Origin of the sequence: Nocardioides sp. SR21 (assembly GCF_022761125.1) — a bacterium.
Taxonomy (GTDB): Bacteria; Actinomycetota; Actinomycetes; order Propionibacteriales; family Nocardioidaceae; genus Nocardioides.
Genome location: NZ_JAKWJR010000013.1, coordinates 1 through 54,413, shown reverse-complemented (window position 1 = coordinate 54,413; position 54,413 = coordinate 1). Strand labels below are relative to the sequence as shown.

At 71.6% G+C, this 54,413-nt stretch carries 55 protein-coding genes and 1 pseudogene (1 of these 56 running past the window's edge); 35 read left to right on the top strand and 21 right to left on the bottom strand.

The features are described 5' to 3' along the window. The 3 genes from MJ604_RS21090 to MJ604_RS21080 form a co-directional block, all read left to right on the top strand. Positions 1-1,304, top strand: partial view of an NAD(P)/FAD-dependent oxidoreductase gene (locus MJ604_RS21090; RefSeq protein ID WP_243060682.1) — the 3' portion only. It extends 268 nt beyond the left edge of the window; only the last 1,304 of its 1,572 coding nucleotides appear in the window; its start codon lies beyond the left edge, outside the window; it ends in the stop codon at positions 1,302-1,304. Between the two features lie 183 nt (positions 1,305-1,487). Continuing rightward, entirely contained in the window at positions 1,488-1,847 is a 360-nt protein-coding gene (locus MJ604_RS21085) for a YciI family protein (RefSeq protein WP_243060681.1), read from the top strand. Then, complete coding sequence (locus MJ604_RS21080) at positions 1,844-3,100, top strand: RNA polymerase sigma factor (protein WP_243060680.1); 1,257 nt, start codon at positions 1,844-1,846, stop codon at positions 3,098-3,100. The genes MJ604_RS21085 and MJ604_RS21080 overlap by 4 nt, the downstream gene beginning before the upstream one ends. Here MJ604_RS21080 and MJ604_RS21075 read toward each other — a convergent pair. From MJ604_RS21075 to MJ604_RS21050, 7 genes and pseudogenes are all read right to left on the bottom strand, one after another. Further along, positions 3,036-3,632: a histidine phosphatase family protein gene (locus tag MJ604_RS21075; RefSeq protein ID WP_243060679.1), complete on the bottom strand. Its 597-nt coding sequence runs from the start codon at positions 3,630-3,632 to the stop codon at positions 3,036-3,038. The genes MJ604_RS21080 and MJ604_RS21075 overlap by 65 nt on opposite strands. A gap of 64 nt (positions 3,633-3,696) precedes the next feature. After that, positions 3,697-4,191: an HNH endonuclease signature motif containing protein gene (locus MJ604_RS24055; RefSeq protein ID WP_279236436.1), complete on the bottom strand. Its 495-nt coding sequence runs from the start codon at positions 4,189-4,191 to the stop codon at positions 3,697-3,699. Between the two features lie 79 nt (positions 4,192-4,270). Beyond that, positions 4,271-4,846, bottom strand: a pseudogene (locus tag MJ604_RS24050) (DUF222 domain-containing protein); the annotation flags it as partial. 421 nt (positions 4,847-5,267) lie between these two features. Next, a complete protein-coding gene (locus tag MJ604_RS21065) occupies positions 5,268-5,717 on the bottom strand; it encodes an ANTAR domain-containing protein (RefSeq protein ID WP_243060678.1) in 450 nt (149 codons plus the stop codon). A 72-nt stretch (positions 5,718-5,789) separates the two neighbouring features. Further along, positions 5,790-8,051 (bottom strand): catalase, encoded by a 2,262-nt coding sequence (locus MJ604_RS21060; protein ID WP_279236435.1) that lies wholly within the window; start codon positions 8,049-8,051, stop codon positions 5,790-5,792. Positions 8,052-8,173: 122 nt separating this feature from the next. Beyond that, on the bottom strand, positions 8,174-9,160 hold the full coding sequence (locus MJ604_RS21055; protein ID WP_243060677.1) for an LLM class F420-dependent oxidoreductase: 987 nt from the start codon (positions 9,158-9,160) through the stop codon (positions 8,174-8,176). Positions 9,161-9,212: 52 nt separating this feature from the next. After that, the gene (locus MJ604_RS21050) at positions 9,213-10,046 is read right to left on the bottom strand and encodes a sigma-70 family RNA polymerase sigma factor (RefSeq protein ID WP_243060676.1); all 834 of its coding nucleotides are present in this window, start codon (positions 10,044-10,046) and stop codon (positions 9,213-9,215) included. 245 nt (positions 10,047-10,291) lie between these two features. Here MJ604_RS21050 and MJ604_RS21045 point away from each other — a divergent pair, with 245 nt between their 5' ends. The 3 genes from MJ604_RS21045 to MJ604_RS21035 all read left to right on the top strand — a co-directional run bounded on the left by MJ604_RS21045 (position 10,292) and on the right by MJ604_RS21035 (position 13,348). Continuing rightward, on the top strand, positions 10,292-11,473 hold the full coding sequence (locus MJ604_RS21045; protein ID WP_243060675.1) for a zinc-dependent alcohol dehydrogenase: 1,182 nt from the start codon (positions 10,292-10,294) through the stop codon (positions 11,471-11,473). Between the two features lie 10 nt (positions 11,474-11,483). Next, positions 11,484-12,911, top strand: a complete 1,428-nt coding sequence (locus MJ604_RS21040) for a SpoIIE family protein phosphatase (RefSeq protein WP_243060674.1) — start codon at positions 11,484-11,486, stop codon at positions 12,909-12,911. A 92-nt stretch (positions 12,912-13,003) separates the two neighbouring features. Then, positions 13,004-13,348, top strand: coding sequence for an STAS domain-containing protein (locus MJ604_RS21035; protein ID WP_243060673.1), 345 nt, complete (start codon positions 13,004-13,006; stop codon positions 13,346-13,348). A gap of 3 nt (positions 13,349-13,351) precedes the next feature. On the opposite strand, the gene MJ604_RS21030 is transcribed toward MJ604_RS21035, so the two are convergent. Then, positions 13,352-14,422 (bottom strand): YihY/virulence factor BrkB family protein, encoded by a 1,071-nt coding sequence (locus MJ604_RS21030; protein ID WP_243060672.1) that lies wholly within the window; start codon positions 14,420-14,422, stop codon positions 13,352-13,354. Positions 14,423-14,711: 289 nt separating this feature from the next. On the opposite strand from MJ604_RS21030, the gene MJ604_RS21025 reads away from it, so the two are divergent. From MJ604_RS21025 to MJ604_RS21015, 3 genes are all read left to right on the top strand, one after another. Then, positions 14,712-15,332, top strand: a complete 621-nt coding sequence (locus MJ604_RS21025) for a TasA family protein (protein WP_243060671.1) — start codon at positions 14,712-14,714, stop codon at positions 15,330-15,332. 102 nt (positions 15,333-15,434) lie between these two features. Continuing rightward, complete coding sequence (locus MJ604_RS21020; RefSeq protein WP_243060670.1) at positions 15,435-16,049, top strand: signal peptidase I; 615 nt, start codon at positions 15,435-15,437, stop codon at positions 16,047-16,049. Next, positions 16,049-16,417: an Hpt domain-containing protein gene (locus MJ604_RS21015; RefSeq protein WP_243060669.1), complete on the top strand. Its 369-nt coding sequence runs from the start codon at positions 16,049-16,051 to the stop codon at positions 16,415-16,417. The genes MJ604_RS21020 and MJ604_RS21015 overlap by 1 nt, the downstream gene beginning before the upstream one ends. 21 nt (positions 16,418-16,438) lie before the next feature. Here the strand turns inward: MJ604_RS21015 and MJ604_RS21010 are convergent, their stop codons facing one another. Further along, the gene (locus MJ604_RS21010; protein ID WP_243060668.1) at positions 16,439-17,191 is read right to left on the bottom strand and encodes a response regulator transcription factor; all 753 of its coding nucleotides are present in this window, start codon (positions 17,189-17,191) and stop codon (positions 16,439-16,441) included. 82 nt (positions 17,192-17,273) lie between these two features. Between MJ604_RS21010 and MJ604_RS21005 the strand changes: the two genes are divergently transcribed. The 4 genes from MJ604_RS21005 to MJ604_RS20990 all read left to right on the top strand — a co-directional run bounded on the left by MJ604_RS21005 (position 17,274) and on the right by MJ604_RS20990 (position 20,028). Further along, the gene (locus tag MJ604_RS21005) at positions 17,274-17,744 is read left to right on the top strand and encodes a hypothetical protein (RefSeq protein ID WP_243060667.1); all 471 of its coding nucleotides are present in this window, start codon (positions 17,274-17,276) and stop codon (positions 17,742-17,744) included. Positions 17,745-17,827: 83 nt separating this feature from the next. Then, a complete protein-coding gene (locus tag MJ604_RS21000; protein ID WP_243060666.1) occupies positions 17,828-18,289 on the top strand; it encodes a hypothetical protein in 462 nt (153 codons plus the stop codon). A gap of 20 nt (positions 18,290-18,309) precedes the next feature. Continuing rightward, the gene (locus MJ604_RS20995) at positions 18,310-19,014 is read left to right on the top strand and encodes a VOC family protein (RefSeq protein WP_243060665.1); all 705 of its coding nucleotides are present in this window, start codon (positions 18,310-18,312) and stop codon (positions 19,012-19,014) included. A gap of 12 nt (positions 19,015-19,026) precedes the next feature. Then, a complete protein-coding gene (locus MJ604_RS20990; protein WP_243060664.1) occupies positions 19,027-20,028 on the top strand; it encodes a beta-ketoacyl-ACP synthase III in 1,002 nt (333 codons plus the stop codon). 51 nt (positions 20,029-20,079) lie between these two features. Here MJ604_RS20990 and MJ604_RS20985 read toward each other — a convergent pair whose 3' ends face one another. Continuing rightward, positions 20,080-21,024 (bottom strand): GlxA family transcriptional regulator, encoded by a 945-nt coding sequence (locus MJ604_RS20985; RefSeq protein ID WP_243060663.1) that lies wholly within the window; start codon positions 21,022-21,024, stop codon positions 20,080-20,082. A gap of 71 nt (positions 21,025-21,095) precedes the next feature. Between MJ604_RS20985 and MJ604_RS20980 the strand changes: the two genes are divergently transcribed. The 3 genes from MJ604_RS20980 to MJ604_RS20970 all read left to right on the top strand — a co-directional run bounded on the left by MJ604_RS20980 (position 21,096) and on the right by MJ604_RS20970 (position 24,133). Further along, positions 21,096-22,082, top strand: coding sequence for a saccharopine dehydrogenase NADP-binding domain-containing protein (locus MJ604_RS20980; RefSeq protein ID WP_243060662.1), 987 nt, complete (start codon positions 21,096-21,098; stop codon positions 22,080-22,082). A 72-nt stretch (positions 22,083-22,154) separates the two neighbouring features. Beyond that, complete coding sequence (locus MJ604_RS20975; protein ID WP_243060661.1) at positions 22,155-22,337, top strand: hypothetical protein; 183 nt, start codon at positions 22,155-22,157, stop codon at positions 22,335-22,337. A 17-nt stretch (positions 22,338-22,354) separates the two neighbouring features. Beyond that, complete coding sequence (locus MJ604_RS20970; protein WP_243060660.1) at positions 22,355-24,133, top strand: thiamine pyrophosphate-requiring protein; 1,779 nt, start codon at positions 22,355-22,357, stop codon at positions 24,131-24,133. 17 nt (positions 24,134-24,150) lie between these two features. Here MJ604_RS20970 and MJ604_RS20965 read toward each other — a convergent pair whose 3' ends face one another. After that, positions 24,151-24,624, bottom strand: coding sequence for a DUF1360 domain-containing protein (locus MJ604_RS20965; protein WP_243060659.1), 474 nt, complete (start codon positions 24,622-24,624; stop codon positions 24,151-24,153). A gap of 107 nt (positions 24,625-24,731) precedes the next feature. Between MJ604_RS20965 and MJ604_RS20960 the strand changes: the two genes are divergently transcribed. From MJ604_RS20960 to MJ604_RS20945, 4 genes are read left to right on the top strand one after another with little or no spacing between them, the layout of a single operon-like run. Further along, positions 24,732-25,856 carry a glycosyltransferase gene (locus MJ604_RS20960; protein WP_243060658.1) on the top strand — a complete coding sequence of 375 codons (1,125 nt, stop codon included), beginning with the start codon at positions 24,732-24,734 and terminating at the stop codon, positions 25,854-25,856. Between the two features lie 2 nt (positions 25,857-25,858). After that, entirely contained in the window at positions 25,859-26,923 is a 1,065-nt protein-coding gene (locus tag MJ604_RS20955) for a glycosyltransferase (protein ID WP_243060657.1), read from the top strand. Then, the gene (locus tag MJ604_RS24360; RefSeq protein WP_243060656.1) at positions 26,920-27,900 is read left to right on the top strand and encodes a glycosyltransferase; all 981 of its coding nucleotides are present in this window, start codon (positions 26,920-26,922) and stop codon (positions 27,898-27,900) included. The genes MJ604_RS20955 and MJ604_RS24360 overlap by 4 nt, the downstream gene beginning before the upstream one ends. Continuing rightward, positions 27,897-28,742, top strand: a complete 846-nt coding sequence (locus tag MJ604_RS20945) for a glycosyltransferase family 2 protein (RefSeq protein WP_243060655.1) — start codon at positions 27,897-27,899, stop codon at positions 28,740-28,742. Before MJ604_RS24360 ends, MJ604_RS20945 begins: the two co-directional genes overlap by 4 nt. A 9-nt stretch (positions 28,743-28,751) precedes the next feature. Here MJ604_RS20945 and MJ604_RS20940 read toward each other — a convergent pair whose 3' ends face one another. From MJ604_RS20940 to MJ604_RS20930, 3 genes are read right to left on the bottom strand one after another with little or no spacing between them, the layout of a single operon-like run. After that, entirely contained in the window at positions 28,752-29,456 is a 705-nt protein-coding gene (locus MJ604_RS20940; protein ID WP_243060654.1) for a DUF3618 domain-containing protein, read from the bottom strand. Continuing rightward, a complete protein-coding gene (locus MJ604_RS20935) occupies positions 29,432-29,863 on the bottom strand; it encodes a phage holin family protein (RefSeq protein ID WP_243060653.1) in 432 nt (143 codons plus the stop codon). The genes MJ604_RS20940 and MJ604_RS20935 overlap by 25 nt, the downstream gene beginning before the upstream one ends. Further along, on the bottom strand, positions 29,860-30,516 hold the full coding sequence (locus MJ604_RS20930; protein ID WP_243060652.1) for a hypothetical protein: 657 nt from the start codon (positions 30,514-30,516) through the stop codon (positions 29,860-29,862). The genes MJ604_RS20935 and MJ604_RS20930 overlap by 4 nt, the downstream gene beginning before the upstream one ends. Before the next feature lie 220 nt (positions 30,517-30,736). Here MJ604_RS20930 and MJ604_RS20925 point away from each other — a divergent pair, with 220 nt between their 5' ends. Genes MJ604_RS20925 through MJ604_RS20915 form a run of 3 tightly spaced genes read left to right on the top strand, consistent with a single transcriptional unit; the run spans position 30,737 to position 32,730 of the window. Beyond that, complete coding sequence (locus tag MJ604_RS20925) at positions 30,737-31,027, top strand: STAS domain-containing protein (protein WP_243060651.1); 291 nt, start codon at positions 30,737-30,739, stop codon at positions 31,025-31,027. Positions 31,028-31,087: 60 nt separating this feature from the next. Continuing rightward, positions 31,088-31,861 (top strand): SDR family NAD(P)-dependent oxidoreductase, encoded by a 774-nt coding sequence (locus MJ604_RS20920; protein ID WP_243060650.1) that lies wholly within the window; start codon positions 31,088-31,090, stop codon positions 31,859-31,861. Next, positions 31,861-32,730 carry a fumarylacetoacetate hydrolase family protein gene (locus tag MJ604_RS20915; protein ID WP_243060649.1) on the top strand — a complete coding sequence of 290 codons (870 nt, stop codon included), beginning with the start codon at positions 31,861-31,863 and terminating at the stop codon, positions 32,728-32,730. Before MJ604_RS20920 ends, MJ604_RS20915 begins: the two co-directional genes overlap by 1 nt. Before the next feature lie 206 nt (positions 32,731-32,936). On the opposite strand, the gene MJ604_RS20910 is transcribed toward MJ604_RS20915, so the two are convergent. Then, complete coding sequence (locus MJ604_RS20910; RefSeq protein WP_243060648.1) at positions 32,937-34,241, bottom strand: oxygenase MpaB family protein; 1,305 nt, start codon at positions 34,239-34,241, stop codon at positions 32,937-32,939. Between the two features lie 34 nt (positions 34,242-34,275). Between MJ604_RS20910 and MJ604_RS20905 the strand changes: the two genes are divergently transcribed. Continuing rightward, complete coding sequence (locus tag MJ604_RS20905) at positions 34,276-35,406, top strand: TetR/AcrR family transcriptional regulator (protein WP_243060647.1); 1,131 nt, start codon at positions 34,276-34,278, stop codon at positions 35,404-35,406. Here the strand turns inward: MJ604_RS20905 and MJ604_RS20900 are convergent. Next, complete coding sequence (locus MJ604_RS20900) at positions 35,372-36,589, bottom strand: oxygenase MpaB family protein (RefSeq protein ID WP_243060646.1); 1,218 nt, start codon at positions 36,587-36,589, stop codon at positions 35,372-35,374. The genes MJ604_RS20905 and MJ604_RS20900 overlap by 35 nt on opposite strands. 321 nt (positions 36,590-36,910) lie before the next feature. Here MJ604_RS20900 and MJ604_RS20895 point away from each other — a divergent pair, with 321 nt between their 5' ends. From MJ604_RS20895 to MJ604_RS20885, 3 genes are read left to right on the top strand one after another with little or no spacing between them, the layout of a single operon-like run. Further along, complete coding sequence (locus tag MJ604_RS20895; RefSeq protein ID WP_243060645.1) at positions 36,911-38,389, top strand: DUF3375 domain-containing protein; 1,479 nt, start codon at positions 36,911-36,913, stop codon at positions 38,387-38,389. Further along, a complete protein-coding gene (locus tag MJ604_RS20890) occupies positions 38,386-39,072 on the top strand; it encodes a DUF4194 domain-containing protein (RefSeq protein ID WP_243060644.1) in 687 nt (228 codons plus the stop codon). Before MJ604_RS20895 ends, MJ604_RS20890 begins: the two co-directional genes overlap by 4 nt. Continuing rightward, positions 39,072-42,542 carry an ATP-binding protein gene (locus tag MJ604_RS20885; RefSeq protein WP_243060643.1) on the top strand — a complete coding sequence of 1,157 codons (3,471 nt, stop codon included), beginning with the start codon at positions 39,072-39,074 and terminating at the stop codon, positions 42,540-42,542. Before MJ604_RS20890 ends, MJ604_RS20885 begins: the two co-directional genes overlap by 1 nt. 117 nt (positions 42,543-42,659) lie before the next feature. Here the strand turns inward: MJ604_RS20885 and MJ604_RS20880 are convergent, their stop codons facing one another. Then, entirely contained in the window at positions 42,660-43,844 is a 1,185-nt protein-coding gene (locus MJ604_RS20880) for an ankyrin repeat domain-containing protein (RefSeq protein WP_243060642.1), read from the bottom strand. Then, positions 43,841-44,812 (bottom strand): SMP-30/gluconolactonase/LRE family protein, encoded by a 972-nt coding sequence (locus tag MJ604_RS20875; protein WP_243060641.1) that lies wholly within the window; start codon positions 44,810-44,812, stop codon positions 43,841-43,843. Before MJ604_RS20875 ends, MJ604_RS20880 begins: the two co-directional genes overlap by 4 nt. A gap of 109 nt (positions 44,813-44,921) precedes the next feature. Here MJ604_RS20875 and MJ604_RS20870 point away from each other — a divergent pair, with 109 nt between their 5' ends. The 3 genes from MJ604_RS20870 (at position 44,922) to MJ604_RS20860 (ending at position 47,520) form a co-directional block, all read left to right on the top strand. After that, positions 44,922-46,070, top strand: coding sequence for a sensor histidine kinase (locus tag MJ604_RS20870; protein WP_243060640.1), 1,149 nt, complete (start codon positions 44,922-44,924; stop codon positions 46,068-46,070). Next, the gene (locus MJ604_RS20865) at positions 46,067-46,693 is read left to right on the top strand and encodes a response regulator transcription factor (RefSeq protein ID WP_243060639.1); all 627 of its coding nucleotides are present in this window, start codon (positions 46,067-46,069) and stop codon (positions 46,691-46,693) included. The genes MJ604_RS20870 and MJ604_RS20865 overlap by 4 nt, the downstream gene beginning before the upstream one ends. An 89-nt stretch (positions 46,694-46,782) precedes the next feature. Continuing rightward, on the top strand, positions 46,783-47,520 hold the full coding sequence (locus tag MJ604_RS20860) for a hypothetical protein (RefSeq protein WP_243060638.1): 738 nt from the start codon (positions 46,783-46,785) through the stop codon (positions 47,518-47,520). 44 nt (positions 47,521-47,564) lie between these two features. On the opposite strand, the gene MJ604_RS20855 is transcribed toward MJ604_RS20860, so the two are convergent. Beyond that, positions 47,565-47,804: a hypothetical protein gene (locus tag MJ604_RS20855; protein WP_243060637.1), complete on the bottom strand. Its 240-nt coding sequence runs from the start codon at positions 47,802-47,804 to the stop codon at positions 47,565-47,567. A 428-nt stretch (positions 47,805-48,232) separates the two neighbouring features. On the opposite strand from MJ604_RS20855, the gene MJ604_RS20850 reads away from it, so the two are divergent. Continuing rightward, positions 48,233-49,327, top strand: coding sequence for a hypothetical protein (locus MJ604_RS20850; RefSeq protein ID WP_243060636.1), 1,095 nt, complete (start codon positions 48,233-48,235; stop codon positions 49,325-49,327). A 96-nt stretch (positions 49,328-49,423) separates the two neighbouring features. Further along, entirely contained in the window at positions 49,424-49,750 is a 327-nt protein-coding gene (locus MJ604_RS20845; protein ID WP_243060635.1) for a hypothetical protein, read from the top strand. On the opposite strand, the gene MJ604_RS20840 is transcribed toward MJ604_RS20845, so the two are convergent. Beyond that, the gene (locus MJ604_RS20840) at positions 49,743-50,129 is read right to left on the bottom strand and encodes a universal stress protein (protein WP_243060634.1); all 387 of its coding nucleotides are present in this window, start codon (positions 50,127-50,129) and stop codon (positions 49,743-49,745) included. The two genes, MJ604_RS20845 and MJ604_RS20840, sit on opposite strands and share 8 nt — an antisense overlap. Positions 50,130-50,306: 177 nt before the next feature. Here MJ604_RS20840 and MJ604_RS20835 point away from each other — a divergent pair, with 177 nt between their 5' ends. Beyond that, positions 50,307-51,269 (top strand): superoxide dismutase, encoded by a 963-nt coding sequence (locus MJ604_RS20835; protein ID WP_243060633.1) that lies wholly within the window; start codon positions 50,307-50,309, stop codon positions 51,267-51,269. Between the two features lie 206 nt (positions 51,270-51,475). Here MJ604_RS20835 and glnA read toward each other — a convergent pair whose 3' ends face one another. Next, a complete protein-coding gene (gene glnA, locus MJ604_RS20830) occupies positions 51,476-52,894 on the bottom strand; it encodes a type I glutamate--ammonia ligase (protein ID WP_243060632.1) in 1,419 nt (472 codons plus the stop codon). Between the two features lie 191 nt (positions 52,895-53,085). Here glnA and MJ604_RS20825 point away from each other — a divergent pair, with 191 nt between their 5' ends. Together MJ604_RS20825 and MJ604_RS20820 are read left to right on the top strand one after the other, a co-directional pair. Continuing rightward, positions 53,086-53,496, top strand: a complete 411-nt coding sequence (locus MJ604_RS20825) for an RDD family protein (protein WP_243060631.1) — start codon at positions 53,086-53,088, stop codon at positions 53,494-53,496. Positions 53,497-53,518: 22 nt separating this feature from the next. Then, the gene (locus tag MJ604_RS20820) at positions 53,519-54,349 is read left to right on the top strand and encodes an LppX_LprAFG lipoprotein (protein WP_243060630.1); all 831 of its coding nucleotides are present in this window, start codon (positions 53,519-53,521) and stop codon (positions 54,347-54,349) included. The last annotated feature ends 64 nt before the right edge of the window (positions 54,350-54,413 follow it).

Below are 54,413 nucleotides of genomic sequence, written 5' to 3'. Positions count from 1 at the left end.
GGCACTTCGACCCCGCCGCGGGCCGGTGGGCGATCCTGCACCGTGACCGCGCGGTCACGGCCGGGCTGCTGGACGACCTGCATGCCGGCGACGGGGCGGCGTGGCTGGCGCTGTGCGAGTCGTGGGACGCGATCGGCGACGACATGGTCGGCGCGCTGCTGTCCCCGTTCCCGCCGGTGCGTCGCACGATGACCGGGCTGGCGCACCTGCGGAAGGCGGGCGGGCTCGACTTCGTGCGGATGCTGCTGACGCCGGTCGCGTCGCTCGCCCGCACCCGCTTCGGGGGTACGGCGCCCGGGCTGCTCCTCGCCGGCAACGGGGGCCACGCCGACATCCCGCTGGATGCGCCCGGGTCCGGGCTGATGGCGGTGCTCCTCGCGATGCTCGGGCAGACCGTCGGCTGGCCGGTGCCGGAGGGCGGAGCGGGTGAGCTCGCGGGCGCGCTGGTGCGGCGGTTCGAGTCACGTGGGGGAGAGGTGCGGTGCTCGGCCGAGGTGACCCGCATCGAGGTCTCGGGCCGGCGGGTGCGCGGCGTACGCCTCGCCGACGGGTCGCGGCTGGCCGCCTCGACCGTCGTCGCCGACGTCTCCGCGACCGCGCTGTACGGCGGCCTGGTGCCGGCCTCGGACCTGCCGGTGCGCACGATGCGCCGGATGCAGCGCTTCGAGCTCGACCCGGGCACGGTGAAGGTCGACTGGGCGCTGTCCGCCCCGGTGCCCTGGGGGGTCGCGCCGCCGTACGCCCCCGGGACGGTGCACGTCGCGGACTCGGTCGACGAGATCCAGCGGGCGCTGCAGCAGATCGGCGCGGGCGTCGTGCCGGACCGCCCCTTCCTGCTCGCCGGGCAGATGACGACCACCGACCCGACGCGCTCGCCGGCCGGCACGGAGTCGATGTGGGCGTACACGCACGTCCCGCAGGGCGTCGCTTGGGACCGCGACTCGCTGGAGCGGTTCGCCGACCTCATGCAGTCGCGGCTCGAGGAGCTGGCGCCGGGCTTCGGCTCGCGCGTGCTCGCCCGGCGGATCCTCGGCCCCGCCGACCTCGAGGCCCGCAACGCCAACCTCGTCGGTGGCGCCCTCAACGGGGGTACGGCGCAGCTGCACCAGCAGCTCGTGTTCCGGCCGGTGCCCGGCCTCGGCCGTGCCGAGACCCCGATCCGCGGTCTGTACCTCGGCTCCGCCTCCGCACACCCGGGTGGTGGCGTGCACGGCGCGGCGGGCAGCAACGCCGCCCGGGCGGCCATCGCGCACCGGCGGCTCACGCCGTCAGGAGCACGGTCCCGCCGCGTCGTACGGCCCTGATCGTGGTGCCGAGGTCCGGGTCGACCACGATCGTGATCGACCCGAGTGATGGCAGCGTTCGCGCACCTTCCGGGGCCGGAGAAGATTCTTTGAAAGAGTTTCGAGAAAGGTGTCGAATCCGGCCGAGCGCCGCGACGTCAGGATGACAGGCAACGTTCCACTCGAAGTTCTTGGAGGCTTCCCATGAAGTACATGCTGCTGCTCCGTCACGAGCCCGGTACCGGCCCCGAGGAGGGCACCCCCGAGTTCGACGCCGAGATGGCGAAGTGGGGTGAGGTGATGGGCGAGCTCGGCCAGACCGGCTCGATGGTGGCTGCGCACGGGCTCGACACGGAGGCGACCGCCACCACCCTGCGCATCCGCAACGACGAGGCGTTGGTGACCGACGGCCCGTTCGCGGAGACGAAGGAGTCCTTCTTCAGCTACATCATCATCGACGTCCCGGACCTGGACGCCGCCCTGGCCTGGGCCAAGCGGATGCCGAACGCGACGTACGGCTCCGTCGAGGTCCGGCCGCTGTCCAGCCACGAGCAGGACGCTTGACCGAATCGGATGCGGCCGAGGCCGTCGAGCGGGCGTACCGCGAGGAGTGGACCCCGCTCCTCGCGACGCTCGCCGGTCAGCTCGGTGGGGACGTCGGGCTGGCCGAGGAGGCGGTGGCCGACGCGTTCGCGGCCGCGGTGGCCGAGTGGCCGGGTCGGGGCGTGCCCACGCGTCCCGGAGCCTGGCTCACCACCGTCGCGCGCCGCCGCGCGGTCGACCGCCTCCGTCGCGAGGCGACGCGGTCGGCCGCACTCGAGCGGCTGGAGGTCCTGGTGCGGCACGACGACGAGGCCGAGCCCGAGCCGCTCGATCGCAGCGGCGTCGACGACGACCGGCTGCGGCTGCTGTTCACGTGCTGCCATCCCGCGCTCTCCCTGGAGGCTCGCGTCGCCCTGACCCTGCGGGTCGTCGGCGGCCTGGAGGTTTCCGAGGTCGCGCGGGCGTTCCTGACGACCGAGAGCACGATGTACCAGCGCCTGGTCCGCGCGAAGCGGAAGATCAAGGCGGCCGGGATCCCGTACCGCGTGCCGGCCGAGGACGAGCTCCCCGGGCGCGTGCACGGTGTCCTGCACGTGCTCCACCTCGTCTACACCGAGGGTCACGTGGCCAGCTCGGGTGACGACCTCGTGCGGGTCGACCTGTGCCAGGAGGCGATCCGGCTCAGCCGGCTGGTCGCCGGGCTGCTCCCCGCCGACTCCGAGGCGCTCGGCCTGCTCGCCTTCCTGCTGCTCACCGACGCCCGACGTCCGGCTCGCACCGACTCCCACCGCCGTCCCGTCGCCTTGGAGGACCAGGATCGCGGTCGCTGGGACCAGGGTGCGATCGCGGAGGGCGCGGCGACTCTGGACCGAGCGCTCGGCCTCGGATCACCGGGACAGTTCCAGGTGCAGGCGGCCATCGCGGCTCTGCATGCCGAGGCACCTCACTGGGAGGCCACCGACTGGCCCCAGATCGCCGCCCTGTACGGCGAGCTGTCCCGCATCGCCCCGTCACCGGTCGTCACGATCAACCGGGCCGCCGCCCTCGCCATGGCCGACGGCCCGCACGTCGGCCTCGCGCTGCTCGACGGCCTCGACGTCGACGACCGGCTCGAGCGCTACCAGCCGTTCCACGCCACCCGCGCCGAGCTGCTCGCCCGCGCCGGCGACGCCGCCGGTGCGGCGGTCGCCTACCGCCGGGCGATCGAGCTCACCCAGAACCCCGCCGAGCGCCAGGCGCTGGAGGAGCGGAGCCGGCAGGCCCGTCGTCCGTGACGAGGGTGTACTCCCAGCCGGGGCGCCACGTGAAGTCCGCCGACAGGGCCTCGGCCACCGGCGTCCCGCGCAGGTGGTGGTCGAGGCCGAGCTGAGTCGCCACGTGGCCCACGACCAGGACCCGGGCGCCGTCCCATCGGGTCGGAACGTCGCCGAGGAACCGGCCGACCCGATCGACCGCCTGCTGCCAGCTCTCGCCGCCCGGGTAGGGAGTGGCCAAGGAGGCCAGGCGATCAGCGTGGACCTGCTCGCGGGGCGCGCCGTTGAGCTCGCCGTAGTCGCACTCCCGCAACCGCCAGTCGAGCAGGACCGGCACGCCGCAGCCGGCGAACGCGATGTCGACGGTCTCGACCGCGCGGGCGAGATCCGAGCTGAACACAGCGGCCACCCCGTCGTCGCGGCGACGTCGGCCGAGCTCGACCGCTTGCCGACGCCCGAGTGCCGACAACCTGCCGGGGAGCCAGCCGGTGGCGATGCCGGCTTCGTTGTCCTCGGTCGTCTGGTGCGTCTCGAAGACGATCTGAACTGCCACAGGTGGTTCCGTCCTCGGGGTGGGTGGGGCGTGCTCGCAAGGCTGCCACGGGAGCACGTGACGCCTATTGGCGTCGGTGGAAGGTGACGTCGCCGTTGGGCAGGTAGGTGGTGTCGTAGGTCGTGTCGTGTGCGCGTTGGTGGTGCCAGTGGCAGAGCGTGACGGCGTTGTCGAGGTTGGTATGGCCGCCGTGGGCCCATGCGATCTGGTGGTGGGCCTGGAGCGTGTGGGTGCGGTCGCAGCCCTCGGCGCGACAGCCTCGGTCGCGCACGACCATCGCGTACCGCTGGGCCTTGGTGTGCAGCCGCCGCCCACGTCCGACGTCGAGAGGCTGGGAGTCCCCGCCGAGGACGACGGGGATGACCTCGGCCTCGCACAACAGCCGCCGGGTGGCGCCGGGGCTGATCCTCTCCCCGGTGTCGAGCACCCCGGCCTTCTCCACACGACCCATCAGCGAGTCTTCGTCGATGAGGACCAGGAGGGTGGCGGGCAGGCCGCCGCTCTTCGGGAGCTGGTTCGTGGGGTAGCGGGTGATGAGCTCGCACAGCGCCTTCCCCATGGCCTCGGGGGTGGGGAGGCGTTCGGCGCCCGCGCCGTGGGTGGCGTGCTTGGTGCTTGGGTGCGGTGATCGCGAGCAGGATCTTGCGCAGCAGGGCGCCCTCGGCTGTGGGGATGGTGAACCGGCCGTGGGTCTTGCCGTGTCCGTCGTCGTACATCGACAGGTGACAGGCCTTGGCGGCGGCCTTCTCCTCGGCCTCGAGGATCGCGGCTTCGCGGGCGTCGGCCTCGTCGGGGGCGATGACCTCGAACAGGTGCTTGCCCAGGGTGCGGAGGGCTTTCGCGTCGTGGTGGGCTGCTTCGGCGACCAGGTGGGCTTCGGCTTTGGCGACGAGGTCGCGGTCGATGTCGTCGGGGAGCTGGTCGACGGCCTGCACGATCACCCGTGCCTGCTCCAACAGCACCTCGCCGTGCGCCAGCGCGTCCCGCGTGAGGGGATGCTCCTCGAGCGCATGACCGAGCTTCACGGTGCCGGCCGCCGCAGGCCGGGTGGTCCTCGTGGTGTGCGCCAGCCAGCTCGCCGCGGAGGCGGCGCCGACCTCCTGCCCGACGTGCAGGTCATCGGCATGCGCGGCCACGCGGGCCTTCAGCTCTGCCACCTGGGCCGCGACGCGGGTCAGCGCGACCAGGGTGTCAGCGGTCTCCGCAGCGTCCATCGACCACACCGATGCGTCGGCAACGGTGTCGAGCTCAGCGTGGACATGGGCGGTCGCCACCGACACGCGGTGTCTCGGAGTGGCGATCGCTGTCATGGTTCAACCCAAGCACCGACCACCGACAGTGAAGCCTCGAAAAGCCCGTGGTTGACCGGGATATGGACACTATCGCGAAATGGTTCTGGGGATTCTTCCGTGGTGATTTCGAGGCCACCGCCGGAAACCCGGGAAGCAGCGCCAGCCCGAACCCCGCCGTACCCGCGTAGAAGCCCTGTCGGTCGCAACCACAAGCAACCCGCAGCCCAGCGTCGGCAGCAGGTGGCTTTCGAGGCTCGCTCCGCCCGCACCTCAACCACCGACGTCGCAGCCGGCGCTCGAACCCGCGTCATGGCCAGTGGGTGCCCAACCACGACGGTCGCCGTCAGGAAGCAGATCCCGCGACGATCGACGCGGCCAGCTCGCGCATCGGCCGGTTGGTCCGGGAGCTGGCGCCCTTGAGGAGCGCCAGGGCATCGTCCTGGTCGACGTTCCGGCTGGCCATCAGGATGCCGATCGCCATACCGATGACCCGAGACGAGAGCAGGGCGCGCTCGAGCTGGACCGCGTGCTCGCGGCTGACGACACCGTCCGCCTGGAGCTCCGCGATCAACTGTCGGTCGAGCTCCAGGCGGGCCTCCATCAGGTCCGCACGCGCGTGTGAGGCGTCCGCGCGGGCCTCGGCCACGTAGCCGCGTGACTCGGCGGCGTCGGCTCGTGCGTCTGCCGCGTCGGCTCGGTGCGTCAGGGTGTCGATCTCAGCGCTGTTCACCTCGATCTGCGCGACCAGCTCGTCGATCTGTCGCTGCAAGTCGGTCTCGTCCTGCTTCCCCATGCGGCCAGTATGCGCTGCTCACCTGGCGTGGAGCAGGTGGGTTCACGCCGCTCCTCGCCCGGATGACCAGCGTCAGGACTGGGCGAACCGCTCCCACACACGGTGGAACGCCATCTGCTCCTGGACGCGGGCCAGGACATCGGCTCCGGTGTCGCCGCGGACGATGCCCGGCGTACCGGTGATCCCGGCTGCCTCCAGCGCGGTCACGCCCTCGCCCCAGGCGCCGATCACCTTGCAGTGGCGGTACGCCTCCTCGAGCAGGAGCACGACGCGGGGGTCGACCGTCACCGTGTCGGCCGCGCCCACCTTGGCGTCCCGGGCCGGGATCGCGTCGGGCGCGGGCACCGGCGAGCCGGCGACCAGCACCACGTCGAACTCGACCGAGCGCGCGGTCGCGAACGTGCGCTGCACCGGGAAGCCGCCGACCTCGCCGCCGTGGGGTCCGATGAGCAGAGGCACCATCCCGGCGCCGAAGATCGCAGTGCGCACCGCCGCCAGGTCCGCCAGGTCGCCGTCCGGGTCGATGACGATGCCCACCATCCGACCGTCGGGCGGCCACGCCTCACCGACCTGGGAGAGCGCAGGGGAGGGCTCGAGGTCGACGAGCGGGACCGTCGGCGATGGCGCGGGCAGGCCGAGCGCGGTCGCCACCTCAGAGCACAAGCGGGGGTCGATGTTCGCCAGGCACTGGAGCTGGCGCTCCTTGATCGTCTGCTCGTAGCACTTCCCGAGCTCGAACGCGTACGCCCGGATGATGTGCTCCTGCTCGACGGGCGACATGCTCAGCCAGAACTGCCGCACCTGGCTGTAGTGGTCGTCGTACGACGCCGGTTGGGCGCGCACCTTCGTCGCCTCGGCGACCCGAGCCGGCAGGTGCTCGAACGAGCCCTCGAGGTCGGCGCCGGCGTGGAACGGGCAGCCGCCGTCCAGCGAGTTCGGCTTGTACGGCGCGACGCCCGCGTGCACCGCGTGCTGGTGGAAGCCGTCGCGGAACATGTCGTTGACCTCGGTGTGCGGCCGGTTGACGGGGATCTGGTTGTAGTTCGGCCCGCCGAGCCGCGACAGCTGGGTGTCGACGTACGAGAACAGCCTCGCCTGCAGCAACGGGTCGTCGGTGGCGTCGATGCCGGCGACCAGGTGGCCGACGTGGAACGCGACCTGCTCGGTCTCCGCGAAGAAGTTCGTGGGGTTCGCGGTCAGCACCATCAGCCCGACCGGCTGCACCGGAGCCAGCTCCTCGGGCACGATCTTCGTGGGGTCGAGCAGGTCGACGTCGCCGAACACCTGCTCCGGGTTGTCGGGGAACACCTGCAGCCCGAGCTCGTACGCCGGGTACGCGCCGGACTCGATCGCGTCGTACAGGTCGCGCCGGTGGAAGTCCGGGTCGACGCCGCCGAGGAGCTGCGCCTCCTCCCAGGTGAGGGAGTGCACGCCGAGCCGCGGCTTCCAGTGGAACTTCACCAGCGACGTCGCGCCCTCGTCGTTCTCGACCCGGAACGTGTGGACGCCGAATCCCTCCATGGTCCGGTAGGACCGCGGGATCCCCCGGTCGGACATGTTCCACATCGTGTGGTGCTGCGCCTCGGTGTGCAGGGAGACGAAGTCCCAGAACGTGTCGTGCGCGCTCTGCGCCTGGGGGATCTCCCGGTCCGGGTGCGGCTTGCCGGCGTGGATGACGTCGGGGAACTTGATGCCGTCCTGGATGAAGAACACCGGGATGTTGTTGCCGACCAGGTCGAAGTTGCCCTCGGCCGTGTAGAACTTCGTCGCGAACCCGCGGGTGTCCCGGACGGTGTCCGCCGACCCCCGTGAGCCCAGCACCGTCGAGAACCGCACGAACGTCGGCGTCTCGACACCCTCCCGCAGGAAGCCCGCCCGGCAGACCGAGTCCGCGGTGCCGTACCCGACGAACACGCCGTGCGCGCCGGCGCCGCGCGCGTGCACGACGCGCTCCGGGATCCGCTCGTGGTCGAAGTGCGTGATCTTCTCGCGCAGGTGGTGGTCCTGCAGCAGCGTCGGCCCGCGCTCACCGGCCTTGAGGGAGTGGTCGGTGTCGCGGATCCTCGCGCCGGTCGACGTCGTCAGGTAGGTCTCGTGCTGGGCACGGGCGTCCGGCTTCCCGTCCACCTCGGCGCCGGTCGCCGTCCGCAGCTCCGGGGCACCCTGGTCCGGCTTCGGGGGCAGCGGCTCGCGCGGCTCGGTCGGCTCCTCGAGCTGGGGCGGCTCGACACCCGGCGCTCCAGGGACCGGCGGCTCGGCCATTCCCGCAGCCTTCTCCGCGATCCTCCCGACAACCTTCTCGAACGTGTCCTTCGCGAGCTGCTTGGGGTCCATGAGTTCCTCCCGGAGTGGTGGACGATGCCGAGAGGTACCCGTACCTCCGGCACCTACGCGCCCCGTTCGGGTGAGTCGTCACGGAGCGGACGACGGTGCCCGACCACGTCACCGGCAAACGGTCAGGGAGCAGCAGAGCGCAGCTTCTCGAGCAGCGGCCCGGCGGCCTCGGCGAGGAACTCGTCCTGGCCCTGGTCGCCGACCTGCACGACCGCGATGTCGGTGAAGCCGGCCTTCCAGTACGCCGACACCGCGTCGACGACCCGGTCGAGGTCGGGGCCGCACGGGATCGCGTCGGCCACGTCCTCGGGCCGCACGAACTGCGTGGCCGCGGCGAATCCCGCCGGGGTCGGCAGGTCCGCGTTGACCGGCCACCCACCACCGAACCAGCGGAACTGCTCGTGCGCGCGCTTCACCGCGGTGTCCTCGTCGCGGTCCCAGCAGATCGGGATCTGCCCGATCGCCCTTGCCTGGCTGCCGATCTGGGCCGCGCCGTCGACCGCGTTCCAGTCGTCGATCAATGACACGTCCGGCTCGACGCCGATGAGGTGGTCGGCCAGCGGTGCGAGCTCCTCGATCGACCGGTCACCCGAGACCGCGACACCGATCTCGACGCCCTCGTCGGGCAGGTCCCAGATGCGGGCCGAGTCGACCTGGAAGTACTCGCCGCGATGGTCGACGAGGTCGCCGGTGTGCAGGAGGCGGATGATCTCCACCGCCTCGCGCAGCATGGCCTGCCGGTCCTGCACGGCGGGCCAGCCCTCACCGACGACGTGCTCGTTGAGGTTCTCGCCACTGCCGAGCCCGAGCGTGAAGCGCCCGTCCGCCAGGATCTGCGCGGTGGCGGCCTTCTGGGCGACGACGGCCGGGTGGTAGCGCAGCGCCGGGCAGGTCACGAACGTCATCAGCCCGACCCGCGAGGTGGCCTGCGCGACCGCGCCCAGCAGCGTCCAGGCGTACGGCGCGTGCCCCTGCTCGGTGACCCAGGGGGAGAAGTGGTCGCTCATCACCTCGAAGTCGAAGCCCACCGACTCGGCGGACTGGGCGTACCGGACCAGCTCCTTCGGCCCGCTCTGCTCGCTCATCAGGGTGTAGCCGAAACGCGTCATGGGCGGGGAGTACCCCGCCGGGACTCGCCCCATCCGTGCGGGCAGCCCGTGATCAGGCGGCCCCGAGCTCGTCGCGCAGGTCGCCCAGGATCCGGGTCAGCAACCGCGAGACCTGCATCTGGGTCACGCCGAGGTCCTTGCCGATCTCTGTCTGGGTGAGGTCGGCGAAGTAGCGCAGGTAGAGGATCCGGCGGTCTCGCTCGGAGAGCCGGCGCACGACGGGCGCCAGCACCAGGCGCGCCTCGCTGGCCGGGCCGTCCTCGTCGTCCCCGACCAGGATGTCGCCGAGGGTTGCGCGGTCCGACCCGACCAACAGGTCGAGCGACACGGGTTGGAAGCAGCCGTGGGCAGCGACGGCTCTCCGGTACTCGGCGATCGGCACACCGACCTGGTCGGCGACCTCCTGCTCGGTGGGCTCCTCGCCGAGGCTCTGCTCCAGCTCGCGGGTGGCCTCGCGCGCCTGACCCTGGATCTCCTGGACGCGCCGGGTGGGACGCACCATCCACCCCTGGTCGCGGAAGTAGCGCTGCACCTCGCCGCGGATGGTCGGCACGGCGAACGTGAGCAGGTCGTTGCGCAGGTCCGGGTCGAACCGGGACACCGCCTTGATGAGCCCCTCCTGCGCGACCTGCACGAGGTCGTCGACGGGCACGCCGCGGCCCTGGTAGCGCCGGGCGATCGCCTCGGCGACGCCGCGGTTGATCAGCACGACCCGCGACCTCAGCTCGGTGGCGTCGTCCGGGTCGTCCGTCTCGGCGGCGGCGCGCAGGAGCATCGCGGTCTGCTCGGACCGCTCGGTTCGCGTCAGCCCGCAGTTGGGGTCGCGCAGCTCGTGGTCGCTGAGCGGTTCGAGGAGAGTGGTGACGGGGCTTGCGAGATCGCTCATGTAGGCGCTCCATCCCGAGAGTGATGGTGTGCCTCGCCGGCTTCTTCAGCAAGGAGATGTGTTCGTCTCTGCCCTCGACGTTACCTCGATGAGCCTCTCAAGCAAGTCCAGGCGGGAGAAGGGGCTCCTCGTCTCGTACCCGGCCGGGGCGAGGTCGAAACCGGCGGTTCGGCCGACGGCCCCTGGGTACCGCGGCGGAGACCGACGATCGCATGAACACATCGCACGAACATCAGGAGGACGTTGTGAAGGCAGTGACGTGGCAGGGCCGGAAGGACATGCGGGTCGAGGACGTCCCGGACCCGACGATCCAGGAGCCGACCGACGCGATCGTGCGGATCACGACCACGGGACTCTGCGGCTCGGACCTGCACCTCTACGACCCGCTGACACCGTTCATGACGCCGGGCGACATCGTGGGCCACGAGCCGATGGGCATCGTCGAGGCGGTGGGCGCCGACGTCCGTGACCTCGCCGTGGGCGACCGGGTGGTGGTGCCCTTCAACGTGAGCTGCGGATCCTGCTGGATGTGTGAGCGGCACCTGTACAGCCAGTGCGAGACCACGCAGAACCGCGACCAGGGCACCGGGGCCAGCCTGTTCGGCTACAGCAAGCTCTACGGCCAGGTACCCGGTGGCCAGGCCGAGCTCCTCCGAGTGCCGTTCGCCGACTTCCTGCCCGTGAAGGTGCCGGACGGTCCGCCCGATGAGCGCTTCGTCTACCTGTCCGACGTGCTGCCGACGGCCTGGCAGGGCGTGGCGTACGCCGACCTGGACGACGGCGACACTCTGATGGTCCTGGGCGCGGGCCCGATCGGCGACATGGCCACCCGGATCGCGCTGGACCGGGGGCACCGGGTGATCGTGGTCGACCGGGTGCCCGAGCGCCTGGCGCGCGTCGCTGCTCGCGGCGCCCAGACCCTGAACCTCGACGAGGTCGACGACATCGGCGAGGCCGCGCGCGAGCTGACCGGAGGCCGCGGCCCGGACGCCGTGCTCGAGGCGGTCGGGATGGAGGCACACGGCTCGCCCGTCGCGGAGGGGATCCAGAAGTCCCTGCGGCTGCTGCCCAAGAAGGTGCAGGAGCTGATGATGAAGAACATGGGCATCGAGCGCCTCGACGCGCTCTACACCGCCTTCGACGCCGTCCGCCGCGGTGGCACCGTCTCGATCTCCGGTGTGTACGGGGGAGCGGTGGACCCGATGCCGATGTTCCAGCTCTTCGACAAGCAGCTGCAGCTGCGGATGGGACAGGCCAACGTGCGGGCCTGGACCGACGACATCCTCGAGGTGCTCGGCGAGGACGAGGACCGCCTCGGCGTCGAGACCTTCCACACCCACGCCCTGCCGCTCTCGGAGGCGCCGGCGGCGTACAAGACGTTCCAGGCCAAGGACGACGGCATGGTCAAGGTTCTCTTCAAGCCCTGAGAGGCACGGCATGGATCCAGCACTCGTCGCACTGCAGGACGCGATGCTCCCCCAGGGGCTTCCGGTGCTGCCGCGTGTCGAGCTGGCCGCCCGCTGCCTGCTCGCGGCGAGCGACGCGGGCTCGGGGGGCGACTGGTTCGACGCGATCCCGCTGCCCGACGGCCGGGTGGTCGTGGTGGTCGGGGACGTGGTCGGCCACGGCGTCGAGGCGTCGGTGGTGATGGCGGAGCTCAAGGCGGTCTTCGACGAGCGGGTCCGGGAGGACGGCGACATCGTCGCGGCCCTGGAGCTGATCGACCGTCGCGCGGGCCGGCTGGCCGACGCGCGGACCACGACGGTGTGCGCGTGCGTCCTCGACCCGCAGACCGGCGAGCTCGGCTACTGCACCGCGGGCCACCCGCCTCCGGTGGTCGTGACGCCCGACGGTCGAGCGAGCTACCTCCCGCTCTCCGGCGGGCGACCGCTCGGGGCGGAGCAGTCGTTCTCCCGCGGGCAGCACGTGCTCGGCGAGGGGGACGTGCTCCTGCTCTACAGCGACGGGCTGGTCGAGCGTCCCGGGTCGCCGGCCCAGAACACGGTGGACCTCCTGCGGGTGGCCGGTCAGGTACTGACCGGCCCCGCCACGGAGGAGACGACCGTCGACCGGATCTGCCGGGAGGTCCTCGACGTGCTGACCCGGGTGACCGGCTACTCCGACGACATCACCGTGCTCGCGGTGCAGCGGGCCGCCGCCGTCGTGCCCCTGCGGCTGGTGCTCCCCGCCGTCACGGGGTCCGTCCCCACAGTGCGCGCGGGACTCAGCGACTGGCTCGCCCACCTGCGGATCGGCCCGGTGGACGAGATGGCGCTCCTGCACGCGGTGAGCGAGCTCGTCGCCAACGCGGTCGAGCACGCCTACCCGGTGCCCCGGGCGACCGACCTGGTCCGGATCGCCGGCGACCTCGGCCCCACCGGCGAGGTGCGCCTGGAGGTCGCCGACGACGGCCGCTGGCGCGTGCCGGTGGAGGACGTGGACCGCGGACGGGGCCTGGCGATGGTGCGCGCCTACACCGACGACTTCCGGGTCGGGCAGAGCGCGAGCGGCACCCGCGCCGTCGTCCGCCATCAGGTGGCGCATCCCGTCGCGCTCCTGCGTGGGGTCTCGACCGGACCGGTCGTCGACGGCGAGCTCGGCCTGAGCGTCGACGGGCAGGACGTGCTCGTGACCGGCATCGTCGACCGAGCCGGTGCCGTGCTGCTGCGCCGTACCCTCGACCGCGCCAGCCGCGGCGGCACCCGCCTGGTGTCGGTCGACCTGTCCGAGGTGGACCTGCTGTCCAGCGCCGGGGTCCGGGTGCTGGTCGACGCGAGCGTCGACGGCGAGGTCCGGCTGGTGGCCGCGGCCGGCTCGGCGGCGCAACGGGCCCTCGACCTGGTGCATCTGCCGTACCGGTCCTGACCACCAGGTTTGAAGTCGGCGAAAAGTGCACATTCATGTCGGCAGGGAGGGCGCCGGAGGGAGGCGCCCCGAGAGCCTCACGGAGCAACGACATGGAAGCAGCGTTCCGATTCTCCTACCTGCCGCCGGTGGCGAAGCTGACGATCGAGGGTGAGCTCGACGTCCACGGCGAGGCTCAGCTGGCGTGGCGCCTGCGCGACATCGAGCAGCTCTCGTGCGAGGTCGTGCGGCTGGACGTCGGGCGGCTGAACTACATCGACGACGGCTGCATGCGCCTCATCGACGAGACCCGGGCCCGCCTCGCGCAGCGCGGGGTCGAGCTCGAGATCGTGGCGGCGTCCCTGCCGTTCACGCTGGTCAGCGGGCTCGGGGGCTACCCGGCGCTGGCCGCCGAGGCGCAGCGTGCTCGTGGCTGCGACGAGGCATTGGTCGCCTGACCGTCAGGACCGCTTGCCGCGGGTCCGGCGCAGCCGGCGGCCCCGCTCGATGTCCTTCTGCTCCTTGCGCTCGGCCTTCTCGATCTGCCGGGTGTTCCGGGGCGGGAGCTGCAGCACCTCCTCGGCCGGGAACCCGGCCTGGAGCTGGCGGCCGCGCTCGAGCTCGGCGTCCAGCTCGGCGCCGAACAGCAGCGCCAGGTTGGTGATCCAGAGCCAGAGCAGGAACACCACGATGCCGGCGAGGGAGCCGTAGGTGCGGTCGTAGCTGGCGAAGCCGGCCACGTAGAAGCCGAAGCCCACCGACGCCGCGACCCAGGTGACGATCGCGACCACGGCACCCACGCTGACCCAGCGGAACCGCGGCTGCCGCACGTTCGGCGTCGCGTAGTAGAGCAGCGCCACGATCAGGATCACCACCGCGAGCAGCACCGGCCACTTCGCGATGTTCCAGACGGTGACGGTGGTGTCGCCCAGGCCGATCGCGTCGCCGACCGCCTGGGCGGCCGGACCGGTCAACGCCAGGCCGAGCGCCACGATCGCCGTGAGCACGACGGTGACCACGGTGATCACCAGCATGACCGGTCGCAGCACCCAGAAGGGCCGGCCCTCCTCGACCTCGTAGATGCGGTTCATGCCGCGGCCGAACGCTCCGACGTACCCGGACGCCGACCACAGCGCCAGCGCGAGACCGATGACCAGGCCGATGCCCGCGCTCTGGCTCTGGCTGAGCTGGACCAGGGTGGGTTCGAGGGTCTGCGCCGCGCTCCCGGCGCCGACGTCGCGCAGGATCTGCAGCAGCGTCTCGACGGTCTCGTCCCCCTGGTCGGCCAGACCCACCAGCGACAGGATCGCGATCGCAGCCGGGAACAGTGCCAGCACGGAGTAGTACGTGAGCGCCGCGGCGATGTCGGTGCACTGGTCGTCGCTGAACTCGCTGATCGTGCGCCGTACGACGTAGCGCCACGACGGCTTGGTCAGGTCGGTGGGGGAGGCCGGCTTCTCCGGCGCGTCCGGGTCGGGTGCCGCCGCCGCGTCGGTCTCCGTCTCGGGTTCGAGGTGCTTGCCGGTGGTCATGCCGGGTCAGTGCCCGACTCGGGCGCCGGTGATGCGACCCGGCCGCAGACGACGACCTGGCCGCGGTGGTTTCGATGCTCGTCGTCGGTGGTCCGGCCGCCCCAACCACCGCTTCGACGCGCGTTTTCGCAGGTCAGATGCCCTTTTCGGCGTCTTGAGAATCCCTTGAGGAAACCTCAGGGCTTTGCCCCCGGAGCACTTGAGATCGGCTCGGCAGAGTTCTCGTCATCAAGGAACTGACCAGCAGCCACAAGCCGCACAGCTGGTCCCTCACTCAAAGGAACCAGTCATGAAGCTGCTCGCCTCGAAGTCCGCCGCCGTCAAGATCCTCGCCTCCGCCGCCCTCGTCGGTGGCGCTGCCTCGGTCGCGGGCCTCGGCACGTTCGGTGCGTTCACCTCGACCACCACCGCCAACCAGAGCGTCGCGACCGGCAAGGTCGTCCTGTCGACGACCTCGGGCCCGCAGGACTTCGGCCTCGCGGTCAGCAACATGGTCCCCGGCGACACCATCCAGCGCACCGTCACCCTGACCCGCTCGAGCGACACCGAGGCCTTCGGCGCCATCAAGCTCACCAGCACCTCGGACACGTCGAACCTGCTGACCACGGACGCCACCAACGGTCTGCAGGTCAAGGTCGAGGAGTGCCCGACCGCCTGGGTCAAGGCCGCCAACACCAACGACCTCACCTGCTCGGGCCAGGTCGACACGGTCGTCACCCAGCGCGCGGTCCTCGCGGGCACCGGCTCCGACCTGGCGAAGGTCACCAGCTCGCTCAACGGCGCCGGCAAGACGTCGAACCTCAAGGTCACGCTGACGCTCCCGACCGACGCCGGCAACGCCTTCCAGGGCCTGTCGACGAACCTGAAGTTCACCTTCGACGCCACCCAGCGCGCCGCGAAGGCTCTCTGATCCCCAGCTCCGGCTGATCTTCAGCAACGGGTGCCGCTTCCCCCGTGAGCGGCACCCGGGGCTGGTTCCCCACCATCCGACCACCGTCTCGAGGAGCCCGACATGAGCAGCACCGCCGTCGCCCGTCACCGGGCCACCGCTCCTGCGGTCGAGCCGAAGGTGGCCGGGGCGTCCGTCGTACGACGGATCGCCGGCGTGCTGGGCAACCTCGTGCTGCTCGCCTGCGCCGCGGCCTTCCTCGCGATCGCGGTCGGGCCGCACCTCTTCGACTACCGCACCTCGACGATGCTCACCGGCAGCATGTCCCCGGGCATCGACCCCGGTGACATGGTCGTGACCGTCCCGCGCCCGACCGCCGACCTCGAGGTCGGCGACGTGATCAGCTACCAGATCCCGGTCGAGGACCACCGCGTCGAGACGCACCGCGTCGCGAGCGTCAAGCACCGGGCCGACGGGACCACCGCGATCACCACCAAGGGCGACGCGAACGTGAACGTCGACCCGTGGGTCGCGATCATCAGCACCGACACCGTCTACGAGGTCCAGACCGTTGTCCCGAAGGTCGGCACGGCGATCCGTGTCCTCCGGGCGCCGATCGTCCAGGACGGTATCCTCTGGGTTGCCCTCGGGGGCGTGATGGTGCTCGGCCTCAGCATGATCTGGGGCACGAAGCCCGACATGTCTGACACCGACGAGGGACCGAGGGAGCAGTCGTGATGAGCGAGCTTCGAAGCGAGAATCCAGTTGTCTTCGACTCCGCCGTCGTCTCGAACCTCACCGGCCACGCCGACGACGCGGAGTTCGCCCGTGTCTTCGTCGGCCGCTTCCAGCGGATGCTGCCGGAGCGGGTACGCCGCATCGACGACGCGCTCGGCGAGCAGGACCTCACCGACGCGATGGACGCCGTCCTCAGCCTGAAGAGCGCCGCTGGCACCGTCGGTGCGGGCGAGCTGTTCGTGATCGCCGGAATCGTGGAGGCCCAGCTCCGCCGCCGCGACTTCGAGGCGGCCACGTCCGCCGCCGCGGACCTCCCGGCCGCCGCCGAGCGCGCCGACCAGGCGCTCACCGCCTACCTCGGCGCCTGAGCGGTCCCGGTCGAGCCGGGATCAGGCCGGCAGCTCCATCCGGTAGCCCACCCCGCGCACCGTGCGGATGTAGCGCACCGAGCCCTTCGTCTCGCCGAGCTTGCGACGCAGGTTCCCGATGTGGACCTCCACCAGGTGGGTGTCCGAGGCCCACTCCGTGCCCCACACCGACCGCAGCAGCGACTCGCGCGACCAGACCCGCGCCGGCGCACGCATCAGCTCGGCGAGCAGGTCGAACTCCGTGCGCGTGAGCACCAGCTCGTCGCCGTCGCGGAACGCCCGGCGACCGTCCACGTCGACGCGGAGGCCACTGTGCTCCAGGATCTCGTGGCCGTCGTCGAGGGACGCCTCGTCCGCGCCGTTCGGAGCGGTCCCGTTCGAGGAGCCAGCGGTGCGCGGCCGGCGGAACATCGCGTTGACCCGGGCCTTGAGCTCGCGGGCGCTGAACGGCTTGGCGATGAAGTCGTCCGCGCCGGTCTCGAGGCCGAGCAGCCGGTCGATCTCGTCGTCACGCGAGGTGATCATCACGACGTACGCGTCGCTGATCAGCCGGATCCGACGGCAGGCCTCGATGCCGTCGATCCCGGGCAGCCCGATGTCCAGCGTGATCAGGTCCGGCTGGACCTCCGAGACGGCCTCGACACCCGCCAGGCCCGACTCGACGGTGGTCACGGTGAAGCCCTGGGTGCTCAGCGTGAACTCGATGAGAGAGCGGATGTCCTCGTCGTCCTCGACGACGAGGGCCTTCCGGTCGTGGCCCGAGTCGGTGGTCATGGCGCCATGATGCCCCACGTCTTGCGGATTTCTTGAGATTTCCTGCTGGGGTGCTTGAAACCCGCACGACAGAGTCTCTTCCATGAGCACGACGACCACCTGGAGCGACCTGAGCCGCCGCGCGGCCACGGTCGTCCTCGTCGTGCTGTGCCTGATCGCGGTGCCCGCGGTCGCCAGCGCCAAGCTCAGCTCCGGCCAGGCGGTCAGCCAGTCCGTCGGCACCGCCCGGATGGAGACGCCGACCGGCGTCGTCGGTGGGTACTCCTGCAAGCGCGGCGGGACGACCGAGACGATCACGGTCTGGGTGGTGTCGTTCACCGACAACGGCCCCGACGATGCGACGTACTCCTACCGCCTCACCCGCGGCACGGCCCTGGCCGACAGCGCCCTGAGCCGGTACAAGCTCGTCCAGCTCGACGGATCGAAGTCGCGTGACAACGCCGCGACCACGTGGACCGTGAGCATCCAGGCGACGCTGGGCAACTGGACCAGCGGCACCGTCACGAAGTCGATCACGTGCCCGGCGACGGGCGACCGGGACGGCTTCCTCTAGACGACCCGTGGGGGGTTGAGTAGAGCTGACGGCGGGGCGACTGGGGGGTCGCCCCGCCGCAGCGATTTCGCGAGGATGCGCGCATGTCCTCCTCTGTCGGGCTGCGCCTCAAGCAGCTGGTCCTCCTGTTCGGCGCGGTCTTCCTCGGCATCGTCGCGCTCACCAACCTGATGAACCTCGTGTCCGCGGCCACCACCGACTGGACGTTCCTGAACTCGCACAACACCGGCTACGTCGAGTCCGTGGTCGCGATCTACGACGCGCCCGGTTGGCTCGACGAGCTGGTCGTGCTCGCGGCGCTCGCGATCGAGGCGACGGGTGCGCTGCTGTTCGTCCGCGCCCTGCTGGCGTACCGCGGCGGCGGCACCGGCGTGACCGAGACCTACCAGGCGCTCGCCTGGAACATCGGCGTCTGGTTCGCGTTCATCGTCGGCAGCGAGGTGTTCCTCGCGTACGACGCCGAGGGCACGTTCCGCGAGCTGCTCGCGCTCGCGCTGTTGATGGCCGTGGTGGTCGCCGTCGTGCCGGACGAGCCGACGGCCTGACCTAGGAGTAGGTTGCGCGCGTGCCAGAAGCAGGTGTCGTCGCGTTGAACCACGTCGGTGTGAGCGTCGCGGATCTCGACCGCGCCCGCGCGTTCTGGATCGACGAGCTCGGGGCGCTCGACCACGGCGGCTTCGGCTGGCCGGTCGGCACCGCCCCGGCCGACGAGTCGCTGGCGACCGAGGGCACCTCGGCCGAGGTCGCGCTGCTGCGCACCGACGCGGCGTTCCTCGAGCTGTTCGCGTTCGCGTCCCCGGCGCCCGCGCCGCGTGCGCCCGGTACGCCGGGCGTCGCGTCCCTGGTCTGGGCGGTCCGCGACGACCGGCGCGGGATGGTGCACTGCCCCGACGGCACCCCGGTCGAGCTCGTCGCCGCGGGCGACGGACCCGCCGGGCTGGTCGGCGTCACGGTCCGCGTGCCCGACCCCGGCGTACACCCCTTGCCGGCGGTGCCCGGCCCGGTCGCGGTGACCGTGGTCGACGGCGGGGACGCGGAGCCCGCGCGGCCGGTCGACCTCGGCGTGAACCACCTCTGTCTCGACGTGGCCGGCATCGCCGGTGTGCGGGCGGGGTTGCAGGATGTGAGGTGGCACCACGACGTCACCGAGTCCAGTGGAGGGATCGCCGCGGTCTGCTACGGGACCACGGCCGACGGGGTGCTGGTGGAGCTGTTGGAGAGCCGCAGCGAGGACGCGTTCCTGTCCCGGTGCCGGCTGGCGTACAAGTAGAGGGAGAACACGATGGCGACGATCGGTCAGCGACAGGGTGCGGCGGCGACGGCGATGCTCGGGCTCGGTGTGTACCGGCCGGAGCGGCTCGTCACGAACGACGAGGTCTGCGAGGTGCTCGACTCGAACGACGAGTGGATCCAGACCCGCTCGGGCATCCGGACCCGCCGGTACGCAGGCGAGGACGAGTCGCTCGTCGACATGGCCACGATCGCGGCCGAGCGGGCGCTCGCCGCGTCCGGCGTGGGCATCGCCGACATCGGGACCGTGATCGTCGCGACCTCGACGCACGCGCAGCACACCCCGGCAGCGGCCCCGCTGGTCGCCGACCGGCTCGGCTCCAAGGCGGCGGCGTTCGACGTGTCCGCAGGTTGCGCCGGGTTCTGCCACGCCGTGTCGGTCGGCTCCGACCTGGTGCGCGGCGGCAACGCCCGCTACGTCCTGGTGATCGGCGTGGAGAAGCTCAGCCTGTTCCTCGACCCGACCGACCGGGGCACGGCGTTCATCTTCGCCGACGGTGCCGGGGCGGTGGTCGTGGGCGCGGCCGACGAGGCCGGCATCGGCCCGGTCGCATGGGGGTCGGACGGCTCCCAGTCGCACGTGATCACGCAGGACCGGAGCTGCCGCGACGCCGACGCCGACCACCCGCTCGTGGTGCGGATGGAGGGCACCCAGGTGTTCCGCTGGGCGCCGTTCGCGATGGCCGACGTCGCCCGCGAGGCGATCGAGGTCGCCGGTCTCACGATGGACGACGTGGACGCCTTCGTGCCGCACCAGGCCAACCTCCGGATCACCGAGACCCTCGCCCGCAACCTGAAGCTGCCGGAGGGCATCGCGATCGCGCGCGACGTCCAGGACTCCGGCAACACCTCGGCCGCCTCGGTCCCGCTGGCGCTCGAGGCGATGCTGCGCAACGGCGAGGCGAAGGCCGGTGACACCGCGCTGCTCATCGCGTTCGGTGCCGGCCTGAGCTACGCCTCGCAGGTCGTGTCGATCCCGCCGGTGGCGGTGTAGGCGCCGCGCCGACGCCGCACCCGGGCAGTGCAGCCAGGCCAGGCCAGGGCCTCACGCAACCCGGAACGTCGAGCGGTACGCCGTCGGCGTCACGCCGACCGCCCGGTGGAAGTGGCGGCGCAGGGTGGTCGCGGTCCCCATCCCGCAGCTCGACGCGATGTGCTCGACCGACGCGTCGGTGCGCTCCAGGAGCTTCTGGGCCCGCGCGATCCGCTGCTGGTGCAGCCAGTCGAGCGGGCCGACCTGCAGCTCGGCGTTCATCCGGCGGGCGAGCTGGCGGGTGCTGAGCCCGGCGCGGCCCGCGAGGTCGCCGACGGTGAGTGGCTGGTCGAGCCGGGCCCGTGCCCACTCGAGGGTCGGGGAGAGACCGTCGGGCGTGCGCGGCTCGGTGGCCGGGGTGATGAACTGCGCCTGACCGCCGGTGCGGTGGGCCGGCATCACCAGCCGGCGGGCGAGCCCGTTGGCGGCCGTCGCGCCCAGGTCGCGCCGGACCAGGTGGATGCAGAGGTCGAGGGCTGCGGTCTTGCCCGCGGACGTGAGCACGTCGCCCTCGTCGATGTAGAGGACATCGGAGCGCACGTCGACCTGTGGGTACTTCCGGGCCAGGTCCTCGGCGTACATCCAGTGCGTGGTCGCGCGCCGGCCGTCGAGCAGCCCGGCGGCCGCCAGCACGTACGCGCCCGTGCACAGCGACGCGACCCGCACACCGCCCGCGTGGGCGTCGCGCAACGCCGCGACCAGCTCCGGCTCGGGCACCAGGTCGAGGTCGTCGATGGACGGGACGACGACGGTGTCGGCGTCCGCGATCGCGTCGTACGACGCGGTCGGGAGACCCGGGAGCCACGGGTGGGGGCGGCCGTCGCTCGTGCAGACGACCAGGTCGTACCAGGCGCCCGTGGGGGAGAGGTCGGCCCGGTCGACGCTGAAGATCTCGGCGGCGATCGCCACCTCGTAGAGCATCGTGGCGCCGTGCAGGGCGAGGGCGATCCGGGGCATGTCCGAAAGTGTACGCACCACGTCGTTTCAGACGCTCGTGCGGCGGGACGTCGCGACCCAGGATGGCCGTCATGAACACGAACACACGAGTCCTGGTCTACGGCGCCACCGGTCACACGGGGCGCTTCGTCGTCGACGAGCTGCTGCGGCGCGGGCTGACGCCGGTCGTCGCCGGGCGCAGCGCGGAGCGGCTCGCTGAGTTCTCCGGCCCGGAGCGGCGGGCCTTCGGGATCGACACTCCTGACCTCGCCGGCGTCGGCGTCGTCATCAACGCCGCCGGGCCGTTCCTCGACACCGCGGTCCCGATCGCCCGCGCCGCGGTCGCCGCCGGGGCGCACTACCTCGACGTCACCGCCGAGCAGCCGGCCGTGCAGGAGGTGTACCGCGAGGTCGACACCGCCGCCCGGGCGGCCGGCGTCGCGGTGATCCCGGCGATGGCGTTCTACGGCGGGCTCGGCGACCTGCTCGTCACGGCCGCGCTGGACGGTGAGACGGACGCGGACGAGGTCGACCTCGCGATCGGTCTCGACCGCTGGTGGCCGACGGCCGGCAGCCGGGCGACCGGCGCCCGCAACACCGCGGCCCGCCTGGTGATCCGCGACGGCGAGCTCACGCCGCTGGCCGGCCCCGCGCCCACCGGCACCTGGTCGTTCGGCGAGCCGCTCGGCGAGCAGGAGGTCGTCGAGCTGCCGTTCTCCGACGTGATCACGATCCATCGTCACCTCGCTGTCCGCGAGCTGCGCTCGTACCTCAACACCGGTCCGCTGGCCGAGCTCCGCGACGCCGACACCCCGCCGCCCACCGCGGTCGACGACACGGGACGCTCGGCCCAGCGGTTCGTCGTCGATGTCGTGGTGCGCCGCGGCGCCGACGTACGCCGCCTCTCGGCGGCCGGTCAGGACATCTACGCGGTCAGCGCGCCGATCGTGGTCGAGGCCGCGCAGCGGCTGCTCGACGGGCGGTTCCACGCGACCGGGGCCGTGGCTCCCGGCGAGGCCTTCGCCGCCGGCGACGTCCTCGACGCTCTCGGGCTCCTGACCCACGCCTCAACTCGCTGAGCCACGACGATCAACGACTACCAGCTGGCCATCGCCTCGGCGGTCGAGGAGCAGACCGCGACCACGAACGAGATGGCGCGCAACGTCGCCGAGGCCTCCACCAGCTCGGGCCAGATCGCGGAGAACATCGCCGGGGTCTCGGGCTCCGCCGATGCCACCACCGGCGCGGTCAACCAGACGCTCACCGCGATCGAGGAGATCGCGCGGATGTCGCAGCAGCTGCGCTCGGAGGTCGACCGCTTCGTCACCCGCTGAGCGGGTACCGCCGGTCCGTGACCACCACCGTTGCGGACCAGCTGCTCGCCCGACTCCGTGAGTGGGGTGTGGACCAGGTCTTCGGCTACCCCGGAGACGGCATCAACGGCATCCTCGGCGCGTTCTCGCGCGCCGGCGACCAACCCCGGTTCATCCAGTCGCGGCACGAGGAGATGAGCGCCTTCCAGGCGGTCGGGTACGCCAAGTTCGGCGACCGCCCGGGCGTCTGCCTCGCGACCTCGGGGCCGGGGGCGATCCACCTGCTCAACGGCCTCTACGACGCCAAGCTCGACCACGTCCCGGTGGTCGCGATCGTCGGGCAGACCAACCGCACGGCGATGGGCGGCAGCTACCAGCAGGAGGTCGACCTGCTGAGCCTGTTCAAGGACGTCGCCAGCGACTACGTGCAGGTCGTGAACGTGCCCGAGCAGCTGCCGAACGTGCTCGACCGGGCGTTCCGGGTCGCGATGAGCCGCCGCGCCCCGACCGCGCTGATCATCCCGAACGACGTCCAGGAGCTCGAGTACGTCGCACCGGGCCACGAGTTCAAGATGGTGCCGTCCAGCCTCGGCACCAGCTGGCCGAGCGTGACGCCCGACGAGGACGGCCTGCGCCGCGCGGCGGACGTGCTGAACGCCGGCGGCAAGGTCGCGATGCTCGTCGGCCAGGGCGCCCGCGGTGCGGCCGCCGAGGTCGCCGAGGTCGCCGACCTGCTCGGCGCCGGGGTGGCCAAGGCGCTGCTCGGCAAGGACGTGCTCAGCGACGAGCTGCCGTGGGTGACCGGCTCCATCGGACTGCTCGGCACCCGGCCGAGCTACGAGATGATGCGTGACTGCGACACGCTGCTGACCGTCGGCTCGAGCTTCCCGTACACCCAGTTCCTCCCGGACCTCGACCAGGCGCGTGCGGTCCAGATCGACGTCGACGGCGCGCTGATCGGCATGCGGTACCCGTACGAGGTCAACCTGGTCGGCGACGCCCGCACGACCCTGCGCGCGCTCATCCCCCTGCTCGAGCGCAAGACCGACCGCGGCTGGCAGGAGGGGATCCGCGAGAACGTCACGGGCTGGTGGGACACGATGTCGGCCGAGGCGCACGTGGGAGCCGACCCGGTGAACCCGATGCGGATCTTCCACGAGTTCTCGAAGGTCGCTCCGGAGAACGCGATCGTCACCTCCGACAGCGGCTCCGCGGCCAACTGGTACGCCCGGCAGGTGCGGATGCGCGGTGCGATGCGCGGCTCGCTCTCCGGCACGCTGGCGTCGATGGGCCCGGCGGTGCCGTACGCGATCGGCGCGAAGTTCGCCCACCCCGACCGGCCGGCGATCGCGTTCGAGGGCGACGGAGCGATGCAGATGAACGGCCTCGCCGAGCTGCTCACGATCGGCCGCTACTGGCGCGAGTGGGCCGATCCGCGGCTGGTCGTCGCGGTGCTGCACAACAACGACCTCAACCAGGTCACGTGGGAGCTGCGGGCGATGGGCGGCACCCCGACGTTCGTGGAGTCCCAGGCCCTGCCCGACGTCTCGTACGCCGACTTCGCCCGCGCGGCCGGGTTGGGCGCCATCACCGTGACCGAGCCCGAGCAGCTCGCCGGCGCGTGGGAGACCGCGCTGTCCGCCGACCGCCCGTACCTGCTCGACGTCCACTGCGACCCCGACGTACCCCCGATCCCGCCGCACGCCACGCTCGAGCAGATGACCGACATGGCGAAGGCGCTGATCAAGGGCGACACGAGCCGGTGGGGCGTGATCAAGGAGGGCCTCAAGACCAAGGCCCAGGAGCTGTTGCCCTGAGCCGAGTCGCCGGGACCTCAGCCGGACGAGACCGCGGCGTACGCGTGCTGGAGGGCGTCCGACCCGGCGACCGTGGCGAACGCGGCGCCGAACGCCCGGGTCGGGCCCGGCGCCAGCACCAGTCCGGCGACGTAGGCGGTGGCGACCCAGGGCGCCAGGCAGAACGGGCAGCTGATCAGCTCTCCCAGCGAGTGGACCGCGCCGTGGCGAGGGCTCTCGTGGACCTCGGCTGAGCCGGCCTCGCCGTCGAACTCCGTGAACGGCGCGCGCAGCGGGGTCGTCACTCCCTCCTTGGCGATGATGCGGGTGAGCTTGTGCGTCGCCAGCGCGCCCACCACGAGGTCTGCGGCGGCGTACCGGTTCGGCCACGTACGCCGGCTTCCGCTGATCAGCCACGAGCCTCCTCCCCACAGCGTGCTGAACGCCGCGAGGGAGACCGCGTAGCCGGCGATGCGGTGCGGTTCTCGTGGACTGTCGCTCGTCTTGCTCATGCTCGCAGGTACCCCGGGGTCCTGGCGGCACGCCGGTCGAGAGCCACCAGCCGCGAGTTCACCCCTTCCGGTGTGCTGCACGCTCACCTGTTCGGGTACCTGGCTCTGTGACTCAGACCGAACGCCGCCCGGAACGGGCGTCCGCCGCCGTTCCGCCGAACGACGCGCCCCTGGCCGTCGCTTCCGTCCCCGCCGGCCACGTGTACGTCCGCCACCTCGCGCCAGAGCAGGGCGCGAGCGCGGCACGGCTCCCCGACCCCGACCCGCTGACCCCCGACAAGCCCGCCGGCGCCGTGTGGTGGCCGCCGGTGATGCTGGACGCCGCGTGGTTGCGCACCGCCGAGTTCGACGTCTTCCACCTTCACTTCGGCTTCGACGCCTGCGACCCCGCGCAGCTCGCCGGGATGGTCCGGGTGCTGAAGCAGCGCCGGAAGCCGTTCGTGTTCACCGTCCACGACCTGAGGAACCCGCACCACGCCGCCCGCGAGCTGCACGACCGGCAGCTGGACGTCCTGGTGCCGGCGGCCGACGCCGTGGTCACGCTGACCCCGGGCGCCGCGGACGAGATCCGGCGGCGGTGGGGACGCGAGGCGCTGGTGCTGCCGCATCCGCACGTCGTCGACCTCCGCACGATGGCGGTGGCGCAGGCCGCGCGCGGTCGCCGCCGTACGGGGCCGTTCCGCGTCGGCCTGCACGTGAAGAGCCTGCGACCGAGCATGGACCCGATGCGGATCCTGCCGACCCTCGTCGAGACGGTGCGCGAGCTCCCGGACGCCGTGCTGCAGGTCAACGCACACCGCGACGTCCTCGACGTCGATGGCCGCCGCCGCGACGTCGAGCTCGCGGAGTACCTGCACGCCCACGCGGACGAGAAGCTGATCGACCTCCGCGTCCACGACTACCTCAGCGACCGGGAGCTGTGGGCGTACCTGGGGTCGCTCGACGCCTCGGTGCTGCCGTACCGCTTCGGCACTCACTCGGGCTGGCTCGAGGCCTGCCGCGACCTCGGCGTCACCGTGATCGCGCCGACGTGCGGGTACTTCACGCAGCAGGGCCCGGCGCTCTCCTACGCGCACGACGAGAGCGGGTTCGACCGGGACTCCCTCGCCGCAGCGCTGGTCACCGCCTACGAGGACCGTCCCAGGTTCGGGGCCGGCATCGAGGACCGCCGTCAGCAACGGCAGCAGGTCGCCCGGGCGCACGAGGACCTGTACCGATCGCTGGTGGGCTGACCGTGCGGGTCTGTCTGATCGCGTCGAGCCGCTATCCCGTCCGCGAGCCGTTCGCGGGCGGACTGGAGGCGTTGACCCACCAGCTCGCCAGGCAGCTGGTCCGGCGCGGGCACGAGGTGACCCTGTTCGCCGCGCCCGGCACGGACCCCGCGCTCCCGGTCTCGCACCTCGAGTCCATGACCTTCCGGGCCAGCGCCCAGGCTCGCACGGACGTCAACGCGCCGTCGGACGTCTGGATGTCGGAGCACCACGCCTACCTGTCCCTGATGATGGAGCTGGCGCGGACCGGCCGGGACCGGTTCGACGTCATCCACAACCACAGCCTCCACCACCTGCCCGTCGCGATGGCGCCGATGGTCGATGTCCCGCTGGTCACGACCCTGCACACACCGCCGGTGCCGTGGCTGGAGTCGGCGATCGCGACGGCGGCGGACGCCTCCACGTTCACCGCGGTGAGCCGCTACACCGCGGCCGCCTGGTCCCACGTCGTCCCGAGCACCCCGGTGCTCAACGGCGTCGACGTCGACGCGTGGCGCTACGGGCCTGGCGGAGGATCGGCGGTGTGGACCGGGCGGTTGGTCGCGGAGAAGGCGCCCCACGAGGCGATCGACGCCGCTCGAGCGGTCGGTATGCCCATCGTGCTGGCCGGACCGACGCCGGACGCCGCCTACTTCGAGGCCCAGGTCGCCCCGCGGTTGGGCGCGGACGCCGTGTACGTCGGCCACCTCGACCACCGCGCAGTCCGGACGCTCCTCGGGCGGGCGGCCGTCGCGGTCGTCACCCCGCAGTGGGACGAGCCCTACGGTCTCGTGGCGGCGGAGGCGATGTCGTGCGGTACGCCGGTGGCTGCCTACGCGCGCGGCGCCCTCCCCGAGCTCGTCGTCGACGGCGTGGGTGCGCTGGCCGTCGGTGGTGACGTGGACCTCCTGGCCGACGCCATGGTCCGCGCGGCACGCTGCGACCGCAGGGCCGTGCGCGCCCACGCGGTCGAGCACCTGTCGATGGACCGGATGCTGTCCGGCTACGAGGCCCGCTACGCGGCGGTGGTCGACCGGGTCGCAGCGTGATCGGCTACTACGTCCACCACCACGGGCGCGGGCACCTGCACCGGGCGCTGGCCGTCGCGGCGGAGCTCGACGAGCCGGTCACCGTGCTGTCGTCGCTGCCGCCGTCCGGACCGGGTCCCTGGGTCGTGCTGGACAGGGACGACGACGGGGGGCCGGCTCGCGACGTGGCCGCCCGGCGCCGGCTGCACTGGGCGCCCCTCCATGACCGGGGCCTGGGCACGCGGATGCAGCAGATCTCCTCCTGGCTGGTCCGCGAACGACCTCGGCTGGTCGTCGTCGACGTGTCGGTGGAGGTCGCGACCCTGGTGCGGCTCCACGGCGTTCCGGTGGTCATGGTCGTCCTGCCCGGTCGGCGCGACGACCCGGCGCACCGGCTGGGCTTCGACCTCGCCGGCGCCCTGGTGGGCGCGTGGCCGGCAGACGCCACCTCTGCGATGCTGCCCGGGCTCCCGGGCGAGGTCCACCACCGGGTCCATGCCGTCGGAGCTCTCTCGCGGGTGCCGGTGATCGAACCGCGCCGGCGCCGACCTGGACCGCCTCGCGTCACGGTGCTGATGGGAGCCGGCGGGCACGACGTCACACCCGAGGGGCTCAGCCGGGCGACGGCATCGGCGCCCGAGTGGGAGTGGACGGTGCTCGGCGCGGGCCTGGGGGAGTGGCGCGACGATCCCGTCGAGGCCGTCCGTGACGCCGATGTCGTCGTCACCCATGCCGGCCAGAACGCCGTCGCGGAGGTGGCGGCGCTCCGCCGTCCGGCCGTCCTGGTGCCACAGCGCCGGCCTCACGACGAGCAGGTGGTGGCTGCGGGGGTACTTGCTGCGTCCGGGATGCCCGTGCGGGTCGAGGACGGATTCCCGTGCGACGGCTGGTCCGAGCGGCTCGGGCTCGCTGCTGCGCTCCCTGGTGCAGCCTGGTCGAGGTGGTGTGACGGCAAGGCCGTCCTCCGCTTCGCAGACCTGGTCGCGGGCGAGTCGTGAGCGGGACCGCGGTCGTGACGATCGCCCACGGACGGCACCAGCACCTCCTCGCCCAGCACCACTCGCTGGCGAGATCGTCGCGCCGGCCGGACGTCTACGTCCTCGTCGCCATGGGTGATCGCGACCTCGAGTCGTGGTCGGTGGTCGGCGGGCTGGTGCCGGTCGTCACGTCGATCGACATCGCACCTGAGGGCCTTCCGCTGGCTGCCGCGCGCAACCTCGGCATGTCGGTCGCGCTTGCGGCCGGCTGCGACGTGCTCATCGGCCTCGACGTCGACTGCCTTGCGGGACCCGGTCTCGTCGAGGCGTACGCCGGCGCGGTCCGGGCGGACCCGGAGTCGGTGTGGTCGGGGCCGGTGACCTATCTACCGCCGGCGCCGGGCGGGTACCCGCTGGATCGGCTCGCCGAGCTCGACGACCCGCATCCGGGACGCCCGGCGCCGGCGCCGGGGGAGCTGCTGCGTGGCGGCGACCCGGCTCTCTTCTGGTCGCTGTCCTTCGCGCTCTCGGCGTCCGCCTGGGCGGCCGCCGGCGGCTTCGACGAGGCCTACGTCGGCTACGGCGCCGAGGACACCGACTTCGGGCGACGGGTCGTCGCTGCCGGCCTCGAGCACGGGTGGGTCGGAGCGGCCCGCGCCTATCACCAGCACCACCCGACGCAGGACCCGCCGGTCTCGCACCTCGACGACATCCTCCGCAACGGTCGGGAGTTCCACCGACGCTGGGGCGAGTGGCCGATGGGTGGCTGGCTGACCCGGTTCGAGGAGCTCGGCCTGGTCGTCAGGCAGGGCGATGACTGGATCCGCTCCGGGGCCGGCCAGCGGCCGACCCCGGAGCGTTGACTGTTGCCGTCAGACAGTGGTGTTACCGGAGGTGTTACCGGTGCCGCTGCCTGTGCCGCTGCCTGTGCCGCTGCCTGTGCCGCTGCCTGTGCCGCTGCCTGTGCCGCTGCCTGTGCCGCTGCCTGTGCCGCTGCCTGTGCCGCTGCCTGTGCCGCTGCTGGCGTCACTGCGGACGGAGTCCACTGCTGAGCCGGTCTCCGATCGGACCCGGTCGGCACCTGCGGTGGCGGTGTCCTTGACCTCGCGCGCCGCGTCGGCGGCCGTCTCGCCGAGCTGCTGCCCGACGTCCTTGGCCTTGTCCTTCGCCTCCTCGAGGAGCGGCTGGCCCTTCTCCTTGGCGGCCTCGACCGCGGCGGCGGCCACCTGGGTCTCCTTCTCCGCGGCCGGGAACAGCGACGCGATCACCAGGCCGGCGCCGAACGCCATCAGGCCGGCGGCGAGCGGGGCGCCGTCGTACCTCTCCTGTGCGGAGTCGAGGGCACCGTGGGCCGAACCCGTGGCGGACGAGGCTCCGTCGGCCGCGGTGTTGCGGACGTCGTGGACCGTGCCCATGACCCTGTCGCGGACCCCGCGGATCTGCCCGCGGGCCGCTGCCTTGCGGCGCTCGACGATGGCCGACGGACTGACCTTGTCCTGGAGCGCGTCCAGGTCCGATCCCAGCGCCTCCCGGGTCTGGGCGATCTCGCCGCTCAGCTCTTCTGTGCTCGTGCCCATGCTGCGTCCTCCTTGAGTGTCTGCTGCGTCTTCGGCAGCTGCGGGTTGGTGCGCTTGAGCTCGCTGCGGCCGCGCGCTGCCAGAATCGCGGCGACGCCGGCCCACACGACCGTGACGATCACGGCCGCCAGCTCGAGCGGCATCCAGTTGTCGAGCAGGAACGTGAGCGTGAGGGACAGGAACACCAGGAACAGCAGTCCGGCGACGCTGGCACCGCCGAGCAGCCCAGCGCCCTTCCCTGCGCGGGTTGCCTCCTGCTTCATCTCGGCGGTCGCGAGCTCGAGCTCCTGCTTGACCAGGTTGCTCAGGTCCTGGGCGACGTCGCCGACGATGTCGCCCAGGCTCCGCTCATCCGTCGTCTGCGGGGTGCCGAGCATCGGGTCGGCCCCGGCGTGCTCGGTACTCATGGCGTCCCGACCGGCGGCTGGCCGTAGCTCGGCGTCACCGGTGCGGGTGGCGTCGACGGAGCCTCGATGACCGGCTGGCCGTAGCTCGGTGCAGCAGCCACCGGGGTCGGCGCCGGGGGGACCGGCGGCGTCGCGCCGACGCCGGCACCGGTTCCCGTCTCCGGGGCCAGGGTCGCAGCGGCCGCGCCGTCCGCGGTCGCGCGGAGCAGCCGGCCCGCGACGACGCCTGCGGCGAGCGCCCCGAGCAGGAACGTGCCGGGACGCCGACGCGCCAGGTCCCGTACGTCGTCGAGGAGCTGCCCGGGCTCCCGGCCGTCGAGGTGAGCCTTGAGGGCCCGCGTCTTCTCGGCGCCCTCGCGGGCCAGGTCGGCGGCCATCCCGCTGCCGGGGGCCTGTCCGGCCATCCGCTCCAGGTCGTCGCCGAGCGACTGCAGGGCGCCGACCAGCCGGTCGCGCTGACCGGAGGTCTGCTCCGTGAGCTGGTCGCGCAGCTGGCTCATCGTGTCGCTCGCGACGTGGCGAGCCTGCTCTGCGGCAGTGCCCACGACGTTCTGTGCTTCGTCCTTGGCGACCGATCCGACCTGCCTGCCCTGGTCGGTCGCGGTCGATGCCGTGTCCTTGGCGCGATCCACCGCGCTCTGATCTGTGGTCATGTCTCCTCCAAAGCTGGGTGAACTCATCCGGTACCCGGGAGTGCCGGATCGAGCCGGACCCATAGGGGTGAGGGCGACAACGGCCTCGTTCAGAGGGCTCAGGCGCGGCGTGGGTCCTGGAGCTCGAGCACCCTTCGTGGAGATGGACCCGCCCGTGCGGGTGAAGACTTTCGATCGCGGGTACCTCATCGTCAGGGAGACCAGGGAGGGGAGGGGAACGATGGCTCACGTCCGATGCGAGACCGAGTCCCGGCGCCTGCGCCTGTCCGGCGCCGTCCTCGACGCCGCTGACCTCGCCGACGTCGTGGAGACGCTCGAGCGCTTCGCCGAGAGCTGCCACGGCCAGCTCGTGATCGACCTGACCGCGGTGACCGAGCTGGCCGCGCCGGCGGCGCGCCACCTCGTCGAGGTGCGGAGGAGCGCCGCGGCCGAGGGCCGCCGGGTCACGCTGCTGCGCCGGCACGGCACGCCCGTCGACGACGCGCTCCACGCGGCGGCGTCGTCCGGCTGATGCCTGGCATCCGTCCTGCGCCGGTTCTCCGCGGTCGTAGGCCGCGCCAGACTGTGCCGCGTGAGTGACCGGCTGGCTGGGAAGATCGCGCTGATCACGGGCGTCGGCGGTGGCATGGGCGTCGCGGCGGCCCGGCGGTTCGCCGCTGAGGGGGCCCGCGTCGTCGGCTGCGACCTGGACGATGAGCGCGCAGCGGCGACCGAGGCGCTGATCCGTGCCGAGGGCGGCGAGATCACCGTCATGGGAGGCGTGGACCTCGGGGACGCGGCAGCCGCCCGGGACTGGGTCGACGCCGCGGTGGCGACGTACGGCGGGATCGACGTGCTGTACAACAACGCCTCCACCCAACGCTTCGCGCCGATCGAGGACCTGGCCGTCGAGGACTGGGACTTCACGATCCGCAACGAGCTGGACCTGGTGTTCTACACGGTGAAGGCCGCCTGGCCGCACCTGAAGGACCACGGGGGCGGCTCGATCATCAACGTCGGCTCGATCGCGGCGATCCGCGGCGTCGAGTTCATGGCGCAGAACGCGCACAGCACCGCGAAGGGCGGCGTGATCGCGCTGACCCTGCAGCTGGTCGTCGAGGGCGGGCCGCACGGCATCCGCGCCAACGTGATCAGCCCGGGCCTGGTCGAGACGCCGAACACCGCGCCGATGCTCGCCGACCCACCCGAGCGGATGCGCCGCGTCGTGCTCGACCGCATCCCGCTCGGCCGGCACGGGCACGCGGACGACGTCGTCAACGCTGCGGTGTTCCTCGCGTCGGACGAGTCCTCGTGGATCAGCGGCACGAACATCGTCGTCGACGGTGGCGGGTCGGTGCTCGGCTGATGCGCATCGCGAACCTGCGGCAGGGTGCTGCCGTCATCTCGGAGGCCGGCGCGCACCTGCTGCCGATGCCGGTCGGCGACCTGGTCGCGCTGGGGCTGGAGCAGGCGCTCGAGGTCGGCGCCGCGGCGCTCGCCGAGCGACCGGTCGCGTACGCCGAGACCGACCTGCTGCTGCCGTACAAGCCGGCGTCGGTCCGGGACTTCGTGACGTTCGAGAGCCACGTGGAGGGGGTGCGCCGCAGCGTCGACAACGCCAGCGGCGTCCCGGAGGCGTGGTACGACGCCCCGACGTTCTACTTCACGAACCCGCACGCGCTGTACGGTCCGGGCGTCGCGATCCCGCGGCCGGCGACCTGCCGCGCGCTCGACTTCGAGCTCGAGGTGGGGGTCGTGCTCGGCGCCGGCGGGACGGACCTCTCGGACGCCGAGGCCGCGGACGTGGTCTTCGGCTACACGATCGTCAACGACTGGTCGGCCCGCGACCTCCAGTCCCGCGAGATGAAGGTCGGCCTGGGGCCGGCCAAGGGCAAGGACTTCGCGACGTCGATCGGTCCGTGGATCGTGACCGCCGACGAGCTGCCGTCGCTGGACCTCGAGTGCCGCGTCGCGGTCAACGGCGAGCCGGTCGGGCGGGACCGTCTGTCGAACATGAACTGGACGTTCGCGCAGATGATCGCCTACGCCTCGCGCGACTCCGTGGTGGTCGCGGGCGACCTGCTCGCGTCCGGCACGACCGGCGGAGGTGGCTGCCTGGCCGAGCTCTGGGGGAGGAGCGGGCAGCAGACACCGCCGCCGCTCGAGCCGGGCGACGTGGTGACGATGGACGTCGAGGGGATCGGCAGCCTGACGGCCGCCGTGGCGATCAGCTGAAGCGGCGCGGCGCCCAGCCGAGGACGACGTACGAGCCGGCCAGCGCGACCGCGATGATGACGAGAGTGAGCATGAGGAACCTCCTTGTTGCCGTACTACATCGGCACGAAGGGGGCCCGACCTGAGCGTCAGGGCCAGATCGCAACAGCCTCAGGTTCACCTGGAGAACATGGTGGACCTGTGACGGCCCAGCCCCGACCTGGGCCTCAGCCCGAGATGTGGCCGTGCGCCTCGGTCATCGCCTCGTCGACGCCGTACGTCGCCAACGCCTTGCGCAGCACGCGCAGCGTGTAGGCGTCGGCGGCGCGCTGGACCGGGCTGCCCTGGACCGTCGCCCGCGCCATCAGCGCGAACCGGCCCAGGACGTACGGCGTGGTCGCCGCGACGAGCGCCTTGTCGAGCCGGTCGAGGCGCACGCCCAGGTGCTCCCCGCGGCCGAAGCTGCGGGTGAAGAACGTCTTGCTCCAAGCCTTCTCGACCCGGTCCGCGACCTTGTCGTGCCAGGTGTGGCCGGGGCGCAGGTACGCCGCCAGCGTGGAGCGGACCAGCTCGCCGCAGATCGCGTCGTCGAAGTCGTAGCGCAGCGTCGCCGCGCGGGCGTGGAAGACCCGGACGATGCCCTCGGGGTCGCTCGGCAGCAGGTCCTCGGGCAGGCCCATCAGGAAGCAGCGGTAGCGCACGAACTCGTGGATCGCCCGCTCGCGCGGCGTCCACTCGGTCCGGCCCTCGCGGACCGCGCCGGCGGCGAGGATGTAGATGTTGATCATCCCGGCCGGCATCTGGTCGACCTGGGGGACCGGCACGCCGTACACGTCCTGGTCCCACTTCGCCGAGCGGTGCAGCGCGTTGAAGCGCACCACCGAGTGCATCAGCCGGACGTGCGCGGTCGTCTCGAAGCCGATGCCGTGACGGTCGAGCGCGCCCGGCAGCGTCGTGACCGCGAAGAAGCTCGTGGTCTCGGTGACGCGACGGGCGGCGCGCTTGTCCGACAGGGCGCCGGTCAGCGCCATGGGCAGCGCGGCGTAGGTGTTGATGAACGTCGCGAGGAACGCGCCGCGGGTCAGGAACGGCGCGAGGAACGCCGCGCTCACCCGGGAGCTCCGCGCCCCCTCCTCGACCAGCTCCATGTCCAGCCAGTCCGGCCGGACCTCCATCGCGGCGATGAACGCGCGCAGCTCGTCCGGCGCGTCCGGCACGGCGTCGACGCCCTCGCGGCAGGCCTGGGTGAGCAACTGGATCAGCCGCTTGGTGCCGTAGGTGTCCAGCAGCGCGGCGTACGGATCCGCGACGACGTCGCCCAGCATCGTCGCGGTGCGCATCAGCTCGACGGTCGCGTCGTCCTCGAGCAGCGGCCCGCGCTCGGCGACCCACCGGGGCAGCGACGACTTCACGTCGGGGTCGACCGTGAAGCGGTACGGCGTCGCCGTGAGGTCGATGCCGCCGTACATGCCCGGCTGCAGGTCACGCTGGCTGCGGACCCGCTCGGCGAGCTCGGGATAGTGGAGTGTCATCGCTTCCCATCTAACACGCTGGTTGACTGACGCCATGTCGACGAGGCCACGCAACCGCCGCCAGCTCATCGTCGACGCCGCCGGGCACGTCTTCAACGAGCGCGGCTACCACGCCGCGTCGCTGGAGGAGATCGCGACGCGGGTGGGGATCACGGCGCCCGCGCTCTACCGGCACTTCCCGAACAAGTACGAGCTGTTCGCCGAGTGCGCGACCTTCATGGCCGACGGGCTCGTCGAGGCACTCGACGAGCAGCCGGCGGACGCCGCCCTCGAGGATCTCTTCCGCGCGCTGGCCCGGGTCACGATCGCCCACCGGAGCACGGGCGGGGTCTACCGCTGGGAGGCGCGCTACCTGCAGCCCGACGACCGCCGGGTGCTGCGCGGCAAGTTCGAGCAGGTCGTCGGCCGGGTCGCGGACGCCGTCGAGCCGGGGCCGCTCGACCGGCACCTGCGCGCGGTCGCGGCCCTCGGTGCGATCGGCTCGATCACCATGCACCACACCCGGATCTCCACCCGCCGGGCCGAGGAGGTCCTGGTGGCCGCCGCGTTCGGCACCGCAGGAGCGCAGCCGGGTACGGCCGCGCCGGCCGTCGTCCCCACCGCTCCGGAGCCGCGCAAGCGCCGCGAGCAGATCCTCGCCGCGGCGATCCCGCTGTTCGCGCGCGACGGCTTCCACGAGGTCACCCTCGGGCAGGTCGCCGACGTGGTCGGCATCGCGACGTCCGCGATCTACCGGCACTTCCCGGCGAAGGTCGACATCCTGGCCGCGGCCTGCCTCCAGGCCGCGGCGCTGCTCGACCAGGCCGTGGCGGAGGCCGACGACACGGTCGAGGCGCTCGCGGCGGCGTACGTCGCCTACAGCTTCGAGCACCGCGAGCTGACCAGCGTCGCCGAGGCCGAGATCGTCGGGCTGCCGCCCGCCCAGCAGCGGCCCGTGCTCGCGGCGCAGCGCGACCACCTCGCGATCTGGGAGCAGCGGCTGCTCGCCGTACGCCCGGACCTCGACCACGTGGCCGCCCGCGTGCTCGTGCACGCCGGTCTCGGTGTCGTCGTCGAGGCCGGCCGCCGGCTGCGCTGGGAGGACACCCCCGAGCACCGCGGCGCGGTGCAGTCCTTGCTGCTCGCCGCCCTCAGACCCCCGGCCGGTTCATGTCCGGGATCGTGATCGGCGTCGTCTGGCCGTCCTGTCCGCGGTTGAGGAACGCCATGGCGAGCGCGCGCAGGAGCTGGTCGAAGACGTAGAACCCGGCCGGCGCCACGGGGATCAACCCCTCGCGGAAGGCGATGTACGCCGGCCAGCCCACGCGGATCGTCGCCGCGGAGGCGTAGTCGCGCCGGAGCTCGAGCCAGTCGGCGATCTCGTTGCCGAGGGTGTAGCGCACGAACTCGTTGAGGAACCCACGGGTGACCCCGAGGTCGACCTGCGCGGTCAGGCCGAGCAGGACCTCGGCGAGCTCGCGGCCCTCGGGCGTCACGGCCAGGATCGGGGTCAGCACCTGCGCCGACTGGGCGTGCGCCGCGGCCCAGGTCGCGGGGATGTACTCGTCGCGCACGCCGAGGTAGTGCAGCGCCACCTGCCAGGAGTGCAGGAAGGCCTCCTCGTCGGCGGCGGACATCCGCACGCCCCAGTCCTTCATCTTCTTGTGGGCGAACGTGCCGGTGCTGTGGAAGGTCACCAGGATGTCGGCGTTGCTGATCGGCACCTGCTCCTCGGCGACGGCCTTCCAGTACGGCGACTGGGGGAGCAGGTGGCGGACGGCCGCGTGCACCATCCGCGTCTTGTTGGAGGTCACCACGAACTGGCCGCTCGGCTCGAACGCGTTCAGGTCGCTGAGGTCGTAGCCGAAGGCGAAGGTCTTCGCGGCGCGGTCCTGCATGTCGGCGCCACCCTTGGACCAGTAGACCGACTTGGCCTCGCGCGGGATGACGGTGCTCATGATCCCGCCGCCCAGGCCGTAGATGAAGAACAGGTAGGTGTCCTTGCGGCGGTTGAAGTCGGCCGCGCGGCGCAGCTTGGTCATGTCCGCCCAGGCGGGCATCTTCACCGCGTCGCCGAGGTATGCCGCCAGCTCGGGCGGCAGGCCGGTGGGGAGCGGGTCGTTGTTGTCGACCCACGGGAGGATCGCCTCGTTGACCGCCGGCACCTGGCCGTTCTGCACGACCGAGGCCATGATCCGGTCGATCGTGTCGTCCCAGACCCACTGCGGGTCCACACCGCTGCCGGTCCCGAGGACCGAGCCCGTCGGCGACCACGACCACGCCGCCGGCGGGTGGGCCGCGCTCGCGACGCCGGTCAGGCCGAGAGCGGCTCCGAGGGTGAGAACGCCGCGCCTGTTCATCTGGGGCATGAGGCCACCTGCTTCCCGAGAAGAAATGTGAATTCCGATTAACATAGGACTGTGGCGGGCGTCACGCAACCCCCGCTGCGCGGTCCGCGGCCAGGGGCGTGTCGCCCCGATCCGGACCGCCCGCCGTCCTAGGGTCGGGGGATGGCCGACCTGACCGAACCGTGTCCCAACTGCGACACCCTGATGCGGTGGGAGACGTCCCACGAGCGCTGCGACGGTTGCGGGTACATCCGCCCCTGCTGCGAAGGGGCGCCCTGTCCGATCTAGGGTGTCGTCGCGCCCCGGACGGGTGGGCGGCAGGTCGATCGGGGGGAACGGGCAGTGAGTGAGATCGGGGGCGAGCTCGCCCGCGTCAAGGGCGCGTTCGCGCAGCCCACGCTGACCCTGCTCCACCAGCGCCAGGCGCCCGTGGTCATCACGATCTTCCGGGCGGCGTTCGGGCGGAACAACAAGCCGATCCCCACGGCCCGGCTGCACACCCAGGTGGAGGAGCACCTCGCCGAGATCCGGCGTACCGGCGAGCAGGACGTGCCGACCGGCACCGGTCGCGAGATCTGTCAGCGCTGGATGCGCGGGCAGTGGCTGGTGCGGTCGCTCGACGAAGTCGGGAACGAGGTCTACGCGCTGACGTCGCACGCCCAGCAGGCGCTGGAGCTGGTGAAGAACCTCGCCCGGGACCGGGCCACGCTCAGCGAGCACCGGATCGCGACGATCCTCGGCACGGTGCGGCGCTTCAACTCCGAGGCCAACCCCGACCGGTCCGCGCGGGTCACCATCCTCAATGAGGAGATCGCCCGGCTCCAGGCCGAGCGCGACCGGCTCGTCGACGGCGCCGACCTCGTGGGTGCGACCGAGGACTACATGCTCGAGGGGTTCACCGAGCTGCTGTCGTTGATCTCGGCGCTGCCGAGCGACTTCGCGCGGGTGGAGGAGCGGTTCGCGACGATCCGCACCGAGATCCTCGCGGCGTTCCGCGCCGAGGACCGGCCCGCGGGCGAGGTCATCGACGACTACCTGTCGCGCGCCGACGCGCTGATGACCGCGACCCACGAGGGCCGGGCGTTCGAGGGCGCGTTCGCGCTGCTGCGCGACGACGCGCTGGTCACCCAGCTGCGCGAGGACCTCACCGCGCTGCTCGACCACCCGCTGTCGGACCGGATCCTCAGCGATGCCGAGCGCGCCGAGCTCCAGGGCACCGTGCGGTTGGTGCGCGACGGTCTCGACCGCGTGCTCGCCCAGCGGTCGCGGGTGACCGCGACGCTGAAGGAGTACATCGTCTCCCACGACGCCGCCCGCGACCGCGAGCTCGAGCAGACGCTGCGCCAGGTCGAGTCCGAGCTGATGACGTGGGTCGCGACCACCGGCCCGCGCGCGTCCCACGACGTGCCGCTGCTGCCGGCGCGGGTCACCGTCGACCACCTGCGTGAGCGCTTCTACGACCCCGCCGACGACGTGCTGCCCGAGCGCATCACGACACCGGACGCCGACGACGCGCCGCCGGTCTCGCTCGCCGACCTCGTCGCCCAGGGCGGCCCCAAGCTCGCGTCGCTGCGCGAGCGCCTGGACGCCGCGTTGACCTCGCTGCAGCCCGCCGAGTCGCTCGGCGCGCTCTTCGACGACTTCGAGCCGTCGCTGCGACGGCCGGTCGAGATCTTCGGCCTCCTGCACCTCGCCGCGGACCGGGACTGGCGCGCGGAGGAGGACCTCGAGCCCTACGCCGCCGTACGCCCCGACGGGAGCAGGCGCACCTTCGCCGTGCCCCGCACCCCGCTGCCCGACCCGGACCTGGAGAACGCATGACCGTGGAGATCGACGTCGAGTTCGAGGACGAGGTCGTGGACGACTCCGTCTCGCTGTTCGAGGGCGACGAGGGCGGGCTGGAGTACGCGCAGCGGCACGCCCTCGTGACGCTCCTCAAGCAGCGGTTCATCAGCGCCCGCACGCACCCGCGGGACTGGCAGGTGCTGGTGGAGCACGAGCGGCTGCTGCGCTCGCGGCTCAACGAGCTGTTCCTCGAGCTCCAGGTCGACCGCGTCCGCGAGGTCGCGTGGAAGCGACAGGCGAGCACCGAGACCGGCGGGCGCTTCCCGACCATGCTGTACGACGCCGCGTGGTCGCGCGAGGAGACGCTGGTGCTGGTCCACCTGCGCGACCGGCTTCGCTCGGGCCTCGCCGGTGGCGACACCCGGGTCTACATCGACCGCGAGGACATCGTCGGCTACGTCGCGAGCTTCCGGCCGCCGCACGCGACCGACGTCGCCGGCGACGAGAAGCGGGCGCGCAACGCGGTCGCGGGCATCGTGAAGGCGGGCCTGCTGATCGGCACCGCGACCGAGGAGCGGTTCGAGATCAGCGAGGCCGTCGAGTCGCTGATCCCGCTCGAGCTGCTGCAGGAGCTGTTGGAGGCGCTGGTCCGCGCCAACGCGAGCGACGTACCGCCCGAGGTCGAGGACGCCACCGACCTGTTCGACGAGGAGATCTGATGTCCATCGACGAGATCGAGCAGCTCGGTCCGGACGGGCTCTTCGAGCGCCAGGTCGTGGCGACGCCGACCGACGACACCGTGCAGTGGCGTGCGGCGCTGCTGCAGCTGGTGAACTGGGGCGGCTTCGGCGGCCTGACCACGGTGCCGCTGCGCGGTGACGCCACGATGATCTCCGGCGCCTCGGGCGTCGGGAAGAGCACGATCCTCGACGCCTACACCGCGCTGATGATGCCGTCGGACACGAAGTTCAACGGTGCGTCGAACGACGCCGTCGCCGGTCGCGCGCGCGGCGAGGGCCAGCGCAACCTGCTGTCGTACCTGCGCGGCGCGGTCGACGTGGTCGACGACCCGCGCACCGGCCGGCCGGTCGAGAAGCTCCTGCGCGGCAAGGGCGCCGACACCTGGGGCGCGATCGCGATGACGTTCGTGAACGATCAGGGCGGCCGCTTCACCGCGCTGCGCACCTACTACGTGCCGCGGCGCGCGGCCCGTTCGAGCGACGTCCAGATGCAGCTCGCCACCCACGAGGGTGCCCTCGCGCTGGACGCGCTGGAGGTCGCCGTACCGGAGCGGTTCCACGCGAACACGCTGAAGAAGCTGTTCCCGGGCATCCGCGTCCACCGGACGTACGCCGAGTTCTCCGCGGTCCTGCACGCGCGCCTCGGCATCGGGGCGAACGGCGACGGCGCGAAGGCGCTGCGGCTGCTGGCGCGGATCCAGGCGGGCAACCAGGTCCGCAGCGTCGACGAGCTCTACAAGGACATGGTGCTCGAGCGGCCGGCGACGTACGCCGCCGCGGACCGGGCGATCGAGCACTTCGACGACCTCGACACCGCGCACTCCGCGATGCGGACCGAGGAGCAGAAGCTCGAGCTGCTCGCCCCGATCACCGACCTCCACGAGCGCAAGGTGGTCGCGACGAAGCGGCTCGCCGAGCTCGACTCGTACGGCGTCACGCTCGCCGGCGACACCCCGCTGCGGCTCTGGCTGCTCAGCACCCACCTGCGCCTGATCGAGGGCGCGGTCGTGGCCAACCGCACCGATCGGGCGACGAACGGCGACCAGCTCGCCGCGACCACCTCCGCGGAGCGGGCGCTGCTGATGGACCTCGAGGCGGCCAAGGAGTCGCACCGGGCGGCCGGCGGCTCGAGCCTCCAGGCGCTCGCGCTGTCGCTGGAGCAGGAGCAGGTCGTCCGCGAGGACCGGCTCGCGCGCCGGACGGTCCTGCAGGAGCGGTTGCTGCCGCTCATCGACGCGACCGACGCGCACGCGCCGGACATCGACGCGGCGCTGATGTCGGTCGAGGCGTTCACCGTGCTGCAGCTGCACGCCCAGCAGTGGCTGGCCGGGTGGCAGCGCGACCAGGAGCGGATCCGCCAGGAGCGCGACGGGGTGCTGCGTCGGCAGTTCCCGCTCAGCGAGCGCCAGTCCGAGCTGCGCCGCGAGCGCGCGTCGCTCGAGAGCCGCGCCGGCCGGGTGCCCGCACGGATGCACGAGATGCGCGCGGAGGTCGCCGAGGCGAGCGGGATCGGCGTCGAGGAGCTGCCGTACGTCGCCGAGCTGATCGACGTCGCGCCCGACGAGGCCCGCTGGCGCGGGGCGATCGAGACCGTGCTGGGCGCCAGCGCCCGGATGATGCTGGTGCCGCTGGACCGGCTGGAGCAGTTCTCCTCGGCCATCGACGGGCTGCGGATGCGCGGCCGGCTGGTGTTCGAGGGCGTCGAGCTCGACCTGCCCGACCTCGGCCCGGCCGACCCCGAGCGGGTCGCGGGCAAGCTGCTCTTCGAGGACTCGCCGTTCAGCGGCTGGGTCCAGGCGCATGTCGACGACCCGGCGCGCAACGCGCTGTGCATGGAGGACGCCGACGGGCTCGCGGGCCCGGGCTTCCGGGTGACGCTGGCCGGCCAGACCCGCAACGGCCGGCGCGGTGCCCACGGGCGCAACGACGTGCGCAGCATCATCGGCTTCTCCAACGCCGACGCCATCGCCGAGATCGACGCGGAGCTCGCGAGCACGGGGGAGCAGCTCGACGCGATCGCCGCCGAGGCCGCCGAGCTCGACCGGCGGGCCCGCGTCCTCGAGCAGCAGCGGACGTCGTACGACGCCGTCGCGAACGCGCGCTTCGACGACTTCGACGTCGACGGCAGCGACCGGCGGATCGCGGACATCGAGCGCCGTCGCTCCGAGATCCTCGGCTCCGACGACCAGCTGCAGGCGCTCGAGGCGCAGATCGCCGACCTGTCCGCGCGCCTCGAGGAGACGCGGCGGGAGCGCTACGGCGTGGAGCAGCGACAGCGCGACCTGAACGCCGCGCACGCCGAGCTCGTCGACGCCGAGGACCACGTGAAGGACCGTCTCCAGGCGATGGAGGCGGCCGGTGAGGTCGCGCTGACCGAGGAGCAGGAGGCCGCCCTGGCCGCGGACTTCGCGGCGGCCGCGGCACCCGCGGACCCCGAGGACCTCGACCGGTTCGCCGAGACCTCGCAGCGGCTCGCCGAGCGACTGCGCGACGCGGTCGCCGACGCCGAGACCGAGATCGCGCGGGTCGACGACGACCTCGCCCAGGTGTTCCGGGTCTACAAGTTCCAGTGGGACTCGCCGAACCTCGGCGCGACCGCGGACTCCTACCCCGACTACGCCCGCATCCTCGACGAGATCCGTGGCAAGGGCCTCGCCGCCCGGCGCACCGAGTGGCGGCGCCGGCTCACCGAGTGGAGCGGCCAGGACCTGGTCCCGCTCGTCGGTGCGATGGCCGCGTCGATCGAGGAGATCGAGGACCGCCTCGGCCCGATCAACGCGATCCTGCGCCGGCTCGAGTTCGGCGGTGCCTCCGGCGACCGGCTCCGGATCCGGCTGCGCCGCCTCACCCCGGCCCACGTGCAGACGTTCATGAAGGACCTGCGCACGCTGTCGTCCGGCTCGTCGGAGGAGGTCGACGAGGCGGGCATGGAGAAGCGCTTCGCCGACCTCAGCCGGTTCATGAACCAGCTGCGCAGGCCCAGCCAGGTCGGGGGAGCCGCGGCAGCGCTGACCGACCGCGACCGCCTGCTCGACGTACGCCGGCACGTGGAGATCAGCGCCGAGCGCTACGACCACCTCACCGGCGAGCTGCGCGCGACCTACCGGACCCTGGGGGAGAAGAGCGGCGGCGAGAGCCAGGAGCTGGTGGCGTTCATCGTCGGCTCCGCGCTGCGCTTCCGCCTCGGCGACGAGATGCGCTCGCGACCGCGCTTCGCCCCGGTGTTCCTCGACGAGGGCTTCGTGAAGGCCGACTCCGAGTTCGCCGGCCGCGCCGTTCAGGCGTGGCGCGGGCTGGGCTTCCAGCTCGTCGTCGGCGTCCCGCTGGACAAGGTGACCGGCCTCGAGCCGCACATGGACGAGCTGCTCGCGATCACCAAGAACAGCAGCACCCACCAGTCCTGGATCACGTCCATCACGGACGTGGAGGCGTCACCTAGCTCGACGTGACCTTCTTGGCCACCAGACCGCCGACGGCGACGAGCGCGAGCACGATGATGAGCTTCTTGACCATGGGAACTCCTGGGTGAGAGTCGGACACGACGACCTCATCCTGCACCATCGGCCCTAACGCCGGAGCAACACGGCGATCTCGTCGTATCCGCGCTGCTGGGCGTGCTCGAGCGGCGTGACGCCGTCGCCGTCGGCGATGCCCCGGTCGGCCCCGGCCGCCAGCAGGATCCGCACGATGTCCTGGTGGTCCGCGCCGCCGTCGCCGAGGATGACCGCCTCCAGGAGCGCGGTCCAGCCGAGGTCGTTGACGTGGTTGATGTCGACGCCGGTCCCGACCACGCGCCGGACGTAGGCGACGTGGCCGCGCTCGCTGGCCGGGATCGGCGACAGGCCGCCGTACCGGTTGCGGATCGTGAGGTCCGGGCCCGCCGGCAGCAGCGCCTCGAGCATCGCGACGCTGCCGGTCACGCCGGTGACCAACCATGGGGTGTCGTGGCGGTCGTCGAGGGCGTCGGGGTCGGCGCCCATCGCCACCAGCACCTGGGCGACCGGGACGTGGTCGTACGTCGCAGCGAGCAGCAGCGCCGTCCGGTCGTGGTCGTCGCGCGCCTCGATGTCGGCCCCGGCCCGGAGCGCGGTCGCCACGGCGTCCGGGTCACCGTCGGCGGCGGCCCGCAGGAGCGCGGCGTCGGGGTCGGCCGGGCGGTCGCTGGTCGTCATGTCGACAAGGATCCTCTCCAGCCCGTCGTACCCGCGCTCGCGGGCCATCTCCAGCGGCGTCAGCCCGGCCGAGGGCGACCGGTCCTCCAACCGGACGCCGCCGGCGGCCAGCACCCGGACCGTGGTGGCGTACGGCGCGGTGTCCTCGCCCAGCCACACCGCCTCGTGGATCGCCTGGTAGCCGATCCGGTTGACGTGGTCACGGTCGATGCCCGCGCGCAGCAGCTCGCCCACCACCAGCCCGTGCCCGCGCTCGGCGGCGCGGATCAGGCCGGTGCCGTTCCAGCTGTCCTTGGCGTCGACGCGAGCGCCGGCGTGCAGCGTGAGGCGCAGCAGGTCGAGGTACCCCTCGCTGGTCGCGATGAGGTACGCCGACTGCTCGTTCTCGTCCTTCGCGTTGACGTCGGCGCCGCGCTGGATGAGGCGGCGAGCACGTTCGACGTCGTTCGCCCAGGCGGCGTCTCGAAGCCGCTCGTCGAGGACGGGCCGAGCCGCCGGGTCGCCCGGCCCGTCCTCGACGGGTGCACAGAGGCCGAGGCCGAGCGCGAGCGGGAGCGCCGCGAGTGCCAGGCGCATCATCGGGTCGGGTCGGTGACGACCTCGTAGGGACCCGACGCGACCGTCTCTTCGAACTTGCTGTCGACGTAGAGGATCCGTCCGCGCAGCACCTTGGCGGTGGTGAGGACGCGGTCGGCCGAGCTCGCCTCCTGGTCGAGGAGCACCGCCCGCCGGCCGCCGTCGGCCAGGCGCAGGGTCGCGACCATCCGGCTGAAGTTGCGCACGACCGTGAGCCTCGTGCCCTGGCGGACCAGGCCGTCGGCGTTGACCAGGTCGGCGTCGCCGGTGTCGACCGGGCTGACCGCGCCGGTGCGCGTCGAGAAGCGCCAGAGCAGCCCGGTGTTGCCCTGGGCGACGACGAACGCCTTGCGGTCGGCGGTGAGCACGATGCCTCCGAGGTTGAAGCCCTCCGCGCGCTCGATCGTGTCCGTCGCATCCGCCCACAGCGTCGCGCGCCAGCCGGACCGGCCGGCGGCGACGCGGAAGACCTGGGCGTCGTTGGAGTTGGTGAAGTACGCCGCACCGTCCGGACCGATCGCGACGTCGTTGAGGAAGACGTCGGTGCCGGGAGCCCGGAGCGCGGCGAGGAGCGTCCCGTCGGCGGCGTACACCCACAGGTCGGGGCGGTCGGTCCCGATGCCGTTGGGGCCGCCGGCGACGTAGACGCGGCCGGCCTTGTCGACGGTGATGCCGCGTGCGGTGTAGCGGCCGTCGGTGCCGTCGCCCGCGAGCCACTCGGTCGCCGCGGACCGGCCGGCCGAGCCGCGGTGGATCTCGCCGCCGGTCACCTCACTGACGTAGAACAGGCCGCGCCGCTGGTCAGCGCCGATGCCCTCGAACTTCGACCCGTCCGGGTCGCCGGTGAGCTGGTAGGTGGCCGGGCGGCCGTGGCCGGAGGCCGGGACGGCGCCCAGGGTGGCGCCCAGGGTGGCGCCCAGGGTGGTGCCGAGGACGGTGGCGGTGATCAGGGTGGTTGCGATGCGCTTCATGCCTCCATCCTTCGGGTGGCGAGAGCGCTGGACGTCGGGCAACCGGCCACGGATGGATAGCCGATCGGTTGATGCCGGGCGAGGGCTGCTTCCCTACGCTGGACCGACCATGACCACACCCGGCGTCCGCGGAATCCTCGCGCCCGCGGCTCGACTCGACCGCTGGCTGCTCGCGGTCCTCGTGGTGCTGCTGGTCACGAGCGCCCTGCGGTACGTCGACCGGCACGGCCTCGACGCGACCGGGGTCGCGGTGCTCCTCGGCGCCGTGCTTCTCGGGCTCGCCTACGCGACGCGCGGCCTGCTGCCCGGCCGGTCCTGGTGGCCGACGGTCTGGGTGAGCGCGATGGTGCTGCTGTGGGCGACGCTGACGATCGTCGCCCCGTCGTTCGCGTGGTGCGCCGTGCCGGTGGCGTTCGCGGTGCTGCGGGTGCTGCCGTTCGGATGGGCGGTCGGGGTCGTGGTCGCGATGACCGTCGTGGTCACCGGCTCCTGGCTCCGCATCACCGACGGCGTCGACCCGGTGCAGGTGGCCGGTCCCATCTCGGTCGCGCTCGTGACCGTGCTCGCCTACCGCGCCCTCGACCTGGAGTCGCGGGCCCGCCAGGACCTCCTGGAGCGGCTGGCCGACGAGCAGCAGCGCACCGGAGCGCTGGCCGAGCGCACCCGCCTGTCCCGCGAGATCCACGACTCCGTCGGGCAGGGACTGTCCAGCATCAACCTGCTCCTGCAGGCCGCCGAGCAGGTGTGGGACGTCCAGCCGGACGCCGCCCGCGGGCACGTCCGCACCGCTGCGGCGACGGCGCGCGACGGTCTCGACGAGGTACGCCGCGTGGTGCGCGACCTGGCGCCCGCCGACCTGGTGGACCTGCCCGCCGCGCTGCGCCGGGTGGCCGAGCGGGCCGCGCCCGGACTCGGCGTGGAGGTGCGCGTCGACGGCGACCCGGCCGAGGTCCCGGCCGACGTCGCCGAGGCGCTGGTCCGCACCGCTCGCGGCGCCCTCGCCAACGTGGTCGAGCACGCCGCTGCGCAGCGGGTGGTGGTGACGTTGACCTACCAGGGCGACGAGGTGGTGCTGGACGTGCGCGACGACGGGCGCGGGTTCGACCCCGGCCTCGTGCGGCCGAGGGGCACGCGGGGCCGTGGCCTGGCGGGCATCGGTGACCGCGCGGCGACGCTCGGCGGACGCGCGGACGTCGAGAGCGAGCCGGGGGAGGGCACCACGGTCTCGGTGCGCTTCCCGCTCGAGGTGCCGTCGTGATCCGGATCGTGCTGGTCGACGACCATCCCGTCGTGCGTGCCGGGCTCCGCGCGCTGATCGAGGGCCAGGAGGACCTGGTCGTCGTCGGCGAGGCGGACGGGCTCGAGCAGGCGCTGTCGGTCGTCGCCGCCGAACCGCCGGACGTGGTGCTGATGGACCTCAGCCTCGGCACGGACAGCGCCGGCGGCGCCGAGGTGACGGCCGCGCTCCGGGCTCTCGAGTCGCCACCCGAGGTGCTGGTGCTGACGACCTACGACACCGAGTCCGACATCCTGCGCGCGCTCGAGGCCGGCGCGCGCGGCTACCTGCTCAAGGACGCCCCGCCCGAGCAGCTGTTCGGCGGCATCCGCGCCACGGCCCGTGGGGAGACCGTCCTGGCACCGTCGGTCGCCGCCACCCTGGTCCGGCGTACGACCCCGGGCGCGAGCACCGTCACCGACCGTGAGGTCGAGGTCCTCGAGCTGCTGTCACGCGGGCTCGGCAACAAGGAGATGGCCCGCGAGCTCTTCGTCTCCGAGGCGACCGTGAAGTCCCACCTGTCGCACATCTACACCAAGCTCGGCGTGGACACCCGCGCCGGCGCGGTCGCCGTCGCGATCGAGCGCCGCATCATCCGCGCGTGAGCCCGTCCCGGCGGACCGTGGTGGGTGTTGGGCCCCACGCCCGTACCCTCGTGACGACAGGCCGGCCACGCTCGGGACGGAGGCAGACCATGACGCAGCGCTTGTTCGTGTCCATCGCTGCGACGGCTCTCGCGCTCGCCGGCTGCTCGAGCACCGACGCCGACCCCGACCAGCTCACCTCCGCGCAGGTCGAGGAGTCGCTCCTCGTCGCTGACAGCCTCGGCGAGGGCTTTGAGGAGAAGGCCGACGACGAGGACGAGATCGACATCGAGTCTCCGATGGGCTGCCTCACGGCGCTCGACGACTTCGACGCGGACGTCGACGCGACCGATGCGAGCGTCCGGTTCGCCTTCCGGCCCGGCGCCGGCCCGGGCCTCCCCGAGGTCACGAACGGGACGCTGAGCTTCGCCACCACCGAGAAGGCGAGCGCCTTCATGGACCGCTTCACCGACTCGGTCGCGAGCTGCCGCACCGTCGACGAGCGCGCTGAGAACGGCGTCGAGGTCAGGCTCGACGTGGCCCTCGACAAGGAGGTCACCGTCGCCGACGCCGACGAGCAGGCCGATCTCCGGGCCGACGGCACCTTCAGCTTCGGCGACCGGGCCCTGAGGTTCTCGGTCGCGATGTCGGTGGTCCGTTCCGAGAACAACGTCGTCGCCGTCCTGACCACCGACCTGGCCGAGCTCGCCGTGGTCAGTCCGCTGACCGAGGAGTACACCCGCCTCGCCGTGGCGCGACTGCTCGCGGTAGCCGACGGGGACGAGGCGCCGGACGACGCGGCCTCCGTGAGCCCCGAGCCGCACACCGGGCCTGCGGCACCGGCCTGACCGGCAGGAACGCCGAGGCCCCGGATCGCTCCGAGGCGACCTCGTCAGGACCTTCCATCTCCGCGGCTGTGCTTGCTCCAGCCGTAGAACTGGTCGCGGTCCCCGGCGTCCCACTGCTCGCGGAGGCCGGGCGCAGTGAGGTCCCAGTCGGGCCGGACCTGTCGCGTCACCTCCCGAAGATCGCGCCAGAGCTCCGCGGTCGAGGGCCGGCCCCAGAACCAGTAGCCGTTGTAGACGGAGTGGACGACCAGGCCCGGCTTCAGCACGAGCGTGTGCGGGATCATCGGGTCGTCAGCCGGATCGGTGTACTCCTGGATGCCGAGCTCCCGACGCCCGGATCGACTTCGCCCAGGAGCGCCCGAGCTGGGTCTCGGAGATCGGGATGGTGCAGGTTGTGTGGTCGGAGTCAGGGAGACCTGGTTGTCGCGCACCGGGTAACGCCGGCAGTCGTGTTGCGGGTGACGAAGGTGCGCACTGCCGCCGAGCAGGGTGAACACGAATGAGCGGCCGCCGGAACTGGCAAGAAGTGGACATGCACCATTTCGTCGACCGTCTTCCGATTTACCTCATTCGGGCCATGTCGGAGTGCAACAAACCCGCGATTCTCGGCTCAGGTCTTCCTGAACAAGCCTGGGCTCGGATCCCAAGCCCAGTGAGTCCGCGATCGGTCTCACTTCGATTTCTCATACGTGTGCAGGAACAGGGGTTCGCCGTGGTCGTTGCAGCTGTCGTCGGGGACAAGATCTTGGGGCTCCGGAGCGAGATCACGGAAGACGTCGTGCAGGTCGAGGACCGCTTCAACCTCAACCTGATCGTCGCCGGGGAGTGGACGCGGCCGCCCGCAGACGTGATCCCCTTTCAGCCGATTGGGCTCGGAAAGCCGCTGACGGTCATTTTGGAGACCCTGTACATCGGTGACTATCCGGACACGTTGCGGGTCATTCCGGGAGATCAGAGGGGTGACATCCTGGTCACCTCCGCGCACAAGCCATTCCAGAACTTCGACGGTGCTGCGCGTGCGATTCACCTGCTGCAGCCGAAGCCTGAGCGACGAGATTTCCTGTACGCGACCGCGTCAGCGGGCGGGTCGCAGCTGATCTACTACAGCCCGGCCGTGACCGACACGAATGTGCTGTTCACAATCGAGATCAGCGCCGACAGGGAGTTCAACGACGAGCTGGCTGACGGCTTGTCGGAGGCGCTGTCGTCGGCGGCCGCCTTGCCGGTCTTCGCGCCGGCAGCGCCGTACCTCGTGAGCGCGGGCGCGGCGGTGAAGATCGGCAAGAAGGCTGCTGACATGCTCGCTCGTCCGGCCCCGTACTACTGCGAGACGCTCCACGTGAACTTTGGGCTGGCGGGGAGAGCGGCGAGCGTCGCGTCCGCGTTGCTGCTGTGGCCCGGCGACGACACGGCCGAGGTCGAGGGATACACGGTCGACAAGGACTTCCGACTGCGCACTCCCGACGGCGACCTCTACAAGGGCGCGAAGCCGTACGCGGTGCTGAGCCTGGATGGAACCAAACACGAGGACTTGGAGGGATGGACGGCTCGGGCGATGTCGGCGGTGATGCTCGAGCGCTTCTTCGAGCCGAAGGAAGCGATGCAACAGACGCTCGACCTGGCTACCGAGTCGCTGTCCCTCTACAACGACGTGTCGTACCAGCGGCGTGCCCTCAAGGCGGCGGACGCCGCCAGGGCTGCCAGCGGTGCGGAGAGGGCGCGCCAGGAGAAGCTGGTCGCGGCCTACAGCAAGAACATCCAGAACGCAGATATTCGCAAGACCGTTGAGCCGGAGGACGAGGGCTGACCGTGGCTCTCCGCAGAGGCGACGAGGACAGGCGGCGGGGAGCCTGCCCGCCAGGGATAGCGCAGGCACCGGGCTCGCAGGCTAGGGAGGTGCGTTATGTGGAGAGAGATTGCAGGCGTAGGACTGTCGTTCGGTGTCCTGTGGCTCGGTGCGACGTTCGCGATCCCAGCTGCGTTCGCAGGCGGAGCGATCACCTTCTGGGGCAAGGCCGGCTACGAGGGGTTGGCCGTGCTCTTGGGGATCGGTTGCTTCATCAGCCTTGTCGTGCTGGTGCCTCCGTACGTTCAGACCGTCGACCGCTGCAAGCAGCTCGAGATCTACCAGACGCCCTCTCTCGCTGAACAGATCACTGGTGAGGAAGTCGTGACGGCGGAAGATCTGGAGTACGTCCAGAAGGGCTGCGCCGACCTGCCCTTCACCTGAGATCCGAGGACTCGGCAAGCTGCTCCCAAGCCGCATTGGCCTGTTGCCGAGCAATCTCGGCTTGTTCTCGCGCAGTCTCTGGAGGGCTCTCCAGTGCGGTGCTCGACGCGAGCAACTCCGTCGGGCACGGGCTCTCGTACAGTGCTGAGCTCGCGACCCGTCCGAGGCGGACATACCCGCCGGGTTCGGGTCGGTTTCGCCCGATGGCCAGCAGCTGCACGTCACGTGCGACGTGCACCACCAAGTCCGCGGGAGTGCCATGGCGCACGTCGACCTCGACGGGCAGGTCCCTGAACTCGTCATGGTGGCGCGAGGCCGTGAGCTCGGCCAGTAGGGATGCGTGGAGGGCGTCGGCCATACCTGAGCCGAGCTTCCGCACGACCATTTCGTCGCAACGGCGCTGACGCGAAGCACCTCCTCGTGAGTCCGCGCAGCCGGCCTCACACCGTGACGGATCAGCTATCGAAGTACAGCCGCTGTCGCAGAGGTGTCCGCATGGTGCATCCGATGCGGGGTACCGCTCGTTGGGTCCGGGGACTCGCTGACCTATCAATCCGTGGAGGATTGCATGAGACTTTTCAGCAAGTCCGCCGTCGTCGCCGCGCTGTCCGGCGTCGTGATCACCTTCCTGGCAATGCCGGCCCAGACTGAGTCGCCTCATCGAGGCGCACCGCACCGGATCGCTCTTCCCGACGGGTTCCAGCCTGAAGGGATCACGAGCGATGGCCGTAGGTTCCTCTACGTCGGGTCACTCGACGACGGTGCGATCTGGCGGGCCGACTCCCGCACCGGCGGGGGTCGGTTGCTGGCACAGGGGCGCGAGCCGCGCGCCGCAGCCGGCATGGAGTACGACCGCCGCTGCGACCGGCTCTGGGTGGCGGGCGCCGAGACCCACAGGATCCGGGTGCACGATCCCGTGACCGGCGAGCGCCTACGCACCTACGGATTCGGGGCCAACGAGAGGTTCGTGAACGACCTGGTCGTGACCCGGTGGGGAGTCTTTGCCACCGACTCGATGAACAAGGTCCTGCTGGTGGTCCGGTTCCGTGAGGGGCGGCAATACCGGTGCGACCTGCCGCCGCGGTCCGCCAGGACCTTGAAGCTCAGTGGCGATCTGGTCATGCAGCCCGGGTTCAATCTCAACGGCATCGTCAGGATCAAGCGCTCACTGGTATCTGTGCAGACCAACACCGGGAACCTGTTCAGGATCAACCCGTTCACTGGAGCGACCCATCGGATCAGGATCCGCGGTGGCAGTCTGGTCAACGGCGACGGCATCGAGCGTGGCCGGAACGGCCTGTTGTACGTCGTGCGCAACCAGGAGGACCGGATCGTCGCAGTTCAGCTGAACAAGGGACTCAGCCGGGGACGGGTGGTGTCCAAGATCGCCGACACCACCTTCGACGTCCCCACCGGTGTCGCCCGGATCGACGACACTCTGTTCGTGGTCAATGCCCGGTTCGGCACCGCACCCGAGCCCGACACGCAGTACTGGATCACCCGGATCCGCCGGCGCTGACCTGGTGGGCCGCGTCCGCTGCTTGCCGCGCGGCCCCAGCCTCCAGGCCGCCGATCGCTGCTCGAGGCGAGTCCCCACGAGGCATCTGCCGACTCGATCGGCAGGCTGTGCCCGTGGACGCGCAGCGGCCCCGCTGGGGGAAACCTGGGGGAATCCTCCGCGGGGCCGCGCGTTTATGCAGGTCAGAGGCCCTTTCGGGCTCTGGTTTAGATGTCGTAGTACAGCTCGAACTCGTGCGGGTGCGGGCGCAGCTGCACGGGGGCGATCTCGTTCTCGCGCTTGTAGGTGATCCACGTGTCGATCAGGTCGGGCGTGAAGACGTTGCCGACCGTCAGGTAGTCGTGGTCGTCCTCGAGCGCGTCGAGGACGGCGTTGAGCGAGGTCGGGACCTGCTCGATCTCGGCCATCTCGTCCGGCGGGAGCTCGTAGATGTCCTTGTCGATCGGGGCGGCGGGCTCGATCTTGTTCTTGATGCCGTCGACACCGGCGAGCATCAGGGCCGAGAACGCGAGGTACGGGTTCGCCGACGGGTCGGGGAACCGGGTCTCGATGCGCTTGGCCTTCGGGTTCGAGCCGGTGATCGGGATGCGGACCGACGCGGAGCGGTTCCGCGACGAGTACACCAGCGAGATCGGGGCCTCGAAGCCCGGCACCAGACGGTGGTAGGAGTTCACCGTCGGGTTGGTGAACGCCAGCAGCGACGGGGCGTGCTTCAGGATGCCGCCGATGTACCAGCGCGCCATGTCGGAGAGGCCGCCGTACCCGGTCTCGTCGTAGAAGAGCGGGTCGCCGTTCTTCCAGAGCGACTGGTGGACGTGCATGCCCGAGCCGTTGTCGCCGAAGATCGGCTTCGGCATGAAGGTGACCGACTTGCCGGCTTCCCAGGCGGTGTTCTTGATGAGGTACTTGAACTTCATCACGTCGTCCGCGGCCTTGAGCAGCGTGTCGAAGCGGTAGTTGATCTCCGCCTGGCCGGCGGTGCCGACCTCGTGGTGCGAGCGCTCGACGAGCAGGCCACAGGCCTCGAGGTTCTTCACCATCTCGTCGCGCAGGTCGCCGTAGTGGTCGTACGGCGCGACCGGGAAGTAGCCGCCCTTGAAGCGGGTCTTGTAGCCCCGGTTGTCGCCCTCCTTGCCGGAGTTCCACCAGCCCTCGACGGAGTCGATGTGGTAGTAGCCCTCGTTGGCGCCGGTCGAGTAGCGGACCGAGTCGAAGATGTAGAACTCCGCCTCGGGGGCGAAGAACGCGGTGTCCGCGATGCCGGTGGTCGCCAGGTAGCCCAGCGCCTTGCGCGCGATGTTGCGCGGGTCACGGGAGTACGCCTCACCCGTGATCGGGTCGTGGATGAAGAAGCTCAGGTTGAGCGTCTTCGCGGCGCGGAACGGGTCGACGAACGCCGTGGACGGGTCCGGGAACAGCGCCATGTCCGACTCGTTGATCGCCTGGAAGCCCCGGATGGAGGAACCGTCGAAGGCGAGGCCGTCGTCGAAGACGGACTGGTCGAACGACGAGACCGGCACCGTGAAGTGCTGCTCGATGCCGGGCAGGTCGACGAAGCGGACGTCGACCATCTCGACGCCTTCGTCCTTGATGAACTTGAGCAGCTCGTCGCTGTTCTGGAACATTCGTCCTCCTTGGTTGCCACCCTCTGGAGCAACCGGAAAAAGTCTGCGAGCAAAGCGACCGGAGCGGCGCTGCGCCGGGCGATGTCCGCAACGTATGCACGTGCAGTTTCTCGACCGTATCCGGTTTGTTTCAGGCATGTAACAGGTGGTCCGTGGATGGACGCCTCGGGCCGCGTTCTACGCTGGCCCGCGTGAGCGACCCCGCAGCCCTGCCCTACGAGACCGCGTCCTGGCCGCGCCGGATGCTGGCGCTGCTCGTCGACTGGATCGCCTCGATCCTGGTCGTCGTCGTGTTCGTCGGCTGGGACAGCTACTCCGAGCCGGGCAGCACCGCCCAGATCTGGGTGCTGCTGGTGTTCGTGGTCGAGAACGCGGTCTTCACCGCGACCGTGGGCGGCTCCTTCGGCAAGATGGCGACCCGGCTCCGGGTGATCCGCGTCGCCGACGGCGGCCACGTCGACCTGCTCCGGTCCTTCGCCCGCTCGGTCCTGATCGCCCTGGTGATCCCGCCGCTGGTGTTCCGCCCCGACGGACGCGGCCTGCACGACGTGCTGGCCGGCTCGGCGACCGTGACGCTGCAGGTCGCTGCCCGCGCCGGCTAGCTGTAGCGCGTTAGCCTGAGGAATGCGCCGTTCCTCGCTCGTACGACGGGTGGCCGCCGCGTCGGTCGTCGTACTCGCCCTGACCGGGCTCACCGCCTGCAACGACTCCGACGCCGACCCCGCGGCCGCCGAGCCGACGGAGACGGCGGCCTCCGAGACGCCGTCCGCGTCACCGTCGGCCGAGCCCGCCGGCGAGGAGATCGACCCGTCGACGTTCATCGCCGACGTGCTCGGCGCGCTCGAGGACGCGACGACCGCGCACGTGACCGTCGAGGTGACGGGCGGGCCGGCGAGCCTGGCCGCCGAGGGCGACATCGACTACTCGACGTCACCGCCCTCGATGGCGATGGCGATGTCGAAGACGCCGTTCGGGCCCGGCAAGGCCGAGCTCCGGCTGGTCGGCGGCGCCCTGTACCTGAGCTTCGACTTCCGGTCGGCCTCGAAGTGGGTCGAGGTCCCGCTCGACGGCAAGGGCAGCCCGCTGGGCGCGAACCTCGCCGAGCAGCTGAACCCGGGTGCCGGGCTCGCCCTCGTCGAGGACGCCGTCACCGAGGTGACCCTCGTCGGCGACGAGGAGGTCGACGGCGAGACGCTGGAGCACTACACGATGCAGGTCCGCACCGACACCGCGCGCGGGCTGCAGGAGCAGCTCGGCGGCATCAGTGACGACCTCGACCTCGACCTGCCCAGCCTGGTCACGTTCGACGTCTGGCTCGACGACACCGGGCTGATGCGCAGGTCCGAGATGGCGCTGGGCGACGTCGGCTCCGTCACGACGACGATGTCCGGCTGGGGTGAGCCGGTCGACATCGAGGCCCCGCCCGTGGACGAGGTCATGCAGTTCGGCGGCTAGCTGTACCCGGCCGGGACGTTGGTAGCGGTCCTGGTCATTGACGTGAAAGAGAACCCCCGGGTGG

Excerpts from the sequence above, each read along its gene's own strand:
- MJ604_RS20900 (WP_243060646.1), bottom strand. The coding sequence starts at position 36,589 with ATGCCCCAGATGAACAGGCGCGGCGTTCTCACCCTCGGAGCCGCTCTC.
- MJ604_RS20845 (WP_243060635.1), top strand. The coding sequence starts at position 49,424 with ATGTGGAGAGAGATTGCAGGCGTAGGACTGTCGTTCGGTGTCCTGTGG.
- MJ604_RS20870 (WP_243060640.1), top strand. The coding sequence starts at position 44,922 with ATGACCACACCCGGCGTCCGCGGAATCCTCGCGCCCGCGGCTCGACTC.
- MJ604_RS20890 (WP_243060644.1), top strand. The coding sequence starts at position 38,386 with ATGACCGTGGAGATCGACGTCGAGTTCGAGGACGAGGTCGTGGACGAC.
- MJ604_RS21060 (WP_279236435.1), bottom strand. The coding sequence starts at position 8,051 with ATGGACCCCAAGCAGCTCGCGAAGGACACGTTCGAGAAGGTTGTCGGG.
- MJ604_RS24055 (WP_279236436.1), bottom strand. The coding sequence starts at position 4,191 with ATGGGGAAGGCGCTGTGCGAGCTCATCACCCGCTACCCCACGAACCAG.
- MJ604_RS20905 (WP_243060647.1), top strand. The coding sequence starts at position 34,276 with ATGTCGACGAGGCCACGCAACCGCCGCCAGCTCATCGTCGACGCCGCC.
- MJ604_RS20880 (WP_243060642.1), bottom strand. The coding sequence starts at position 43,844 with ATGATGCGCCTGGCACTCGCGGCGCTCCCGCTCGCGCTCGGCCTCGGC.
- glnA (WP_243060632.1), bottom strand. The coding sequence starts at position 52,894 with ATGTTCCAGAACAGCGACGAGCTGCTCAAGTTCATCAAGGACGAAGGC.
- MJ604_RS20885 (WP_243060643.1), top strand. The coding sequence starts at position 39,072 with ATGTCCATCGACGAGATCGAGCAGCTCGGTCCGGACGGGCTCTTCGAG.
- MJ604_RS20875 (WP_243060641.1), bottom strand. The coding sequence starts at position 44,812 with ATGAAGCGCATCGCAACCACCCTGATCACCGCCACCGTCCTCGGCACC.
- MJ604_RS21025 (WP_243060671.1), top strand. The coding sequence starts at position 14,712 with ATGAAGCTGCTCGCCTCGAAGTCCGCCGCCGTCAAGATCCTCGCCTCC.
- MJ604_RS20935 (WP_243060653.1), bottom strand. The coding sequence starts at position 29,863 with ATGAGTACCGAGCACGCCGGGGCCGACCCGATGCTCGGCACCCCGCAG.
- MJ604_RS20990 (WP_243060664.1), top strand. The coding sequence starts at position 19,027 with ATGGCGACGATCGGTCAGCGACAGGGTGCGGCGGCGACGGCGATGCTC.
- MJ604_RS21035 (WP_243060673.1), top strand. The coding sequence starts at position 13,004 with ATGGAAGCAGCGTTCCGATTCTCCTACCTGCCGCCGGTGGCGAAGCTG.
- MJ604_RS20860 (WP_243060638.1), top strand. The coding sequence starts at position 46,783 with ATGACGCAGCGCTTGTTCGTGTCCATCGCTGCGACGGCTCTCGCGCTC.
- MJ604_RS21010 (WP_243060668.1), bottom strand. The coding sequence starts at position 17,191 with ATGACCACCGACTCGGGCCACGACCGGAAGGCCCTCGTCGTCGAGGAC.
- MJ604_RS20965 (WP_243060659.1), bottom strand. The coding sequence starts at position 24,624 with ATGAGCAAGACGAGCGACAGTCCACGAGAACCGCACCGCATCGCCGGC.
- MJ604_RS21005 (WP_243060667.1), top strand. The coding sequence starts at position 17,274 with ATGAGCACGACGACCACCTGGAGCGACCTGAGCCGCCGCGCGGCCACG.
- MJ604_RS20940 (WP_243060654.1), bottom strand. The coding sequence starts at position 29,456 with ATGGGCACGAGCACAGAAGAGCTGAGCGGCGAGATCGCCCAGACCCGG.
- MJ604_RS20985 (WP_243060663.1), bottom strand. The coding sequence starts at position 21,024 with ATGCCCCGGATCGCCCTCGCCCTGCACGGCGCCACGATGCTCTACGAG.
- MJ604_RS20925 (WP_243060651.1), top strand. The coding sequence starts at position 30,737 with ATGGCTCACGTCCGATGCGAGACCGAGTCCCGGCGCCTGCGCCTGTCC.
- MJ604_RS21085 (WP_243060681.1), top strand. The coding sequence starts at position 1,488 with ATGAAGTACATGCTGCTGCTCCGTCACGAGCCCGGTACCGGCCCCGAG.
- MJ604_RS21015 (WP_243060669.1), top strand. The coding sequence starts at position 16,049 with ATGAGCGAGCTTCGAAGCGAGAATCCAGTTGTCTTCGACTCCGCCGTC.
- MJ604_RS21030 (WP_243060672.1), bottom strand. The coding sequence starts at position 14,422 with ATGACCACCGGCAAGCACCTCGAACCCGAGACGGAGACCGACGCGGCG.
- MJ604_RS20975 (WP_243060661.1), top strand. The coding sequence starts at position 22,155 with ATGGCGCGCAACGTCGCCGAGGCCTCCACCAGCTCGGGCCAGATCGCG.
- MJ604_RS20980 (WP_243060662.1), top strand. The coding sequence starts at position 21,096 with ATGAACACGAACACACGAGTCCTGGTCTACGGCGCCACCGGTCACACG.
- MJ604_RS21065 (WP_243060678.1), bottom strand. The coding sequence starts at position 5,717 with ATGGGGAAGCAGGACGAGACCGACTTGCAGCGACAGATCGACGAGCTG.
- MJ604_RS20915 (WP_243060649.1), top strand. The coding sequence starts at position 31,861 with ATGCGCATCGCGAACCTGCGGCAGGGTGCTGCCGTCATCTCGGAGGCC.
- MJ604_RS20855 (WP_243060637.1), bottom strand. The coding sequence starts at position 47,804 with ATGATCCCGCACACGCTCGTGCTGAAGCCGGGCCTGGTCGTCCACTCC.
- MJ604_RS21050 (WP_243060676.1), bottom strand. The coding sequence starts at position 10,046 with ATGAGCGATCTCGCAAGCCCCGTCACCACTCTCCTCGAACCGCTCAGC.
- MJ604_RS21055 (WP_243060677.1), bottom strand. The coding sequence starts at position 9,160 with ATGACGCGTTTCGGCTACACCCTGATGAGCGAGCAGAGCGGGCCGAAG.
- MJ604_RS20910 (WP_243060648.1), bottom strand. The coding sequence starts at position 34,241 with ATGACACTCCACTATCCCGAGCTCGCCGAGCGGGTCCGCAGCCAGCGT.
- MJ604_RS20820 (WP_243060630.1), top strand. The coding sequence starts at position 53,519 with ATGCGCCGTTCCTCGCTCGTACGACGGGTGGCCGCCGCGTCGGTCGTC.
- MJ604_RS21040 (WP_243060674.1), top strand. The coding sequence starts at position 11,484 with ATGGATCCAGCACTCGTCGCACTGCAGGACGCGATGCTCCCCCAGGGG.
- MJ604_RS21000 (WP_243060666.1), top strand. The coding sequence starts at position 17,828 with ATGTCCTCCTCTGTCGGGCTGCGCCTCAAGCAGCTGGTCCTCCTGTTC.
- MJ604_RS21020 (WP_243060670.1), top strand. The coding sequence starts at position 15,435 with ATGAGCAGCACCGCCGTCGCCCGTCACCGGGCCACCGCTCCTGCGGTC.
- MJ604_RS20930 (WP_243060652.1), bottom strand. The coding sequence starts at position 30,516 with ATGACCACAGATCAGAGCGCGGTGGATCGCGCCAAGGACACGGCATCG.